At 67.8% G+C, this 56,467-nt stretch carries 50 protein-coding genes and 4 riboswitches (1 of these 54 cut by a window edge); of the genes, 27 read left to right on the top strand and 23 right to left on the bottom strand.

From position 1 onward, the window contains the following. The 4 genes from EV640_RS01905 to EV640_RS01890 all read left to right on the top strand — a co-directional run. Positions 1-958: the 3' portion of a helix-turn-helix domain-containing protein gene (locus EV640_RS01905; protein ID WP_133725617.1), read on the top strand. The gene continues 644 nt to the left of window position 1, outside the view; 958 of the gene's 1,602 nt are visible here — the last part of the coding sequence; its start codon lies beyond the left edge, outside the window; its stop codon occupies positions 956-958. 261 nt (positions 959-1,219) lie between these two features. Further along, the gene (locus EV640_RS01900) at positions 1,220-2,587 is read left to right on the top strand and encodes a tyrosine-protein kinase domain-containing protein (protein WP_051500993.1); all 1,368 of its coding nucleotides are present in this window, start codon (positions 1,220-1,222) and stop codon (positions 2,585-2,587) included. Next, the gene (locus EV640_RS01895) at positions 2,584-3,237 is read left to right on the top strand and encodes an arsenate reductase/protein-tyrosine-phosphatase family protein (RefSeq protein WP_036474555.1); all 654 of its coding nucleotides are present in this window, start codon (positions 2,584-2,586) and stop codon (positions 3,235-3,237) included. Before EV640_RS01900 ends, EV640_RS01895 begins: the two co-directional genes overlap by 4 nt. After that, positions 3,234-4,529 carry an O-antigen ligase family protein gene (locus tag EV640_RS01890; RefSeq protein ID WP_036474554.1) on the top strand — a complete coding sequence of 432 codons (1,296 nt, stop codon included), beginning with the start codon at positions 3,234-3,236 and terminating at the stop codon, positions 4,527-4,529. The genes EV640_RS01895 and EV640_RS01890 overlap by 4 nt, the downstream gene beginning before the upstream one ends. Here EV640_RS01890 and EV640_RS01885 read toward each other — a convergent pair. From EV640_RS01885 to EV640_RS01870, 4 genes are read right to left on the bottom strand one after another with little or no spacing between them, the layout of a single operon-like run. Next, a complete protein-coding gene (locus EV640_RS01885; protein WP_084479445.1) occupies positions 4,495-5,031 on the bottom strand; it encodes a CoA-binding protein in 537 nt (178 codons plus the stop codon). The genes EV640_RS01890 and EV640_RS01885 overlap by 35 nt on opposite strands. Next, positions 5,031-6,326 carry an O-acetylhomoserine aminocarboxypropyltransferase/cysteine synthase family protein gene (locus EV640_RS01880; RefSeq protein WP_036474553.1) on the bottom strand — a complete coding sequence of 432 codons (1,296 nt, stop codon included), beginning with the start codon at positions 6,324-6,326 and terminating at the stop codon, positions 5,031-5,033. Before EV640_RS01880 ends, EV640_RS01885 begins: the two co-directional genes overlap by 1 nt. Continuing rightward, on the bottom strand, positions 6,323-8,407 hold the full coding sequence (acs, locus tag EV640_RS01875) for an acetate--CoA ligase (protein WP_133725616.1): 2,085 nt from the start codon (positions 8,405-8,407) through the stop codon (positions 6,323-6,325). Before acs ends, EV640_RS01880 begins: the two co-directional genes overlap by 4 nt. A 15-nt stretch (positions 8,408-8,422) precedes the next feature. Beyond that, positions 8,423-8,953, bottom strand: coding sequence for a flavin reductase family protein (locus tag EV640_RS01870; protein ID WP_051500992.1), 531 nt, complete (start codon positions 8,951-8,953; stop codon positions 8,423-8,425). An 8-nt stretch (positions 8,954-8,961) separates the two neighbouring features. Next, positions 8,962-9,048: riboswitch (SAM riboswitch) on the bottom strand. Between the two features lie 176 nt (positions 9,049-9,224). Further along, a riboswitch (SAM riboswitch) is annotated at positions 9,225-9,311 on the top strand. Between the two features lie 5 nt (positions 9,312-9,316). Here EV640_RS01870 and EV640_RS01865 point away from each other — a divergent pair. Next, positions 9,317-10,594 (top strand): acyl-CoA dehydrogenase family protein, encoded by a 1,278-nt coding sequence (locus EV640_RS01865; RefSeq protein WP_133725615.1) that lies wholly within the window; start codon positions 9,317-9,319, stop codon positions 10,592-10,594. Between the two features lie 11 nt (positions 10,595-10,605). After that, on the top strand, positions 10,606-12,009 hold the full coding sequence (locus EV640_RS01860) for an LLM class flavin-dependent oxidoreductase (RefSeq protein WP_036474552.1): 1,404 nt from the start codon (positions 10,606-10,608) through the stop codon (positions 12,007-12,009). 118 nt (positions 12,010-12,127) lie between these two features. On the opposite strand, the gene EV640_RS01855 is transcribed toward EV640_RS01860, so the two are convergent. The 3 genes from EV640_RS01855 to EV640_RS01845 all read right to left on the bottom strand — a co-directional run bounded on the left by EV640_RS01855 (position 12,128) and on the right by EV640_RS01845 (position 15,118). Beyond that, entirely contained in the window at positions 12,128-12,964 is an 837-nt protein-coding gene (locus tag EV640_RS01855) for an ABC transporter permease (protein WP_051500991.1), read from the bottom strand. Then, positions 12,961-14,037, bottom strand: a complete 1,077-nt coding sequence (locus EV640_RS01850) for an aliphatic sulfonate ABC transporter substrate-binding protein (RefSeq protein ID WP_051500990.1) — start codon at positions 14,035-14,037, stop codon at positions 12,961-12,963. Before EV640_RS01850 ends, EV640_RS01855 begins: the two co-directional genes overlap by 4 nt. Positions 14,038-14,245: 208 nt before the next feature. Further along, on the bottom strand, positions 14,246-15,118 hold the full coding sequence (locus EV640_RS01845; protein ID WP_133725614.1) for an ABC transporter ATP-binding protein: 873 nt from the start codon (positions 15,116-15,118) through the stop codon (positions 14,246-14,248). A gap of 9 nt (positions 15,119-15,127) precedes the next feature. Continuing rightward, positions 15,128-15,240, bottom strand: a riboswitch (SAM riboswitch). A gap of 121 nt (positions 15,241-15,361) precedes the next feature. Then, positions 15,362-15,461, top strand: a riboswitch (SAM riboswitch). Positions 15,462-15,468: 7 nt separating this feature from the next. On the opposite strand from EV640_RS01845, the gene EV640_RS01840 reads away from it, so the two are divergent. From EV640_RS01840 to EV640_RS01815, 6 genes are all read left to right on the top strand, one after another. After that, positions 15,469-16,365 carry a methionine ABC transporter ATP-binding protein gene (locus EV640_RS01840; RefSeq protein ID WP_133725613.1) on the top strand — a complete coding sequence of 299 codons (897 nt, stop codon included), beginning with the start codon at positions 15,469-15,471 and terminating at the stop codon, positions 16,363-16,365. Then, positions 16,365-17,033: a methionine ABC transporter permease gene (locus EV640_RS01835; protein ID WP_084479442.1), complete on the top strand. Its 669-nt coding sequence runs from the start codon at positions 16,365-16,367 to the stop codon at positions 17,031-17,033. The genes EV640_RS01840 and EV640_RS01835 overlap by 1 nt, the downstream gene beginning before the upstream one ends. A 131-nt stretch (positions 17,034-17,164) precedes the next feature. Further along, entirely contained in the window at positions 17,165-18,037 is an 873-nt protein-coding gene (locus EV640_RS01830) for a MetQ/NlpA family ABC transporter substrate-binding protein (RefSeq protein WP_051500989.1), read from the top strand. Next, positions 18,034-18,936 carry a MetQ/NlpA family ABC transporter substrate-binding protein gene (locus EV640_RS01825; RefSeq protein ID WP_133725612.1) on the top strand — a complete coding sequence of 301 codons (903 nt, stop codon included), beginning with the start codon at positions 18,034-18,036 and terminating at the stop codon, positions 18,934-18,936. Before EV640_RS01830 ends, EV640_RS01825 begins: the two co-directional genes overlap by 4 nt. Further along, complete coding sequence (locus EV640_RS01820; RefSeq protein WP_243832191.1) at positions 18,933-20,153, top strand: acyl-CoA dehydrogenase family protein; 1,221 nt, start codon at positions 18,933-18,935, stop codon at positions 20,151-20,153. The genes EV640_RS01825 and EV640_RS01820 overlap by 4 nt, the downstream gene beginning before the upstream one ends. Next, positions 20,150-21,565: an LLM class flavin-dependent oxidoreductase gene (locus EV640_RS01815; protein ID WP_133725610.1), complete on the top strand. Its 1,416-nt coding sequence runs from the start codon at positions 20,150-20,152 to the stop codon at positions 21,563-21,565. Before EV640_RS01820 ends, EV640_RS01815 begins: the two co-directional genes overlap by 4 nt. Here the strand turns inward: EV640_RS01815 and EV640_RS01810 are convergent. The 7 genes from EV640_RS01810 to EV640_RS01780 form a co-directional block, all read right to left on the bottom strand. Next, complete coding sequence (locus EV640_RS01810) at positions 21,499-22,392, bottom strand: hypothetical protein (RefSeq protein WP_133725609.1); 894 nt, start codon at positions 22,390-22,392, stop codon at positions 21,499-21,501. The two genes, EV640_RS01815 and EV640_RS01810, sit on opposite strands and share 67 nt — an antisense overlap. Positions 22,393-22,479: 87 nt before the next feature. Next, entirely contained in the window at positions 22,480-22,905 is a 426-nt protein-coding gene (locus tag EV640_RS01805) for a hypothetical protein (RefSeq protein WP_133725608.1), read from the bottom strand. 122 nt (positions 22,906-23,027) lie between these two features. Next, positions 23,028-23,450 carry an aspartate 1-decarboxylase gene (gene panD, locus EV640_RS01800; protein WP_036474548.1) on the bottom strand — a complete coding sequence of 141 codons (423 nt, stop codon included), beginning with the start codon at positions 23,448-23,450 and terminating at the stop codon, positions 23,028-23,030. Between the two features lie 46 nt (positions 23,451-23,496). Next, complete coding sequence (locus EV640_RS01795; protein WP_051500985.1) at positions 23,497-26,064, bottom strand: HAD-IC family P-type ATPase; 2,568 nt, start codon at positions 26,062-26,064, stop codon at positions 23,497-23,499. Positions 26,065-26,087: 23 nt separating this feature from the next. Then, the gene (locus EV640_RS01790; RefSeq protein ID WP_133725607.1) at positions 26,088-27,170 is read right to left on the bottom strand and encodes a hypothetical protein; all 1,083 of its coding nucleotides are present in this window, start codon (positions 27,168-27,170) and stop codon (positions 26,088-26,090) included. A gap of 41 nt (positions 27,171-27,211) precedes the next feature. Continuing rightward, on the bottom strand, positions 27,212-28,174 hold the full coding sequence (locus EV640_RS01785; RefSeq protein WP_036474546.1) for an AEC family transporter: 963 nt from the start codon (positions 28,172-28,174) through the stop codon (positions 27,212-27,214). Between the two features lie 90 nt (positions 28,175-28,264). Then, on the bottom strand, positions 28,265-28,732 hold the full coding sequence (locus EV640_RS01780) for an SseB family protein (RefSeq protein ID WP_133725606.1): 468 nt from the start codon (positions 28,730-28,732) through the stop codon (positions 28,265-28,267). A gap of 99 nt (positions 28,733-28,831) precedes the next feature. On the opposite strand from EV640_RS01780, the gene dcd reads away from it, so the two are divergent. Continuing rightward, on the top strand, positions 28,832-29,410 hold the full coding sequence (gene dcd / locus EV640_RS01775) for a dCTP deaminase (protein ID WP_036474542.1): 579 nt from the start codon (positions 28,832-28,834) through the stop codon (positions 29,408-29,410). A gap of 14 nt (positions 29,411-29,424) precedes the next feature. On the opposite strand, the gene EV640_RS01770 is transcribed toward dcd, so the two are convergent. After that, entirely contained in the window at positions 29,425-30,798 is a 1,374-nt protein-coding gene (locus EV640_RS01770) for an MFS transporter (protein WP_051500984.1), read from the bottom strand. 115 nt (positions 30,799-30,913) lie between these two features. Here EV640_RS01770 and EV640_RS01765 point away from each other — a divergent pair, with 115 nt between their 5' ends. From EV640_RS01765 to mnhG, 6 genes are read left to right on the top strand one after another with little or no spacing between them, the layout of a single operon-like run. Then, complete coding sequence (locus EV640_RS01765) at positions 30,914-33,988, top strand: Na+/H+ antiporter subunit A (protein WP_243832190.1); 3,075 nt, start codon at positions 30,914-30,916, stop codon at positions 33,986-33,988. Beyond that, positions 33,985-34,620, top strand: a complete 636-nt coding sequence (locus EV640_RS01760) for a Na(+)/H(+) antiporter subunit C (protein ID WP_133725605.1) — start codon at positions 33,985-33,987, stop codon at positions 34,618-34,620. Before EV640_RS01765 ends, EV640_RS01760 begins: the two co-directional genes overlap by 4 nt. Next, positions 34,617-36,347, top strand: a complete 1,731-nt coding sequence (locus EV640_RS01755) for a Na+/H+ antiporter subunit D (protein WP_133725604.1) — start codon at positions 34,617-34,619, stop codon at positions 36,345-36,347. Before EV640_RS01760 ends, EV640_RS01755 begins: the two co-directional genes overlap by 4 nt. Next, entirely contained in the window at positions 36,344-37,060 is a 717-nt protein-coding gene (locus tag EV640_RS01750) for a Na+/H+ antiporter subunit E (RefSeq protein WP_243832189.1), read from the top strand. Before EV640_RS01755 ends, EV640_RS01750 begins: the two co-directional genes overlap by 4 nt. Continuing rightward, complete coding sequence (locus tag EV640_RS13785) at positions 37,060-37,641, top strand: MrpF/PhaF family protein (protein WP_133725603.1); 582 nt, start codon at positions 37,060-37,062, stop codon at positions 37,639-37,641. The genes EV640_RS01750 and EV640_RS13785 overlap by 1 nt, the downstream gene beginning before the upstream one ends. Continuing rightward, complete coding sequence (gene mnhG / locus EV640_RS01740; RefSeq protein WP_036474540.1) at positions 37,634-38,020, top strand: monovalent cation/H(+) antiporter subunit G; 387 nt, start codon at positions 37,634-37,636, stop codon at positions 38,018-38,020. Before EV640_RS13785 ends, mnhG begins: the two co-directional genes overlap by 8 nt. 46 nt (positions 38,021-38,066) lie before the next feature. Here mnhG and EV640_RS01735 read toward each other — a convergent pair whose 3' ends face one another. Further along, positions 38,067-40,523, bottom strand: a complete 2,457-nt coding sequence (locus EV640_RS01735) for an ATP-binding cassette domain-containing protein (RefSeq protein ID WP_243832188.1) — start codon at positions 40,521-40,523, stop codon at positions 38,067-38,069. Positions 40,524-40,608: 85 nt separating this feature from the next. Continuing rightward, positions 40,609-41,274 carry an ECF transporter S component gene (locus tag EV640_RS01730; protein ID WP_036474539.1) on the bottom strand — a complete coding sequence of 222 codons (666 nt, stop codon included), beginning with the start codon at positions 41,272-41,274 and terminating at the stop codon, positions 40,609-40,611. A gap of 287 nt (positions 41,275-41,561) precedes the next feature. Between EV640_RS01730 and EV640_RS01725 the strand changes: the two genes are divergently transcribed. Both EV640_RS01725 and EV640_RS01720 read left to right on the top strand, forming a co-directional pair. Continuing rightward, positions 41,562-41,831 (top strand): DUF4235 domain-containing protein, encoded by a 270-nt coding sequence (locus EV640_RS01725; protein ID WP_133725601.1) that lies wholly within the window; start codon positions 41,562-41,564, stop codon positions 41,829-41,831. A gap of 3 nt (positions 41,832-41,834) precedes the next feature. Beyond that, positions 41,835-42,665, top strand: coding sequence for a carbon-nitrogen hydrolase family protein (locus tag EV640_RS01720; RefSeq protein ID WP_133725600.1), 831 nt, complete (start codon positions 41,835-41,837; stop codon positions 42,663-42,665). Positions 42,666-42,682: 17 nt separating this feature from the next. On the opposite strand, the gene EV640_RS01715 is transcribed toward EV640_RS01720, so the two are convergent. Then, a complete protein-coding gene (locus EV640_RS01715) occupies positions 42,683-43,639 on the bottom strand; it encodes an aminodeoxychorismate lyase (protein WP_036474538.1) in 957 nt (318 codons plus the stop codon). A 90-nt stretch (positions 43,640-43,729) separates the two neighbouring features. Between EV640_RS01715 and cls the strand changes: the two genes are divergently transcribed. Next, positions 43,730-45,220 carry a cardiolipin synthase gene (gene cls / locus EV640_RS01710; protein ID WP_133725599.1) on the top strand — a complete coding sequence of 497 codons (1,491 nt, stop codon included), beginning with the start codon at positions 43,730-43,732 and terminating at the stop codon, positions 45,218-45,220. Positions 45,221-45,314: 94 nt separating this feature from the next. Continuing rightward, on the top strand, positions 45,315-46,178 hold the full coding sequence (locus EV640_RS01705) for a hypothetical protein (RefSeq protein WP_133725598.1): 864 nt from the start codon (positions 45,315-45,317) through the stop codon (positions 46,176-46,178). Here EV640_RS01705 and EV640_RS01700 read toward each other — a convergent pair. After that, a complete protein-coding gene (locus tag EV640_RS01700) occupies positions 46,168-47,757 on the bottom strand; it encodes an anthranilate synthase component I family protein (protein ID WP_166645841.1) in 1,590 nt (529 codons plus the stop codon). The two genes, EV640_RS01705 and EV640_RS01700, sit on opposite strands and share 11 nt — an antisense overlap. Before the next feature lie 76 nt (positions 47,758-47,833). On the opposite strand from EV640_RS01700, the gene EV640_RS01695 reads away from it, so the two are divergent. Both EV640_RS01695 and EV640_RS01690 read left to right on the top strand, forming a co-directional pair. After that, positions 47,834-48,469, top strand: a complete 636-nt coding sequence (locus EV640_RS01695; protein WP_036474536.1) for a TetR/AcrR family transcriptional regulator — start codon at positions 47,834-47,836, stop codon at positions 48,467-48,469. An 81-nt stretch (positions 48,470-48,550) separates the two neighbouring features. Further along, entirely contained in the window at positions 48,551-51,154 is a 2,604-nt protein-coding gene (locus EV640_RS01690) for an MMPL family transporter (protein ID WP_133725595.1), read from the top strand. A 97-nt stretch (positions 51,155-51,251) separates the two neighbouring features. Here the strand turns inward: EV640_RS01690 and EV640_RS01685 are convergent, their stop codons facing one another. Further along, complete coding sequence (locus EV640_RS01685) at positions 51,252-52,067, bottom strand: HAD-IIA family hydrolase (RefSeq protein ID WP_036474534.1); 816 nt, start codon at positions 52,065-52,067, stop codon at positions 51,252-51,254. A gap of 11 nt (positions 52,068-52,078) precedes the next feature. Here EV640_RS01685 and EV640_RS01680 point away from each other — a divergent pair, with 11 nt between their 5' ends. Beyond that, entirely contained in the window at positions 52,079-52,498 is a 420-nt protein-coding gene (locus tag EV640_RS01680) for a GntR family transcriptional regulator (RefSeq protein ID WP_133725594.1), read from the top strand. Positions 52,499-52,949: 451 nt separating this feature from the next. Here EV640_RS01680 and EV640_RS01675 read toward each other — a convergent pair whose 3' ends face one another. The 3 genes from EV640_RS01675 to EV640_RS01665 form a co-directional block, all read right to left on the bottom strand. After that, the gene (locus EV640_RS01675; protein WP_036474532.1) at positions 52,950-53,321 is read right to left on the bottom strand and encodes a non-heme iron oxygenase ferredoxin subunit; all 372 of its coding nucleotides are present in this window, start codon (positions 53,319-53,321) and stop codon (positions 52,950-52,952) included. Positions 53,322-53,375: 54 nt separating this feature from the next. Then, positions 53,376-53,771, bottom strand: a complete 396-nt coding sequence (locus EV640_RS01670; RefSeq protein WP_051500978.1) for an RNA-binding S4 domain-containing protein — start codon at positions 53,769-53,771, stop codon at positions 53,376-53,378. Between the two features lie 207 nt (positions 53,772-53,978). Next, on the bottom strand, positions 53,979-54,458 hold the full coding sequence (locus EV640_RS01665) for a hypothetical protein (protein WP_133725593.1): 480 nt from the start codon (positions 54,456-54,458) through the stop codon (positions 53,979-53,981). A 775-nt stretch (positions 54,459-55,233) separates the two neighbouring features. Between EV640_RS01665 and EV640_RS01660 the strand changes: the two genes are divergently transcribed. Further along, a partial coding sequence (locus tag EV640_RS01660) for a M23 family metallopeptidase (protein ID WP_166645840.1) occupies positions 55,234-56,467 on the top strand: 1,234 nt, incomplete at its 3' end.

Here is a 56,467-nt window from a genome sequence, read left to right as displayed (position 1 = left end):
CGCGCCGATGGTCTCCGAGATCACCGCGGTGCGCAAGGACGCAGGAGTGTTGGTCGCGGCGAGCCTGGAGCGCCTTCATGCGTGGAAGGCGATGGTGGAGGCCGACCACGAGCAGGCCGTGAAGCACCTGCTCCGCCTGCGAGATGAGTCCGGAGGGTGGTGGAACGTCGGCACGGACTCCATCCTGCTGCTGATCCGGGCCGCGCACTACGCGGGTCTCGGTTCACTGATCCCTCCGCTTCAGCGCCTCATCTGGAGGGGAGACTGCCCGGTGAGCATCAAGTTCCAGGACACCGTCATCGACTATATGGAGGCGTTCCAGGCGTGGGAGTCGCATGACCCCACCGAAGCAATGAGGCGGTTCTTGCGTGTCTATGAGTGGCTTGATGCAGCGCCGCCGATCCATTCTGTTCAGCAGGTCTCCGAATGCGGCGGTCACCGTCTGTTTCAGGCCTTCAACTTCCTGGACATGGGCGCATTGATCTCGGCCTATCCACACGAGCTGAAGCGTCACCGCGCCACGGTCATCGACGGCCTGGAGCGCAGCGCCGCCCTGTTCACCAGCGTGGGTTCACCAGGTCTGTTGAAGCTTGCGGTGGAACAGCTCTCCGTCCTGAGGCCGCGTCTCACCTCGACCGCCGCGCGAAGAGGCCCGCTGCGCGTCCAGAAGTCAGCTCCAGTCCAGGCCTCCACTGCGCCGAGAACGGCGATTTCTATGAATACGGTTCGCACCGAGATCGTTGGTGAGGTCGCTGGACCCTTGGAAGGCCTGTCTGCGCGTGAACGCCAGGTCGCGGTGCTCATCGCCGATGGCTGGACCAACCGAGAGATGGCCGAAGATCTGGGGGTCTCGGTGCGAACCGTCGACTTTCATGTGCGCAATGCGCTGACCAAGTTCGACGTCACGTCGAGGCATGAAATCCGACACAGACTCCGCGAGGGCTCCTGCGGGAACTGAAATGCCGCTGGCCTCGAGCGAGCTCCGCTGATTCATCAATCGGGCCTGCGGGGGCCTGGTGATACCTACCAGGTCCACGCGAAAAACCTGCAGATCGTCCTTCGGCACTGGATCGAGGCAGAACAGCAGGCCGTCAGATCCCAGACGGACCTGTCAGCGTCACACTGACCTTGGCGTTTTCTAAGAAACCCTTTTCGATCTGCATTCTGCACCGTAATCTGATTTCAAAGCCGTCATTTCTCTCTAGGAGCAGGTCTTGCAATGGAGCTCCAACAATATGTTCGGGTCCTCAAGCGAGGATGGCTGACCCTGGTCCTCGCGGTGGTGGTGATGGTCGGGGCCGCGGCCGCTCTGCTTGTGCTGCTGCCAGCGACCTATGAGGCAGAGACCCGCATCTACGTCTCGGTGGAGGATGCCGAGGCCTACGACCTCAGCCAGCGGTCGATCTACAGCCAGGAACTCGTGCGCAGCTTCGTCGAGCTCGCCCAGAGCTCAGCCGTGCTCGGTCCCGTGGTGGAGGAGCTGGCCCTGGAGGACACTCCGCGCGAGCTCTCCGAACGGGTCAGCGTGGCCGCACAGACCGGTACGGTGATTCTGGAGGTCACCGTCGCCGATGAGGACCCCGAGCAGGCCGCCGCGATCGCCAGCTCGATGACCGCGGCGCTCGACGACGTGGTCCAGGGCCTCACGACCTCGACGGAGGGCGGCGGAAACGTCACCCTGACCACCGTGGAGGAGCCCTTCGCCCCGGAAGGGCCCAGCTTCCCGCAGCCGATCAGCCTTCTTGGACTGGGTCTGCTGGCCGGCCTCGCCCTGGGAATCGTGATCCTGGCGCTGCGTGAGGTCCTGGACACCCGGGTGCGAAGTGAGGACGACCTCGGCGAGGTCAGCGATCTGGCGCAGCTCGGCGGCGTGCCCTTCGACCACCAGCTTCAGAAGGGTCAGCTCGTCGTGCAGGCCGAGGTGGGGAGCCCCCTGGCCGAGTCCTTCAGCACGCTGGGCACCAACCTGCAGTTCCTCGGCGTAGGGCAGTCTGCGCGCAGTTTCGTGATCACCTCCTCGGTCCAGGGGGAGGGAAAGTCCTCGATCGCGGTCAACCTTGCGATCAGCCTGCGCGCCGCCGGTCAGCGGGTCCTGCTGGTCGATGCTGACCTGCGCAGGCCCCGGGCCGCCCAGATGCTCGGGCTTGAGGGCGCGGTGGGGCTCACCGATGTGCTCCGCGGACGCGTGGAGCTGCCTGAGGTCATCCAGTACTGGGGACCTGACGGGCTGGAGATGCTCCCGGCCGGGACGGTGCCCCCGAATCCCCTCGAGCTTCTCGGCTCCGAGGCCATGGCGGAGCTGGTCGCGGCACTGCAGCGGGAGTACGAGATCGTGATCTTCGACGCTCCGCCGCTGCTGCCCGTCAGCGATGCCCGCGTGCTCGGAGCCCTGTGCTCCGGACTGCTGATGGTCGTGGGGATGGGCAAGGTGCATAAGCCACAGCTGCAGAAGGCCATCGAGGCGGTGCGCATCGTGGACGTGCCCTTGTTCGGGCTGGTGCCCACGATGCTGCCCACGCAGGACGCCGGTGGCTACGCCGGTGTGATGCCCTCGCGCGTGGCGGAGGCCAAGGTGGATGCGCGATGACCCCGGCCCCTGACACCCCGTTCCGGGTCCTGGTGGTCTGCACCGGAAACGTCTGCCGCTCGCCGCAGACCGCGCAGCTGCTGCAGACCACGATCGATCAGGCCGGAGAGTCCTGGCGTTCCGCGGTGGTGATCACCAGCGCGGGCACCCGGGCACTGGAGGGATCGCCCATGGATGAGCAGGCCGCGGCGCTCACCGTGAGACTCGGGGCCCACGCCACCGACCACACGGCCAGGCAGCTCACCCCCGAGATGGTCGAGGAGGCCGACCTGGTGCTGGCCATGGCCCGCGAGCACCGCAGCGAGGTGGTCCGCGCGTCACCACGGGCATCACGAACGACCTTTCTGCTGACCGAGTTCGCGGACCTGCTCGAAGGTGTCGAGCGGACATCGGCGGATCAGTTCCGACCCCTGCCCGCACCTGGCTCCGGTGCCGGCTCGCCGGCACTGGCGGACCAGCTCCGCCAGGGAGTCCAGCGCGCCGCGGCCCAGCGTGGCATGACGCCGCCCCGGCATCCGGAGACCGTGGACGTGCTCGACCCCTACGGTCATGGGCCGAAGGTCTACCGGGAGTCGGCCGAACAGGTCCGTGAGTCCCTCGCGCGCATCCACGGGTCGGTGCGGAAGCTCGCCCAGGGCGTGCCTTGGTGAGGTCGCTGCGGACCTGGTTCTTCTACCTCTATATCGCCTGCACCCTGGGGGCGAACGCCGTCATCCTCATCCCGTTCGACCCCTCTGGCACCATCGGGGACAACGCGATCTTCTCCGCCAGCTGGATCCTGCTTCACCTGCTCTCCGTGCTGGTCCTGCTGAGCTCCCGAGCCCTGACCCCGGTCCCGGTCGCGATCGCCCTCGGGATAGGCGGGCTCGTGGTGCTCAGCGCCGCCTGGTCGGTCTCGCCCACGGACTCCCTGGTCTATGGGGTCATGGCAGCGGGAAACATCCTCATCGCGTGCTTGCTGGCCGCTGAATACTCGCTGCAGCAGCTCGCGAGGATGTTCCTGAAGGTGCTCAGCGTGCTGGTCCTGGCCGGCATGGCCGGGGCCCTGATGGGTTATGACCAGGTGTTGGGCTTCGACCCTCACGCGCGCTCGAACCTGCTCGGCGGCGACCCGATCCGCGGTTTCTTCCAGCACAACATCATGGCGGGCTTCTATGCGGCCACCGGCGCTGTGCTGGCCATGACGCTGCTGCGCGGCCTCCGCCGAGTGCTGATGCTCGCGGTCTTCATCATCTTCGTGCTCTGGGCCGGCTCGGCGACCGGAGTCCTGCTCGCAGGTGCCGCAGTGATCATCGTACCGCTGGCTCAGCTGCTGGTGCCCAGGATCCCGCTGGGCGCGCTGCTCGCCGTGCTGGTTCCGGTGGGAGTGGCGGGCGGAGCCGTGCTGAACCAGGTCTGGGTTCCGCTGCTGGAGATGATCGGACGAGATCCGACCCTGACCGGGCGCACCGTGCTCTGGGAATGGGGGGTGCGCGCGATCGGCGAGCGGCCTGTGACCGGCTGGGGGTTCACCGGGTATTTCAACTCAGCGCAGGGCGCCATTCCCAGCCTGTATGTGCCCGAGTTCGAGAACTACGAGATCGCGCATTTCCACAACTCCTATATCCAGACCGCGGTCGACCTCGGGCTGCTGGGGCTGGGGCTGCTGATCCTGGTGCTGGGCTACACCACCGGTGCGGCGTACCTCTTCGCCCGCACCACGGACACCCGCACCGGGGTCGGGCTGCTCATGGTCCTGGTGATCTTCCTGATCGCCTCACCCACAGAGTTCCTGTTCATCAACTACAACCACTTCGGCAGCTTTGCGCTGTTCACGGTGTTCTTCGGGCTGCTGAGGCACCGGAGGGAGCGGGCGCAGCACCAGGAGACAGCGTCTCGAAGTGCCGCGCCCTCGGTGTCTGCCGCACTCAACGGTCGAGGATCTGCCGCTTCGCAGAGATGACCCCGGTGTTGAAGCCGGCCAGGTGGAGGTTGCCGTGGAAGCGACCGTGCTCGATCTTGATGCACCGGTTCTGCACTGCGTTGAGCCCAGCGTCCTGGGCCAGCTGCATGGCCTGCTCAGACTCGATGCCCAGCTGGGCCCAGATCGTCTTGGCGCCGATCTCGGCCGCCTCCTGGGCGATCTGCGGGACGTCGTCTGGGCGGCGGAAGATGTCCACGATGTCGGGCACCTCGGGGAGGTCCTTCAGCGAGGCGTAGACCGGCTGGCCCAGCACCTCCTCGAGCCTGGGGTTCACGAAGTAGACCGTGTAGCTCGAGGAGCTCAACAGGTAGGTCGCCACAAAGTAGCTGGCTCGAGCCGGCTTGTCCGACATGCCCACGATCGCCACCGAGGAGGCGCTGCGCAGCAGCTGGAGTCGGCGTGAGGGCGACGGCGCCTCCCAGCGGCCATGGGGATGCTCGGCCTGGGCCTCGTCGTCGTGCTGCAAGGTCTGTTCGCTCATCACTTGTCTCCTTCGACTGCGGTGTTCAGCGCCTGGTCCAGGTCCCAGATGATGTCATCGACATCCTCGATGCCGACTGAGATCCGGATCAGGTCCTCCGGGATCCCGGCTGCGGCCATCTGCTCCGGGGAGAGCTGCTGGTGGGTGGTGGAGCCCGGGTGCAGGATCAGGGTGCGCACATCACCGACGTTGGCAAGGTGGCTGGCCAGCTGCAGGGACTCGATGAACCGGGCGCCGGTGGCCCGGCCGCCGCGGATGCCGAAGCTGAACACTGAGCCCACACCCTTGGGCAGCATCTCTTTGGCCCGATCGTGGTCGGCGTGGGAAGGCAGCCCGGCGTAGTTGACGTAGTCCACCCGGTCATCGGCCTCGAGCCATTCCGCGACCTTCTGGGCGTTGGCCACGTGCTCGTCGATCCGCTGCGGCAGGGTCTCGATGCCCTGGATGAGGTTGAATGCGGCCTGCGGGCCCAGCGAGGGCCCGATGTCGCGCAGCTGCTCGGCACGCAGCTTGGTGAGGAAGCCGTATTCGCCGAAGTTGCCCCACCAGGAGAGCCCGCCGTAGGAGGCCACCGGTTCGGTCATCGCCGGGAAGTTGCCGTTGTCCCAGGGGAACTCGCCGGACTCCACGATCACCCCGCCCAGCGTGGTGCCGTGACCGCCCATGAACTTGGTGACCGAATGGATCACGATGTCCGCGCCGTGCTCGAAGGGCCGGATCAGATACGGGGTGGTCAGCGTGGAGTCCACCACCAGGGGTACGCCGTGCCGATGCGCGACCTCGGAGAGTCCGCGCAGGTCAGCGATGTCTGAGCTGGGGTTCGCGACGACCTCGGTATAGACCACCTTGGTGTTCTCCTGCATCGCGGCCTCGTAGTCCGCCGGCTCCAGCGAGTCCACGAAGGTGGTCTCGATCCCGAAGCGGCGCAGCGTGACGTCGAGCTGGGTGATCGTGCCGCCGTAGAGCTTCGAGCTGGCCACGATGTGGTCCCCGGAGCCGCAGAGTGCGGCGAAGACCAGGAACTCGGCGCTCATCCCGGAGGCGGTGGCCACCGCTCCGATGCCGCCCTCCAGCGAGGCGACGCGTTCCTCCAGCGCCGAGACCGTGGGGTTGCCGATCCGAGAGTAGATGTTGCCGTACTTCTGCAGCGCGAAGAGGTTCGCGGCGTCGTCGGTGTCCTTGAACACGAAGGAGGTGGACTGATGGATGGGCACGGCACGCGATCCGTAGACGGCATCGGGGACGGCCCCGGCGTGCAGGGCGCGGGTGCGGAAGCCGAACTGGCGATCGCTCATGTAGCTACCTCTTCTCTCCTCGGCGCGGTCCCGCGCCGTTGGCAGATCTCTTGGATCCTCGGTACACAGGGTTCATTCTGCAGGCTTGTGGTGTCTCCCAGCCTCTGCCCGTCATGGAGCTGGGTCAGCAGTCGGCGCATGATCTTCCCGGAGCGGGTCTTGGGCACCTCCGGCACCGGGATCACCGTGCGGGGTTTCGCCACCGGGCCGATCACCTCGCCCACATGGCTGCGCAGCGCCGCGAGCAGCTCCCGCTCGGCCTGGCTTCCCTCACCCCCGGCGGCCTGAAGCCGCTGGCGGGCGGCGGTGCTCAGGACGGTGAAGGCGACGGCGGCGTGCCCGGTCATCTCATCGAACACCGGGCAGACCCCGGCCTCGACCACATCGGGGTGCGCGATCAGTGCGGATTCGATCTCGATGGTCGAGAGCCGATGGCCGGAGATGTTGATGACGTCATCGATGCGGCCCAGGATCCAGATGTCCCCATCCTGATCCTTCCGTGCCCCGTCTCCGGCGAGGAACCAGCCCCGATCGGCGTACTTCTCCCAATAGGAGGTGAAGTACCGCTCAGGATCTCCCCAGACGGTCCGGGCCATCGAAGGCCCGGTGTGGGTCAACACGATGTTGCCCTGGGTGCCGGCGGCCACCGGGTGTCCGGCCTCGTCCACGACGGCGGCGCCCCAGCCCGGCAGCTCGCGGGTCGCGGCCCCCGGCTTGAGCCCAGCGTCCTCCGGGCGCGGGGAGAGCACCGTGGACCCGGATTCGGACTGCCACCAGGTGTCCACCATCGGAAGCGCCGGTCGGCCGGCGTCGTCGGTGGTGTCTCGACCGATCTCACGGCGGATCCAGTGCCAGGCCTCGGGGTTGACGGCCTCGCCCACGGTGCCGGCGAGTCGGACCGAGGAGAGGTCGTACTGCGCCGGGACCCCCTCCGGGAACCAGCCCATCAGGGAGCGCACCAGGGTGGGGGCGGTGTAGTAGGTGGTGACGTGATGGCGTTCGATGATCTCGAAGTGGCGGCCCTCGTGCGGGGTGTTGGGGGTGCCCTCGAAGATCACCTGGGTCGCACCAGCGGCCAGCGGCCCGTAGATCTCATAGGTGTGCGCGGTGACCCAGGCCAGGTCGGCGGTGCACCAGTGGACGTCCTTCTCGCGCCGGGCCGGATCGGGGTGGGCGAAGAGCCGCAGGTAGCTGTAGAGCGCACCGGTGAGGTAGCCGCCGGTGGTATGCACCAGACCCTTGGGCCTTCCGGTGGTCCCGGAGGTGTACATGATGAACAGCTCGTTCTCGGCGTCGAAGAACTCCGGGATGTGCTCGGCAGAGGCGGTCTCCACCACCTCATGCCACCAGAGGTCCCGTCCCGGGGTCCATTCCACGACCGAACCGGTGCGCCGGATCACCAGGACGTGCTCGAGGTTGCCGCCGTGCTCGGCCGTGGCCTCGGCGACGGCGGCATCAGCATTGGCCTTCACCGGCACCGCCTTGCCGCGGCGGTATTGACCATCGGTGGTGACCAGCAGCTTCGCACCGGTGTCCTCGACCCGGAACTTCAGCGCCTCCGCGGAGAAGCCGCCGAAGACCAGCGAGTGCACCGCGCCGATCCGGGCGCAGGCCAGGGTGACCACGATGGTCTCGACCAGCACCGGCAGATAGATCACCACGCGATCCCCACGGGCGACCCCCATGGCGCTCAGCGCATTCGCCGCCCGGTTGACCCGCCGGCCCAGCTCGGCGTAGCTGACGTCTGCGCGGTCTCCCGGCTCGCCCTCAAAGTGCAGCGCGATCTTCTCCCCGCGTCCGGCCGCGACATGGCGGTCCACGCAGTTCACCGCGGCGTTGAGCGTTCCGCCCTCGTACCAGCCGATCTTCGGGCCGCGTCGGGTCACCGAGTTCGGCGGGGTCCAGGAATGGGTGGTCTCCCAGGGGGTGGACCAGTCCAGCAGGTTCGCCGCGGCGGACCAGAAGGCCAGACGTTGGTCCTCATCCTGCGGATCCGCCCAGGTGTGCACGTCGGCGGGATGCGCCGGATCTTCCGGGACGCTCGCGTCTGCGGGCACGGTGGAGCGAGGGTGGGTGGTCAAGAAGGGTCCTCCGGGTCAGCTCAACGGGGCCAGGGTCTTGAACTCGTGCTGGTGGAAGACCAGCCCGGCAGCACCCTCGGTGAAGCCCAGGTCCAGGATCTCGAGCACGATGATGTCGTGGTCCCCGGCGCGGACCTGGTCATAGATCCGGGTGCGCAGCCACATCGGCACGCCCTCGAGCAGCAGCGCCGAGCCCTGGAGCTGGTAGTCCACCCCGGTGAAGCGGTTGGCGCGGTCCTTCGAGGCGATCTGCCGGCACAGCCCGTTCTGATCGCGGCCGAGCACCGAGATGCCCAGTTCCCCGCCGCTGCGCTCGAGCTTCGGCCAGGTGGAGGAATTGTGCTGCACCGCCAGGGTGACCAGGGGCGGTTCCAGCGAGACGCCCACTGTGAAGGTGGACGCGATGATCGCCTCGGGGGTCCCGTCAATCTCCGCGCCGACCGCGACGATCCCCTGCGGGAACTGCGCCAGGGCATGGCGCAGCGCGAAGGAGTCCACGCGAGATGCTGCGGTGGGATTCTCGAGGGTGCGTGCAGGGACAGACATGCGAATCAACTCCATCGGTCCTGGCGTTAGCACCCGGCGTATCCGGGTTGCTGCGGCATCTCTGAGCCAGATCTCTCAGCCGCTCGGGATGGTTACAGGTCCACGCTACGCGTGGTCCCGCCGACCAGCAAGAATCGCTCGCACTGTGAGACGCCACATGACATTCCGCCGCCAGACGCAGTCCGGAAGTGTGCAGCAGCGGCAGAGTTCAGACGTGCGGCGTCATGTGAACTTGACGAATCAGTCCTTGCGCACTCTATATTTAGCGTCATCACCATCCAGAGCGACCGAGGGATCTGGCCCGCAGACGTCGCAGCAACCCGGGAATGCCGGGTGCTACCGCCAGAATCGATGGAGGAAAGAATGAACATTCAACTGCCTGTGCCCCAGATTCTTCGCGACGCCATCGAGCGCGTGGGGCTCTCCGCGCTCGACCGAGAGCGCAGCCGGGAACTCGCCCGCAGTGAGGTCAGGGAGCTCGTCTCCTGCGGCATCGGACGGCTTCGGGTGCCCGAGTCGGCCGGGGGCCACGGACTGGACTGGGTTCAGACCACCGAGGTCCTTGTGGAGCTCGCAGCCCAGGACAGCAACATCCCGCAGGTGCTGCGCGGCCACTTCGCGGTCCAGGAGGATCTGCTGTGGCGCTCAGGTGCCGAACCTGGTTCTGCGCCCGAGGCCGGGCCCGTCGTGCAGCGCTGGCTTGCGCGGCTGGTGGCGGGAGAGTTGGTCGGCAACGCCTGGACCGAGCCGGGGAAGGGTGGCTTCCACCAGTCCGGCACTGTGGTCGGCGAGAACGCCCACGGGCACGTGGTCAACGGGGTGAAGTACTACACCACGGGGGCCATCTTCGCGGACTGGCTCGACGTCACCGCCCGGGATGCCGCCGGCAATGAGCTTGCGGTGCTGGTGCGCCGGGACCAGCCCGGCGTGGAGATCGACGACGACTGGGACGGTTTCGGTCAGCGCACCACCGGATCAGGCACCGCCCGGCTGACCGACGCCGTGGTGGAGGAGGCCGAGCTGCGCGGGCTGAGTGACCGCTTCCCGTATCAGACCGCGCTGTACCAGCACTTTCTGCTGATCGTGCTTGCCGGTGTCGCCGAGGCCGCGGCCCGTGACGCGGCCGCGCTGCTGCATGAGCGCTCGCGGACCTTCTCCCACGCCAACACTCGCACCCCGCGCACCGACCCGCAGCTGCTGCAGGCCGTCGGTGAGGTGGATGCGGTGGCGGCGCTGGCGCGTGCGCAGGTCCTCGCCACCGCGGCGAGCCTGGATGCGGCCTTCGCCGAGCGAAGCAGTGCCAGCGATGCCCAGATCGAGGCTGCCAATGCGGTGGAGCTGGCCACAGGACGCGCCCAGGTGGCGCTGCACCGCCCCGTGCTGGAGGCGGTCACCCGGATCTTCGATGTCCTCGGCGCCTCCGGGGCGAGCCAGTCCCGAAGCCTGGACCGGCACTGGCGCAACGCCCGCACCGTCACCAGCCACAACCCCTGGGTCTATAAGGCTCGGATCGCCGGAGACCACCGGGTCAACGGCACCGAGCCGGTGCGGCTGTGGAGCGTCGGCGAGCCCGATGCCGCGGGGGAGTCCGCCCCCGCCGATGTGCAGAACCTGATCCAGACCACCGACCCGACGTCCTAGGAGACCAACGAATGACCTTCCCGACTACTGAGTCCGGCACACGCGAGATCCTCTTCAACGCCTTCGACATGAACTGCGTGGTGCATCAGTCCCCGGGACTGTGGCGCCACCCCGAAGACCGCGCCCGGGACTACAACACCATCGGGTACTGGACCGAGGTGGCGCAGATCCTGGAGCGCGGGCTCTTCGACGGCCTCTTCATCGCCGACGTGCTCGGCCCCTACGACGTCTTCGGCTCGAACCCGGAGGCCGCCCTGCGCTCCGGCGCGCAGATCCCGCTGCAGGATCCGTTCCTGCTGGTCTCAGCGATGGCAGCGGTGACGAAGAACCTGGGCTTCGGCATCACCGCCGGCACCGCCTATGAGCACCCCTACCCGTTCTCCCGGCGACTGGGCACCCTGGATCACCTCACCGGCGGCCGCGTGGGCTGGAACGTGGTCACCGGCTATCTGCCCTCTGCCGCGCAGAACATGGGCCAGGACGATCAGATGGAGCACGATCGCCGCTATGACCACGCCGAGGAGTACCTCGACGTCGTCTACAAGCTGCTCGAAGGCTCCTGGGAGGATGACGCCGTCCTCGCCGACAAGGCCTCCGGGGTCTTCACCGACCCGGCGAAGGTCCACCGGATCGAACACCACGGTGAGTTCTTCAAGACCCCCGGCATCGGCGTGGTGGAGCCCTCCCCGCAGCGCACCCCGGTGATCTACCAGGCCGGGGCCTCTACCCGCGGTCGCGCCTTCGCCGGCAAGCACGCCGAGGCGGTGTTCATCAACCCACCCACCAAGGAGCTGGCCAAGGCCTCCGTGGCCAAGATCCGCGCGGCGGTGGCCGAGGCCGGACGTGATCCCTACTCGGTGCGGATCTTCGCGATGCAGACCATCGTCACCGGTCCCGACGACGCCGCCGCCCAGGCCAAGTACGAGGACCTCACCCAGTACATCGACGCCGAGGGCGGACTGGTGCTGATGTCAGGCTGGATGGGCATCGACCTGAGCCAGTTCGATCTCGACCAGCCGATCGGTGACGTGAAGTCCAACGCCATCCAGTCCACCGTGGAGACCTTCCAGAAGGCCTCGGGCCGGGAGGACGAGGTCTGGACGGTCCGTCAGCTGGCCGAGTGGGTCGGCGTCGGCGGCTTCGGCCCGGTGATCATCGGCGACGGCCCGAGCGCCGCACAGCAGCTCATCGAATGGCAGGAGGAGACCGATGTGGACGGGTTCAACCTGGCTTATCACATCACTCCGGGCACGTTCATCGACGTGGTCGAGCATGTGGTGCCCGAGCTGCAGAAGCTCGGTCGCTATAAGACCGAATACACCCCGGGCACGCTGCGCAATAAGCTCTTCGGCGCCGGTGACCACCTGCCGCAGGAGCACCACGCCTCGCAGTTCCAGCTCCGCCGCAAGAGCTGACCCGGCCCGCAGCGCGAGACCCGGCTCGCAACGCGAGACCGGGGCCTCTGCGTCCTGCCTCGCCGTCGGTGCAGCGGGCAGAACGCGGAAGCCCCGGTCGGGGGGAGTGGGGGAGCGGCTAGGCCCAGGTCTTGAGCGCCTTGCGCTCGAGGACCCCGAGCAGGGTGTCGGTGAGCTTGCCCAGCAGCGCCAGCAGCACGATGGCCAGCAGCAGCCGGTCGGTGCGACCGTTGTTCTGCGATTCGGTGAGCAGGAAGCCCAGTCCCTCGGCGGCGGCGAGCAGCTCGGCGGCGACCAGGAACAGCCAGGCCTGGGCCAGGCCCAGACGCAGTCCGGAGAATACGCTGGGCACCACGGCGGGCAGCTGGACGGTGCCCAGCAGTCGAAGTCCGTGGAACCCGAAGGCGCGGCCGGCTTCCACGAGCTGCGCGTCCACGTGTCGCAGCGCGGAGTGGATCGCGGTGAACACCGGGAAGAATGCGCCGATCGCGATCAGGATCACCTTCGAATCCTCACCGATCCCAACCCAGAGCAGCAGCAGCGGCACCCAGGCCAGCGAGGGCACGGCGCGGAAGGCTCCCACGGTGGGATTCAGCAGCTTGTCTGCGATGGCGGAGAGCCCGAGCAGCGAGCCCAGCGCCAGCCCCAGCCCGGCACCGATCCCGAAGCCGATCAGCACCCGCTGCAGCGAGATCCCCATGTGCTCGAAGAGGTCCCCGGACTCGAAGAGCCCGACGCCGGCGCTCAGGACCGCCTGTGGGGCAGGCAGCTGGATGGCGGTGAAGGTGCCGGTGACCTCGGTGACCAGCCACCAGAGTGCCAGCAGCAGCACCGGGACGACGGCGCCGATCAGCAGTCCGCCGCCGGGCAGTCCGCGCCGGGCGCGCCGCTGCGGTGAGCCCCCGGGCCCGTCTGCGGGTGCTGCCGCCGTGGGGGTGTCTAGGGTGCTGCTCACTCGTCCTCCTCCTCGATATCTGCCTCGTCTGCGGCGTTCTCGGTGCCCTCGGCCTCGGTGGCCTCGCGGTTCTCCGCGAAATCGGTGTAGAACAGCGAATCCAGCGCCTCATCCACCGCCTCCTGGCTGTCCACATCGCCGTTCTCCACGAAGAATGGTCCGGCAGCCTCCATGGCGGCATAGACGTCATCGCCTGGCACCGGGTCCACCTCGAAGTTGGTGCGCTCGGTGATGACCGCCTCGGCGATCTCCAGCTCGATCCCGGCATACTCGGCGAGGATCTCGGCGGTGCCCTCGGGGTTCTCGTTCGCCCATTCGCGAGCCTGCTCGTAGACGTTGACCACGATCTGGGCGACGTCGGGGTGGTTCTCCACGAAGTCACCGGTGGCGTTGATCACCGAGTAGGTGTTGAAGTCGACGTTGCGGTAGAGCAGCTGCGCGCCCTCGGCCTCAGCCCCGGCCATGATCGGATCCAGTCCGGCCCAGGCGTCCACGTCGCCGTTCTCCAGCGCCTGCCGGCCGTCAGCATGTTGCAGCGCCTGGACCTCGACGTCGTCCACGCTCAGCCCGGCCTCCTGCAGGGCACGTGCCATGAAGAAGTAGGGATCGGTCGCCAGGGTGGCCGCGATCGAGGCTCCCTCGAGGTCCTCCACGGACTCGATCTCGGAACCCTCCTGGGTCACCAGCGCGGACCACTCGGGCTGGTTCTCGATCAGGATGGTGTGAGTGTCGGCGCCCACGGCGCGGTTGAGCAGCGCGGCGGAACCGGCGGTGGACCCGACGTGGATGTTGCCCGCCCGCAGGTTCTCGTTCGCGCGGTTCGACCCCTGGGACTGCACCCACTGCACGTCGACGTCGAGCTCCTCGAGCTCTTCCTCCAGCCAGCCGTTCTCCAGGATGATCAGGCTCAACGGGTTGTACGTGGCGAAGTCGATGTTCAGCGTCTCCAGCTGATCATCCTCGCCGCCCTCGCCGCAGCCGGTGGCGAGCAGGGCGAGCGCGGCGGCAGCGGAGATGGCCTTCACGGCGGAGCGCGGAGCGCGTGCGGGGCGTGAAGCTGAGGTGCTGGGCATGGGGAGGGCCTTTCGGGTCTTCAATGATGGACAGCATGTGAGTGTTTTTTGGTCATGAGGGTCACGCAGAAACGGCGCCAAGCTCCTGGCTGGATCTGCAGGGGGAGCGCGGATCGGAATGCACCGGGGTGGATCGGTGCGGCCTGGGCTGGCCCAGCGGTGAGGCGTCAGACCTGAGCCTGGCGCATCGGTGGGTGGAGAGTGCCGGTCAGTGGCTGTGTGAGTCCACGCCGAGACCGGAGAAGAGCTCGCCGCGCAGTGCAGCGAGCTCTGCGGAGGCGCGATCTCGTGGCCGCTGCCCGGGCACGCTGATGAGCCGCGCGATCGTGGCGCCCTCGGCGGGATGTGGTTCTGCCAGGTCCGGCCCCAGGAGCAGCACCCGATCGGCCAGCTGCAGCGCCTCGTCCACGTCGTGGGTGACCAGCAGCACCGTGGTCCCGGTCTGGGCATGCACATCCAGGAGCAGGTCCTGCATCTTCAGCCGGGTGAGCGCGTCCAGGGCGCCGAAGGGCTCATCGAGCAGCAGCACCCCGGGGCGGCGGGCCAGGGCGCGGGCCAGTGAGGCGCGCTGCGCCATGCCCCCGGAGATCTCCCGGGGTCGCAGCGAGGCTCGGTCATGCAGCCCGACCAGCTTCAGGAGCTCATCCACGCGCTCACGGCCCTCGGCCTTGGAGAGGCTGCGCGGCAGCCCCAGGCTGACGTTCTTGTGGATCGAGCGCCAGGGCAGCAGTCGCGGCTCCTGGAATCCGACCGCGGTGCGCTCGTCGTAGCGCTGCACCGGGGAGCCGTTGATCAGGATCTCACCGGTGTTTCCGGTATCCAGGCCGCCGACGGCGCGCAGCAAGGTGGACTTGCCGCAGCCCGAGGAGCCCAGGATTGCGAGCACCTCGCCGGGGGCGACCCGCAGGCTGACATCGCGCAGCACGGTGCGCGAGCCGAATGCCCGGCCGACGCCAGAGAGCTCGACGTCGAGAGAGGTGTAGTCCCGCCGACTCGGCGCTGCCGTCTCGGGCGGGGCGCTCGAGGCTTCGGCAGGTGCTGCTGCGGAGGTGGCGGTCAGGGTGGAGGCAGGCGAAATCATCAGAGGATACTCCCATCGATCCTGGCGGTAGCACCCGGCGAAAAGACACCCTTGCAAAGGTGTCCCTCCCTGGGTTGCTGCGGCGTCGACGAGCCAGATCTCTCGGCCGCTCGGGATGGTACGCGGTTCACCCTACGCCCCGACCAGGAATTCCATCAACGTCAAGTTCATCTGGTGAGATAAAACGCAACACCGAAGCGGACTTGACTTCCACACTATGTTCACGCCTACAGTGAAGACGTTCAACCATCCAGAGCGACTGAGAGATCTGGCTCGAAGACGTCGCAGCAACCCGGAGGGCTTCATCGCCTCCGCCGGGTGCTAACGCCAGGACCGATGGAGCATGCCTCATGATTTCCCTGTCCCATGTCTCGACGACCTTCGCCGCCCGCGGCCGAGAGCCGCTGACAGCGGTCGATGACGTCAGTCTCGAGGTGCCGCGCGGCAAGATCCAAGGGATCATCGGGTTCTCCGGAGCCGGCAAGTCCACCCTGCTGCGCAACATCAATCTGCTGGAGCGTCCCAGCTCCGGACGGGTCAGCGTCGGCGGCACCGAGCTGACCAGCCTCTCCGACGCCGACCTGCGCCGGGCCAGGCACCAGATCGGCATGATCTTTCAGGGATTCAATCTGGTGAACAACCTCAGCGTCGCCCAGAATGTCGAGCTGTCACTGAAGTTCGCCGGGGTCAGGGACCGCCGTGAACGTCTTCGCCGGGTCGCGGAGGCGCTGGAGATCGTGGACATCACGGACAAGGCCTCGGTCTATCCCGCGCAGCTCTCGGGGGGTCAGAAGCAGCGGGTCGCGATCGCCCGGGCGCTGGCCACCAAGCCGGAGGTGCTGCTCTGCGACGAGCCGACCTCCGCCCTGGATCCCTTCACCACCGCCACCGTGCTGCAGTACCTCGCGGATGTGAACCGCGAGTTCGGCATCACCGTGGTGATCGTGACCCACGAGATGGAGGTCATCAAGGCCCTCGCGGACGACGTCGCGGTCATGGAGGACGGGCGCGTGGTCGAGGAGTTCCCCGCGAGCGAACTGCTCCGGGAAGGCTTCGATCCGAGAACCTCCATCGGAAAGTACCTGCTCAGCGACGGGATTCGACTGGACCGCGGCGGCGCGGGTGCAGGTCTGCCAGGTCCCGGTGAGGACGAGCTGGACCAGCATGACCAGCAGATCCCGCAACAGGCCCAGACGCACCGCGCGCAGCACGCCGCGCTGGCCGGGTCGACCGGGGGTGTGCACTGATGAATCTCATCATCGAGCGGCTCCCCGAGATCAACCAGGCCATGCTGGAGACCTTCGCGATGATCGCGGTCGCCATACCGCTCGCGGTCCTGCTGGGCACCCCGCTGGGCATCTGGCTCTTCGTCCACGCCCCCGACGGACTGGCGCCGCGGCCACGCTCCCACGCTCTCGTCTCTGGGGTGGTGAACATGATCCGGTCCTTCCCGTTCCTGATCCTGCTCATCGCGATCATCCCGTTCACGCGATTCGTGGTGGGCACCTCGGTGGGCACCGCCGCGGTGATCGTGCCGCTCACGATCAACGCCATCCCGTACTTCGCCCGCCTGGTGGAGCAGAACATCACCCAGCTGGGCTCCGGGGCGGTGGAGGCCTCCCGGGCGATGGGCGCCACCCGCGCACAGATCATCCGCAACGTGCTCCTGGTCGACGCGAAGCCTGGGCTGATCGGCTCGATCACCATCACCACGGTCAGCTTCATCTCCTATTCGGCGATGTCCGGACTGGTCGGCGGCGGAGGCATCGGAGACCTCGCGATCCGCTACGGGTACTACCGCTACGAGACCCCCACCATGATCGCCGCCATCGTGCTGATGGTGCTCCTGGTGACCCTGGTGCAGTTCACCGGCACCCGGCTCGCCCGGGCCTCAGACCGGCGCATCACCGCCTGACCGGCAGTCGCGCCAGCACGCAGAAGAAGACCGCACCACACCGCCAGGGCGGGCCTCCGACCTCGCGCCCGGCTCCTTCCCGCACACCCTCTGGGCCCCTGCGGCCCAGCCAGAGAAAGCAGCTCAAACCCATGAATCCTCCACGCCCCGCGATCCTCGCCGGAGCAGTCCTCTCCGCCGCCGCCCTGAGCCTGACCGGCTGCGGGCTGGTGGAGGACGATTCCACCATCAGCATCGTGGTCACCGAGTCCGCACCCTTCCAGGAGCCCGCCGAGATCGCCGCCGGGCTGCTCGAGGAGCAGGGCTACGAACTGGACATCACCTATATGACCGATATCGTCCAGCCCAACCAGGTGGTCGATCAGGGCGAGTTCGAGGGCAACTACTTCCAGCACCTGGCGTATCTGAACAACTTCAACCAGTCCAATGACACGGCGGTCCAGCCGCTGTTCTCGGTCTACTACGCCCCGGCCGGCCTGTTCTCGCTGGAGTATGACTCGCTGGAAGAGCTGCCCGACGGAGCCGAGATCAACCTGCCGGTGGACCCTTCCAACAACGGCCGGGCGCTGCAGCTGCTCGCCGATGAGGGCCTGATCGAGATCGACGAGAGCGTCTCGATCATCGACCTGACCCAGAACGACATCACGGAGAATCCTCGGGACTTCCGATTCGTGGAGACCGACCAGCAGTCCGCCGCGCAGGTGCTGCCCGATGTGGACGCCGGCTTCGCGTTCGTCCGGCTGATCGCCGAGGCCGACCTCGACGTGGAGGAGACGGCACTGAGCATCGAGGACGGCCGCGAAGAGGTGCGCACCCCGTTCACCTGCGTGGTCGCCGTCGGACCAGACGGGGTCAGCGATGAACAGGCCCAGGCGCTGCAGGACGCCTTCCAGTCCGAAGAGGTCCAGCAGTGGTTCGAGGACTACCAGGGCGGGGTCATCGACTTCGAGGACTTCATCACCATCGACAACGCCGAACAGATCTGGACGGACTTCAGCGCATGAGCACCTCCAGCGCCCCCACACTCTCCCGGCGTCGAGTATTGAGCGGCTCACTGGGCCTGGCCGCTCTGCTCGGCGTCGGGAGCCTCACCTCCGGCTGCGGGCTCCTCGGCGGAGCCGGCTCCGCGCGCACGCTGCGCCTGGTGGTCACCGAGAACGCACCCTTCCAGGAGCCGACCCAGCTTGCCGAACGCATCCTGGAGGCCGAGGGCTGGGAGTTCGACGCCACCTACGTCACCGACATCATCCAGCCCAACCATGCGGTGAGCAACGGCGAGTACGACGTCAACTTCTTCCAGAACATCAGCTACCTGCGCCAGTTCAACGAGGACAACGACTTAGACATCGAACCGATCTTCTTCATGTTCGAACAGCCCTCGGGCATCTACTCCCAGGGCTACGACTCCCTGGAGGAGATCCCCGACGGCGCCCAGATCGCACTGCCGGTGGACACCGCGAACAACGGACGCGGGATACGCCTGCTGGCCCGCGGCGGACTGATCGAGATCGACGAGTCCAAGCCGGTCGCCGCGCTGAGCGTCCGCGACATCACCGCCAACCCCAAGAACCTGCAGTTCATCGAGGTGGACCAGCAGTCCGTGGGGCAGATCTACTCCGACGTCGACGCCGTCTTCGGCTTCGCCCGGCTGCTCGCCGAGATCGACGTGCTCCCCGAGGAGGTGCTGATCATGGAATCGGCCGAGGAGGCGCTGCCCTTCGCCCTCGCCGTCTGCGCCCGCCCGGGCTTCCGAGACGAGGAACCCGAGCGCTACCAGGCGCTCAAGGCTGCCTACCACTCCACGGAGGTCCGTGAGTGGTACGGCGAATACCTCGACGGTCTGCTCACCCCGGCCTTCGACCGAGACATCGACGCCGCATGGGAGCAGGTGAACGGATCATGAGTCGCAGCATTCCGACCGAGCTGCTGAGCCGGATCAGGCAAGGTGCCGTGCAGCGGGAGCTGGAACGGACCCTGCCCTTCGAGCAGGTCGGCTGGCTCGACGACGCCGGGTTCGGCGCGCTGCGCGTACCGGTCGAGTTCGGCGGCGAGGAGCTGAGTCTTCAGGAGCTGATCACCGAGGTGATCGCGCTCGCCGAAGCCGATTCCAACATCGCCCACCTCTACCGGGGCCACTTCGGGTTCGTCGAGTCACTGCGCTTCCAGCCGGCGCCGGTGCGTGAGCTCTGGTACGCCCGAGTGCGCCAGGGCGCCACGGTGGGAAACGCCTCCACCGAGAAGGGCGGCAACGCGCTGGGTAGCCTCAACACCCGACTCGACCGCGACGAGCACGGCGCCGCGCTGCTCACCGGAGAGAAGTACTACTCCACCGGCACCATCTTCTCCAGCTATACCCGGGTCTCGGCCGCCCAGGCTCTTGAGGGGGAAGGGCGGCGCTTCGCGGTGGTGCCCACCGATGCCCCCGGAGTGACGCTGCTCGATGACTGGGACGGCTTCGGGCAGAAGCTCACCGGCACCGGCACCACGCTGCTGGACTCGGTCGCGGTGGAGGACCTCGCGGTGCTCGCACGCCGGCCCGGGGACCACGAATCGGTCCATGAGGCGGCGTTCTTCCAGCTCTACCTGCTCGCCGTGCAGGTCGGCATCGCCAGGGCCGCGCTGGCAGACGCCACCTCCACCCTGGCCCGGCGCACCCGCACCTTCAACACCTCCACCGCGGGGCAGGCCTTCAGCCAGGACCCGCTGATCCAGCAGGTGGTGGGTCGGATGTCCTCGAAGGCCTTCGTGGCCGAGGCCGCGGTGCTCCAGGCGGCCCGCACCCTGGACCGGGCGCTGAGCGCAGGCCTGCAGGCCGGCACCGGGGACCCCGGGTTCGAGGGTGAGCCCCCGCGTGCGATCCACCAGGCGGAGATCGCCGTGGAACAGGCCCAGGTCAGTGTGCCGGAGCTGGTGCTGGCGGTGACCTCGGAGCTCTTCCAGACCGTGGGCGCCTCCGCCACGCTGCGCACCAAGGCGCTGGACCGGCATTGGCGCAACGCGCAGACCATCGCCACCCACAACCCGATCGTCTTTCGTGCCCGCTCGCTGGGCGAGTACGAGATCAACGGCACCGTGCCCCAGGGGCTCAACGCCATCGGCGAGGCCAAGGAGAGCTCATGACCATCCATTTCAACGCCTTCGACATGCTGGTCCCGGTGCACCAGTCCCCAGGCCTGTGGCGCCACCCAGAATCCCGGATCGAGGAGTTCGACACGCTCGAGTACTGGACGGAGCTCGCCCGGACCGTGGAGCGCGCCGGATTCTCCTCGCTGTTCCTGGCTGACATCCCCGGGGTCTATGACGTCTATGGCGGCACCGCCGAGGCCGCGGCCCGCGGCGGAGTGCAGTTTCCGCTGCTGGACCCTCAGGTGATCGTGCCCGCGCTGGCGGCGGCCACCACGCATCTCGGCTTCGGGCTGACCGCCTCGGTCACCTATGAACCGCCCTACGCGCTGGCCCGACGCTTCGCCACCCTGGATCACCTCACCCGGGGTCGGATCGCGTGGAACATCGTCACCAGCTACCAGGACTCCGCGGCGCGCAATCTCGGACTTGTCGCACAGATCCCGCACGACGAGCGCTATGACCGCGCTGATGAGTACCTCGAGGTGATGTACAAGCTCTTCGAGCATTCCTTCGAGGCGGATGCGGTGCTGGCGGACAAGTCCACCGGGGTCTTCGTGGACCCGGAGAAGGTCCACCCGATCGAGCATCAGGGGGAGTGGTTCAATGTGCCTGGTGAGATGCTCACCCATCCGGGGCCGCAGCGCACGCCGCTGCTCTTCCAGGCGGGCTCCTCGCCTCGGGGTCAGAAGTTCGCGGTGGACCACGGCGAGGCGATCTTCGTGATCAGCTCCTCCCCGCAGCGGCTGGCGACCCAGGTCTCCGGCACCCGGAACGCCCTGCTGGAGGCGGGCAGGGATCCCGAATCTGTCCGGTTCTTCGCCATGGCCACCATCATCGTGGCTGAGACGCAGGAGCTGGCTCAGGCCCGGCTCCGTGAATACCGCGAGTACGTGGACACCGCCTCGGCGCTCGCGCTCTTCGGCGGGTGGACCGGGGTGGATCTCTCGGGGCTGCAGGAGGACGACGTCCTCACCGACGTCACCACCGAGGCGAACCGGTCGGCGCTGGCGATGTTCACCAAGGACCCGACCCGGCGCTGGACCGTGCGCGATGTCGCGGAGTTCGTCTCCATCGGTGGGCGGGGTCCGTTGATCGTCGGGGACCCGGTGCAGGTCGTCGATGAACTGGTCCGGTTCAAGGAGCTCTCCGGGGTGGACGGGTTCAACATCTCAGCGGCTGTGCGTCCCGCGGACTTCGAACGCTTCGAGACCTTCGTGACTCCGGAGCTGCAGCGCCGCGGCCTGCTGCCACAGCGCCCCGAGACCCCGGTGACGCTGCGTGAGACGCTGCTCGAAGCAGGGCCGCACCTGGGCGCGGATCACCCCGCGCGCCGGGCCCATCACCGGGAGGCGCGCAGCAGAATCTCCTCGGCGATCGCGCCGGCGACGTCTCTGGGCTCCCCGTAACCGGGCAGATGCGCGAGGCTGATATCGGCATCGGGCAGCACCGCCACCACGACGGCGCCCTCCGCGGACTCCAGGTCAGGGACCTGGAGATCCACGGCGGCGGCGAAGAGCCCGGGGACTGCCATGACCGCGTCCACCGCAAGCTCGTGCAGCGCATCGGGCAGCGTGGCAGTCACATCGATGGTCAGCCCGCCGGCCGAGATCGCCAGCGAGTCCTGCAGCCGCACGAGCGCGTCTTTGGCGGGCACCGCATCGGGGTCCAGGCCCCGCTGGCGCAGCTTCTCCCGCGCAGCCGGCATCGAAGCCTCGGAGGGGCTGGGCAGCGCGGTGCTTCCCAGCAGCGCATGTCTGCTGCGGGCCTGGGCGTCGGCCTTCAGCAGCTGCTCCAGCGTTGAGCGGCCGTCGCCGAGTACCGTGGCCGGCAGTCGCAGCAAGGAGGCCGATACCCGCTCGCCCACGACGAAGGCGCGGATCGTGGACGGCGTTGCGAGCTCCGTGGCCTGCGTCGGCTCCCCAGCCTCGGTCGGCTCTGCGGCCAGCGGCACCTCCTGGAGCTCCAGATGTCGGCGCAGAAGCTGTGGATCCGCGACGATCCGGCGTGCGTGGGCACTGACCAGGGTGGTCACGACCGAGTCCATCCCGCCGACCACCACCCCGCCGAAGACGAAGACCAGGCCTTGCTCACCCACCGGCTTCAAGGTCACTCGCCTGCGCCGCAGGGCTCGCCCCAGGAGCTGGTCATGCCGCGGGGCCTCCGGGTATTCGTTCAGCGAACGGCTGCCCAGAGTCTCGCGGATCAATCGGGTGACGGATTCTTCAGTCGGCATAGGTCTCAGGATATAGGTCGGCCGCGGGCTCCCGCCCTTTTCGAAAGGCGAGTGCCCACGGCCCTCACTGCTTGTCAGTGCCTGGGTTCAGCGCGCGTTGGTCCCGGAGGAGCTGCTCGAGGAGCTGTTGCCGTTGGAGGACTCGCGGGCCTGCTTGTCCGCGGCGTCGGCCTGCTTCTCGACCTTCTCGGCGGCCTGATCCACCAGCTTCTCGGTGTTGGCGCCGGCCTTCTTCACGGCGTCCTCGGCGCGCGCGGCGGCGTCGACTGCCACGTCGGTCACCGGGGCGGCGGCGTCGTCGGCGTGCTTCTTGACCGAGTCGGCCACGGTGGAGACGTACTGCTTGGCGGTCTCTCCGGCCTTGGTCACGGTGTCCTGGACCTTGGGGTCCTTCCAGGTCTCCGCGGCGCTCTTCTTCACGGCGCTGAGGCTCCGCTCGAATTCTGCTTGGCCGCGCTTGCTGCCGATGATGTAGCCGATGGCAATGCCGGCGCCCAGTGTGAACAGTCGCATGGTCAACTCCGTTCTGACGGTGGATGAGTCTCTCGTGTCTTACGAGTCCCTCTAGAACTTAGTCTGCTTTGCAGACCGATGTCACGGCCATGACCCCTGATGGCCCCTGATTTCACCCTGATTCAGCCGACGACGGCGGTGCGCGGGTTCAGCTGGTCCGTCGCGCCGGGCACCGGCTCGGCCGGATCCTGGCCCAGCTCGACGATCCGGTTCTCGCCGTTCACGTGGACCACCTTCGGCTGGTGGGCGGCGAGCTCGGCGGCGTCGAGCATCACATAGGAGATCAGGATGATCAGGTCACCTGGATCCACCAGGTGGGCGGCGGCGCCGTTGATCCCGATGACCCCGGAGCCGCGTGGACCAGCGATGGCGTAGGTCTCCAGCCGAGCGCCGTTGGTGACGTCGACGATCTGGACCTTCTCACCTTCGACGATCCCGGCGGCCTCGAGCAGATCGGTGTCCACGGTGATGGACCCCACGTAGTGCAGGTCCGCGTGGGTCACGGTGGCGCGGTGGATCTTGCCGCCCAGGACGGTCCTCAGCATGCTCGGCTCGCTTTCGACGAAGGAAGTGTTCTCATCACCTGGTCCATTATCCAGCGTCCGAGCCGAGCGCGGTATTCCCCGGCTCGGCACGGCGCTGGGTCAGCGCGGTGACCGCCCGGCTCCCGACCTCCACGAGCCCGCAGCCCAGCACGCTGGAGATCAGCGCGACCGTCAGCAGCTCTGCCGAGGGCATCGCGAAGAGGTGGTACTGCTGGGAGATCGGGACCAGCAGCACCGCCGCGAGGAGCAGGTACATGCTCCCGATCAGCGCCACCCGGGGCCAGGTCAGCGGGCGCAGCGCCACGTTGAGCACCCAGAGCCCCACCGCGGTCAGGCACAGCGTGGCCGCCGTCTGGATCGCCCCCGCGGGCTCGTGCAGGTACCGGCCGAAGGCGCTGACCGTGACCACGGCGAGCACGATCGCGATCGCCGTCGGCAGTGAGAAGTACAGCGAGCGGCGCAGGAATCCCGGGCGGTAGCGCCGCGGATTGGGCATCAGGGCGAGGAAGAACGCCGGAAACCCGATCATCAGGAAGTCCACGGTCGAGAACTGGCGCGGAAGGAACGGGAACTCCCAGAACAGCAGCCCGTAGATCAGCCCGAGCAGGATCGCATAGGCGGTCTTGGACAGGAACAGATGCGCCACCCGCTCGGTGTTGGCGATGACCTTGCGGCCCTGTTCCAGCACCGAGGGAAGCCGGTCGAAGCGCCCGTCCAGCAGCACCATCCGTGACACGGCCTTGGTGGCCGGTGCGCCGTCGCCCATGGCGATCCCCAGGTCGGCCTTCTTCATGGCCAGGGCGTCGTTGACCCCGTCCCCGGTCATCGCCACCACATGCCCGGCCGCCTTCAGCGCCTCCACCATGGTGCGCTTCTGCTCGGGGGAGACTCGGCCGAACACCGAATGGTGCTCCAACACCTCGCGCAGCGCCGCGGGATCCTCGGTGAGCGTGGAGGCATCCACGGCGTCGCCCTCGATGACCATGCCCACCTCGCGGGCCACCGCGGCCGCGGTCTTGGGGGAGTCCCCGGAGATCACCTTCAGTGCGATGTTCTGTTCGCGGAAATACTCCAGCGTGGCGTGGGCCTCGGGGCGCACGTTCTCCTTGAAGGTCAGCAGCGCCACCGGGACGAGTCCACGCGGCAGCCGCTGCCCGCGGCCCAGCGGCCCGGTGCCGCCGGGAAGGATCGGAGCATCCAGGGGCGCATGGGCCAGCAGCATCGTGCGCAGGCCCCGGCTGGAGAGCTCGTCGGTGCGGCGCAGCAGCGCCTCCGTGTGCACCTGCGGATCTGTGGCCTCCCCGCGCAGTATCTCCGGGGCGCCCAGCACCCAGTGCCCGGCCAGGCCGCCCGCGTCCGCGGCGAAGCTCACCGCGGAGAAGCGCCGAGCCGAGGAGAACTGGACCTGGCTGGCCACCCGGTGCCGGGGCAGCGCGCTGTAGGGTGCGCGCAGCGCGGCCGCGGTGGCGTTCGCGCCCTCATCGGCGCCGAAGAAGGCCAGCACCTGCTCCCACTCCCGGGTCCCCTCCAGGGCGGTGGAGTCCGGGTCGCGGCGGGCGGGGTCCGGCAGTCCCCTAGGGCTCAGCGCGGTGGCCTGGTGGAAGGCGATGGTCCCGTCGGTCAGCGTGCCGGTCTTGTCCAGGCAGACCACGTCGACCCGGGCGAGGATCTCCACGGCCGGCTGCTCCTGCAGCAGGACGTTCTCCCGGGAGAGCTTCACGGCGGCCACGGCGAAGGCGATGGTGGTCATCAGAGCCAGCCCCTGCGGGACCATGGCGGTCACCGAGGACACCGCGGTGACCAGCGCGTCCCGCCACTGGCCCGACTCCCAGGCGGCGCTCCAGCCGCCGAAGGCCTGCATCTGACCGTTGAGCACCACCGCGACGATGGGTATCAGCACCAGCGAGAGCCAGAACGCGATCTTCTCCATCGCGCGGCGCAGCTCAGAGTTGATCTTCTGGTAGCGCTTGGCCTCGGTGGCCAGGCGCACCGCATGGGCCCGTTCCCCGACGGCGGTCACCCGGAACCTGCCGGATCCCGCCACCACGGCGGTCCCGGAGAGGAGCCGGTCATCGCGGCGCTTGGCCACAGCATCGGACTCTCCGGTGAGCATCGACTCGTCCACGTCGAGTCCCTCGGAGCGCAGCACCTCGCCGTCGGCGGGGATCTCGTCGCCGCGGCGCAGCTCGACCACGTCGTCGAGCACGATCTGCTCACGGTGGATCTGCAGGAGCATCCCATCGCGCAGCACCCGCACCTCGTCCTGGTGCAGCAGCGCGATGGCATCGAGCTTGCGCTTTGCGCTGTACTCCTGGAAGAGCCCGATGAAGACGTTGGCCACCGCGGCGACGGCGAAGAGCAGGTCCAGCCAGCGTCCCAGCAGGATGATCGCGAGCGCGCAGAGCCCGATGATCAGATTGAACAGCGTCATCAGATGGGTGCGCAGGATGTCGGTGATTGATCGCGAGGTGGTGCGGGGCTGGACGTTCGCGAGGCCCAGCCGGTTCCGTTCCAGCACCTGGACCGAGCTCAGCCCGGCGGCTTCCAGCGTCTTGGGGTCCACTGCAGACCTCGTCTCCGCGGGGTCGCGGATCGCAGTCTTCTGGGCAGCCACAGGGCCAGAGTCTACCGTTAGGGTCAATCGGAGCCGGAGACCGCGACGATCAGCTCGTCGCCGCTGGCGCCGACCGCGATGTTCAGGCCGAAGTCGACCTGGTGGCTCTCCTCGAGCGCGGCGCCGTCGTGGAAGTGCCGCGAGTCGAAGCTGACGGTGGCCGCCATGTCGGTCTCGGCGGTGTCCCAGCCCTCCTCGTCGAAGTCCAGGGTGAGCTCATCCGGCTCGGGCATGCTCCACCGGATGGACTCGGTCACCACCTGGTTGGGGGTGTTGATGCCCATCGGACATCCAGCGGGCATCAGCACCTGTTGGTCGGCGCAGCCGTCCAGGTAGGCCTGGACCTCTTCGTGGAGCATCGCCTGGGCGGCCCCGGAGGCCTCAAGCCCCAGGGTGATCTGGTGGGGCTCTGCGGCCTCGTCCTGCTCGACGTCTGCACCGCTCTCCTGGACCACCACATAGCGTGAGCTGCCGACCAGCCATTCACTGTCCACGGCGATCTCCACCACGGCCGGGACGTAGCTGCGCAGCGTGGCGGAATCCTCCTCGAGGTTCACCGGCTCGCCGTTCACGGTGATCTGCGCGATGCCGCCGGCGGCGGCGCCGGGCACATCGATCTGCAGCCGACTCATTGAGGCCGTTGTGAGCTCCCAGTCCGGGAAGAAGGCCAGCGTGTTCTGTGGCGCGGCCATCGGCAGCCGGGTCTCGAATGGCTCCCCCTCGACCTCGAACTGCATCACCGCTCGGGTCTGCGCTCCGGAGGTCTCTCCGAACCTGGCGTTCTCGATGCCGGCGGTGCTGCGCGCGAGCGCCTCGCCGTCGAGCAGCACGCTGTCCACGGGGTCGGCCTCTGCGGCGTCGAGCGCCGCGGGATCGAAGAACCCCAGCGCCTCGGATCCACTGCCTCGCGTGATCGAGTCCCAGTATTCCTGCGCGGTGTGGCCCGGGGTGTAGATCTTCTCGCTGACCTGCCAGATCGCCACGCCGCCGACCGCCAGCGCCATGACCAGCGCGGCCGCCCAGGCCACCAGCAGCCCGCGGTGGGAGGGCCGGTGTTCGGCCGCCTCCGGTGGGGGCGGCGGGGCGGAGTGAGGGGCCTGCGACATAGGGATCAGCGTAGCAATGACCGGTCGGTGTGCCGGGCGGTTCAACCCAGGAGCGCCGCGACCAGCACTACGGTGGGGATCGCCGCGATGGTGGTCAGCAGCACCGTGTCGCGGGCGATGACCTCACCGGCCTGATAGCGCACGGCCGTGACCAGGACATTCTGTGCCGTGGGCAGGGCTGCCATGACCACGGCGACCAGCACCTGATGGTCCTCGAGTCCGAAGACGAAGGCCGCGAGCACCCAGGCGAGCAGCGGATGCAGGACCAGTTTCAGGGCGGCGGCGAGGAACACGTCACGACGCCGACCGGTGGCCCGATCCAGCGGCCGGCTGCCCACCAGGGAGAGTCCGAAGGCCAGCAGCATCAGCGGGATCGAGGCGCCGGCGAGCAGCTCGATGGCTTCCTGCACCGGGGCGGGGAAGCGCAGTCCCTGCCAGGAGAAGATCAATCCCAGCCCGGCCCCGATGATCATCGGGTTCACCGCCGACTGCCCGATGCTGCGCACCGCCGAGATCCGCGGCCGCGGCCGCACCTTCGTCGTCCTTCCCTGATCGCGGGTGAGCAGGTCCAGCGCGGTGACGTAGATGGGCGTGTAGATCGCCAGCTGGAACATGATGATCGGTGCGGCGAGCGCGACGTCGCCGAGCACATAGGCCGCGATCGGGAAGCCGAGGTTCGCGCCGTTGACCAGCGAGCCGCTCATCCCGCCGATCATCAGATCGGAGCCCGCGCGCCCCTTGAGCAGCAGGAAGCGTCCGATCAGGATGAACACGACCAGGGTCAGCAGCGCCCCGATGGTCGCGATCACGAACTGCGGGCCCAGCACCTCGCGCAGCGAGGACTCGGAGATGGTGACGAAGAGCAGGCAGGGGGAGGCGACGAAGAACGCGACCCGGCTCATCACCACGCGCGCGTCGGGACCCAGCACCCGGAACCTGCCGATGATCCAGCCGACCCCGATGATCAGCCAGATGATGGTGAAGCCGGAGAGGACCGCGCCCATGTCGCTCCTCCCGGCTCCTGCAGCAGATTCAGCTCATCACTCTAGCCCGGTCCGGGGTGAGCTCGGCGCTGCCGCTCAGCGGAGGTCAGCTCATTGCTGGGCTTCGGCGTCCTCGGCGGGGCTGATGAAGTCGGTGCGGATCCGCTCCACACCTTCCGCGGAGATCTGGAACCCATGCTCCTGGCCGGCGTCGATCATGATGCCGGCGCCGGTGATGGACTGCACGATCGCGACCCCGGGGGCCTCCACGGCATGCGGAGCGTGCTCCTTGTAGTCATCCGGGATGTTCTCGGTGGTGCTGAACAGCGCGATCAGCGGGTTGCCCTCGTTGTCCTGCAGCGTGAGCGGGTTCACCGAACCGGTCTCATCGCTGACCTCCTCGGGGCTGAGGAAGAAGACGCTGCTGGTCAGGAAGGCACGGATGATCTCGCCGGCCTCCGCCTTGCCGTCCCGGCCCTGGATCAGGACCTGCTCGAGCGTGACGGCGGTGCCGGCCTGCTCGACGGTGGTCTCGGCGGCGGGAGTCTGTTCTGGCTGAGTATTGGGTGTCTCGGTCATGCCTCTACGCGATCACGGACGCGCACAGAATGCAATGCGAGCAGGCCCACCTCGTCTCCGATCGTCTCCGACGGCGCGACGCTGGGGTATTTTGGGCGGGTGCTGCTATCTGATCGAGACATCCGAGCCGAGATCGACGCCGAGCGGATCAAGCTGGACCCGCTGGAGCTCTCGATGATCCAACCCTCAAGCGTGGACGTCCGCCTGGAGCGGATGTTCCGGTTGTTCGACAACCACAAATACGCTCACATCGACCCCGCGGCGGACCAGCCGGAGCTGACTCGCCTGGTGGAGGTGGATCCCGAGGAGCCCTTCATCCTGCACCCCGGGGAGTTCGTGCTCGGCGCCACCTACGAGTCGGTCACCCTGCCCGAGGACGTCGCGGCCCGCCTGGAGGGCAAGAGCTCGCTGGGTCGGCTGGGACTGCTGACCCACTCCACCGCCGGGTTCATCGACCCCGGCTTCTCCGGACAGGTCACTCTTGAGCTCTCCAACATGGCCACGCTGCCGATCAAGCTGTGGCCCGGGTCCAAGATCGGCCAGCTCTGCTTCTTCCAGCTGAGCTCTCCCGCCGAGCACGGCTACGGCTCCGGTGCGCACCAGTCTCGCTACCAGGGCCAGCGTGGGCCCACGGCCTCGCGCAGCCACGAGAACTTCCACCGCACGATCATCAGGTAGCCCGCCTGCGGCGCTCAGCCGCCGCCGCGCACCCGGTGCTCACGCATCTTCGCCGGACCGGTGGGATTGTGCACCAGCGTCAGGGTGGCCAGTCCGATGCTCAGGATCACCACCACGCCGAGGATGATCGCCTTATCGCTGCCGCCGGCGCTGAACAGCAGCAGCGCGATCAGCCCCGGGGTCAGGAAGGACACGCTGCGGCCGGCCGTGGCGTAGAGCCCGAAGAGCTCCCCGGCGCGGCTCGGCGGAGCCAGCCGGGCCAGGAAGGCCCGCGAGGAGGACTGGGCCGGGCCCACGAAAAGGCAGAGCATCAGCCCGAAGACCCAGAAGGCGCTCGTCGGGGTGATCACGAAGCCGCCGAGGCTGCGCTCCACGTCGAGGAAGTACAGGATGCCGGCGGTGATGATCAGCGCGGTCACACAGGTGGCGATCACCCGGCGCGGACCGACCCGGTCGTCGAACCAGCCTCCGATGAACGCGCCCAACGCAGCCGCCACGTTCCCGGCGATGCCGAAGAGCAGGATGTCGGAGGTGGTGAACCCGAAGACCGTGACGCCGAGAATCGCGCCGTAGGTGAACACCGCAGAGAGCCCGTCGCGGTAGACCGCCGAGGAGACCAGGAACCAGAAGGTGTTCCGGTCCTCGCGCCAGAGCCCCACCACCAGCCCGATCAGCCGGCGGTAGGACTCCAGGATGCTGACCCGGTCCTGCACCACCTCCTGATCGGCGGTCTTCAGCGGCGTCAGCAGCAGCGGCAGCGAGAAGATCAGGAACCAGGCGGCCGCCACCAGCGCCACCGCCCGGACATTGATCATCTCGTCCTCGCCCAGCCCGAACAGGTGCGGTGGCTCCCCGGCGACCAGCCCGAAGTAGACGATGGCCAGGATCGCGATGCCGCCCAGATACCCGGAGCCCCAGCCGATGCCTGAGACCCGGCCCATCCGCGGGGAGTCTGCGATATCGGTGATCATCGAGTTGTAGTTCAGGTTCGCGAACTCGTCGAAGAGCGTCATCGTGGCCATCAGCGTCACCCCCAGGACCAGGTAGGCCTGGTCCGGCTTCACGAAGAAGCAGGCGGCGACCAGCGCGATCACGATCAGCGTGTTGAGGGCGAGCCAGCGACGTCGTCGGCCGCCGTTGTCCGCGCGCTGCCCGATCACCGGCGCGGTGAGCGCGATGATCAGCCCGGCGATGGTGTTCGCGGTGGTCAGATACTGTGTGCCCTGCCCGCCGGGCCCGACCGCGTCAGCGATGTAGGTGCCGAACACGAAGGTGACCATCACCGCGCTCACGGTGGCGTTGCCCCAGCTCCACAGGCTCCAGACCGCGATGAGCCGCTTCTTCAACGGCTCAAGGACGGTGCCCGCCGCGGGCTCAGTGGTGCTCATTGCGGCATAGTAACCCTGGTTTGTTAACATTGAGGGGATTCCCGCCGCAGAACCTGGATCCAGGAACTCGCCGTTGGGCGCGCGAGGCACGGCTGACTGGAGAGGAGCGGGGTACATGATCATTGGGATGCTGGCTGTGCTGTTCGCCCTCAGCATCCTGACCCCCTTCCTGTACCACCGGTTCGGCCGGCGCACCTTCTTCTTCCTCGCCGCAGTCCTGGCGGTGGCGATGGTCGCGATCCTCAGCTACGTGCCCGCGGTGCTGGAGGCCGATCAGGCGGCCGGCATCGGGGAGCCCAACGCGCCACCGGCCGAGGTGATCGAGTGGATCCCGCAGTTCGGCGTGGAGCTCGCGTTCCGTATCGACGCCCTGGCGCTGGCCATGTCGGTGCTGATCCTCGGCGTCGGCGCCCTGGTGATGCTCTACTGTGCGCGCTATTTCTCCGCCTCCGAGCGCGCCGCAGGTCCCTTCGCCGCGGAGCTCTTCGCCTTCGCCGCCTCGATGCTGGGCCTGGTGCTCGCCGATGACCTGGTGATGCTCTTCGTGTTCTGGGAGCTCACCACGATCCTGTCCTTCCTGCTGATCGGTTTCTCCGCGCACCGGATCTACGCCCGCCGCTCCGCGATCCAGGCGCTGCTGGTGACCACCTTCGGCGGCCTGGCGATGCTGGTGGGCCTGCTCTGGCTCGGCCAGCTCGCCGGCAGCTACCGGCTCTCCGAGATCCTCGCCGCCGCCCCGGAACTGGTCTCGGACCCGGCCACGGCGACCGCCGTGGACATCGCGGCGGTGTTGGTCCTGCTCGGTGCCCTCTCGAAATCCGCGCTGGTCCCGTTCCACTTCTGGCTTCCGGCCGCGATGGCCGCGCCGACCCCGGTCTCGGCCTATCTGCACGCCGCCGCGATGGTCAAGGCCGGGGTCTACCTGGTGGCCCGGTTCGCTCCGGGCTTCCACGAGACCAGCTTCTGGCTGCCGCTGGTGCTCGGGCTCGGGCTGCTGACCATGCTGGTCGGCGCCTGGCGGGCGCTGCGCCAGACCGATATCAAGCTGGTGCTCGCCTACGGCACGGTCTCCCAGCTGGGCTTCCTGATCATGGTCAACGGGCTGGGCACCGAGGACGCGGCGCTCGCCGGCCTGACGATGCTGCTGGCCCACGGGCTGTTCAAGGCGGCGCTGTTCATGGTCGTTGGGATCATCGACCACCAGTCCGGCACCCGTGACCTGCGTAAGCTCTCCGGGCTGGCGCGCACCCAGCGTCCGCTGTTCATCGTCGCGCTGATCAGCACCGCCTCGATGGCCGGACTGCCACCGCTCTTCGGCTTCGTGGCCAAGGAGGTCGTCTTCGAGTCCTTCTTCGGCTACGCCGAGGCCAGCGGTGAAGGTTCGCTGCTGATCTGGGGCTGGCTGGTGCTGGCTGGCGTGGTGCTGGGCTCCGCGCTCACCGTGGCCTACTCTGCCCGGTTCCTCTGGGGTGCCTTCGCCACCAAGCGGGAGGCCTCCGGGACCGCGGTGGCGCCGATCGTGTTCAAGGGCCCGGTGCCTCGGGTCTTCCTGGCCGCACCCATGATCTTGGCGACGATCACGGTGGGGCTGGCGCTGTTCCCCCAGCCGGTTCAGGCGCTGGTGGAACCCTGGGCCACCTTGTTCGCCCCGGTGGTTCCCGAGGTCGAACCGACCTATCTCGCGCTCTGGCACGGGTTGACCCCGGTGCTCGGGCTCTCCGCGCTGACCTGGGTGCTCGGCTACCTGCTCTTCCGAGCCCGGGAGCCCTTCGCTCGCGTGCAGGCCAAGGTGCCACCGGTGCTCGACGCCGAGCGCGGCTACCGGGCCTCGGTCCGCGGGGTCGACATGCTCTCCTCCTGGGTCACCGCGCGGACCCAGCGCGGCGCGCTGGGCTGGTACCTGTTCATCATCCTCGCCGTGGCGACCGTGGTCCCGCTGAGCGTGGTGATCTTCGGCGCCCCCGGAGGCGCCGGGGTGACCGACCGGTGGATGGTGGACTCCTTCATCATCGCCGAACAGCCGCTGCAGGTGGTGCTGGCCCTGATCATCCTGGCCGGCGCCTCCGGCGCGATCTGGGCGCCCAAGCGCTTCATGGCGGTGCTGATGGTCTCACTCTGCGGCTGGGGCATCGCCGGGATCTTCGCGCTGCAGGGCGCCCCCGACCTGGCGCTGACCCTGCTGCTGGTGGAGTCCATCGTGTTGGTGGTCTTCGTCCTGGCGCTGCGCAGCCTCCCGGCGGGGATCTGGACCCAGAGCCCCACCCGATTCAAGTTCGGCCGCGCGGCCCTGGGCATCGGCTTCGGCGTGGTCATGATGGCCGTCGCGGCGATGTCCATGAACTCCCGCTCCGCCGTCCCGGTGTCCATGGAGTATCCATGGATGGCCTATGAGGTCGGTCAGGGCGCGAACATCGTCAACGTCACCCTGGTGGATATCCGGGTCTGGGACACCTTTGGAGAGATCACCGTGCTCGCGGCCGCAGCCACCGGCATCGCCTCACTGATCTTCGTGAAGCGCCGCGACGTGCAGCGCCGAGAGCTGCACGAGGTCCCCAGCGGCACCGTGGGACGGGTGCTATCGGACAAGGCGCTCTCCCCGCGGCAGGTCCGCGAGATCCAGGTCGCCAGGTCATTCGCCACAGTGGCCCGCGAGGCCTGGCTGGTGGCCGGGCGCACCGTCGCTCCGGAGCACCGCAGCATCGTCTTCGAGGTGATCACCCGGCTGATGTTCCACGGCATCATCATGATCTCGCTCTACCTGCTGCTTGCCGGACACAACCTGCCGGGCGGCGGCTTCGCCGGCGGGCTGCTGGCGGGACTTGCCTTCGTGCTGCGCTACCTGGCGGGCGGGCGCTACGAGCTCGAGGCTGCGATCCCGTTCTCCGCCGGCGCCCTGATGGGATGGGGCCTGGCCATCGCCTGCTTCACCGGGCTGGCCCCGATGATCGCCGGCGGGCAGGCCTTCCAGTCCTTCGACTTCTACCTCACCCTGCCGATCTTCGGTGAGCACCACTTCGTCTCCGCGATCCTCTTCGACGTCGGGGTCTACCTGGTGGTCATCGGCCTGATCGTGGACATCCTGCGCAGCCTCGGCTCGGAGATCGACGTGCGCAGCGAACGTGAGGGCCAGCGCGCTTCCACCACCGCCCACGGCATCCACGGTGAGACCTCCGCGGGGGTGGCACGATGACCGTGAACCTGACCCTGCTGGTCCTCATGGGTACGCTCTTCGCCATCGGCATCTACCTGCTGCTGGAGCGTTCGCTGACCCGGGTGCTGCTCGGCATCATCCTGATCTCCAACGGCGTGAACCTGCTGCTGCTGCACACCGCAGGACGCGCCGGCCTCGCCCCGATCTACGATCCCGACATCGGCGCCCAGGAATACCTCGACCCATTGCCGCAGGCGCTGCTGCTCACCGCCATCGTGATCGCCTTCGCACTGGTCAGCTTCATGCTGGCGCTGATCTACCGCTCCTGGGTGCTCGCCCGGCAGGACGAGCTCGCCGATGACGAGGAAGACCGCCGGGTCGCCTCCTACGCGAAGGTCCACGACACCGAGGAGGACGCCGAGCTGGCCACCGAGACCACCGAGTTCGCCGATGACACCGACTCTTCGGGTCCTCAGCTGCTGAACCCGCGCCGCGGCTCAGACGCCGAGGACGTGGCCGGAGCGGTGGAGGAGACGCATCCGGATCATCGCGATGTCACCATCGGAGCCGGGCGTGCCGACGGACCGCCCCACCGGGAGATCTCCGATGCCGACCCCACCGAGGATCCCGAGGATGGCCCAGACCCGAGTGAAGGAGGCCAGCGCCGATGAACGCCGAGCTGCTCAACTTCACCCCGCTGGCCGTGCTGATCCCGTTCTTCGGGGCCGGCTTCGCTTTCGCGTTCTACCGCAACAAGTCAGCCCAGCGGGCGATCACCATCGGTGCACTCGTGCTCACCGTGATCCTCGAGGTCACGCTGCTCAGCCAGGTCTGGGACGGTGGCGCCCACGCGATCCACCTCGGGGGCTGGCCGGCACCGTTCGGGATCGTGATGGTGATCGACCGGTTCTCGGCGCTGATGCTGCTGGTCTCCTCGATCATCACCCTGTGCGTGCTGCTCTACGCGGTGGGCCAGGGTGCGGCCGAAGAGAAGGACGATTCCGGTCCGGTCTCAATCTTCTATCCCACCTACCTGATCCTGGTCGCCGGGGTCTCCAACGCCTTCCTCGCCGGGGACCTGTTCAACCTCTACGTGGGCTTCGAGATCTTCCTGACCGCCTCCTATGTGCTGCTGACCCTGGGCGGGGGAGAGTCCCGGATCCGGGCGGGCGTCACCTACGTGGTGGTCTCGATCGTCTCCTCGATGCTCTTCCTGATCACGATCGGGATGATCTACGCCGCCACGGGCACGGTGAACCTGGCCGATCTCGCGCTGCGCCTCGCAGATCTTGATCCCAGCACCCAGCTGACCCTGCACGTGATGCTGCTGGTGGCCTTCGGGATCAAGGCGGCGGTCTTCCCGCTGGCCTTCTGGCTGCCGGACTCCTACCCCACGGCGCCGGCGCCGGTCACCGCGGTGTTCGCCGGGCTGCTCACCAAGGTCGGGATCTACGCGATGATCCGCACCGAGACGCTGCTCTTTCCGGGGGAGCGGATCAACACCGCGCTGATGATCGTCGCGGCGCTGACCATGATCGTGGGCATCCTCGGCGCGCTGGCGCAGGCGGACATCAAGCGGATGCTCTCCTTCACCCTGATCAGCCACATCGGCTACCTGGTCTTCGGCCTCGCGCTGAGCTCGATCATCGGCATGGCCGCCACCATCTACTACGTGGCCCACCACATCACCATCCAGACCACCCTATTCCTGGTCACCGGACTCATCGAACGCAGGTCCGGGACCTCGAACGTGCTGCGCCTGGGTGGTCTGGCGAAGATCTCCCCGGTGCTGGGACTGCTGTTCTTCATCCCCGCGATGAACCTCGCCGGGATTCCGCCGTTCTCCGGATTCGTCGGCAAGCTGGGCATGATGCAGGGCGGCATCGCGGAGAACACCTGGATCACCTGGACCCTGGTGATCGCCTCGGTGCTGACCTCGCTGTTGACCCTGATGGCAGTGGCACGGATCTGGACCCGTGGCTTCTGGCGCAAGCCCGAGGACGCCGATGAGACTCCCGAGCGGCAGCTGATGTCCAAGACCCTGGCCCACTCGCGTGCGGCCAACAAGCGCTACCTGCCGATGTCCATGGTGGCTCCCACCGCGGCGCTGGTCGCGATGTCTCTGGCGTTCAGCGTCTTCGCCGGCCCGCTGATGGACTTCTCCCGGGCCGCCGCGCAGGACATGTACGAGCGCACCCCCTACCTGGAGGCGGTCTTCGGGCCCGAGCGCACCGAGGGCGTCCGCGATGAGCTCGAGGAGTTCGCGGCCACCTTCCTGATCGACTATGAGCTCGACGACGACGGCGCGGCCGAGCATGCTCCGGTGGAGACCTCGCTGCAGCCCGACGACGAGGACGCCGAGGTCCTCCCGGAGATCACGGACGGGGATGATCGATGATGAAGAGGCCCAAGACTCCGCTGAAGCTGGAGCTGCCGCTGATCGCCTTCCTGGGCTTCTTCTGGATGGCCATCTGGCAGGACTTCACGCTGGGCACGTTCATCATCGGCGCGGTCTACGCCACGATCATCGTGCGGGTGTTCTATCTGCCGCCGCTGCGCGGCAGCGGACGGCTCAACCCGCTGTGGGGGCTCGTCTTCGCGCTGCGCTTCCTGGTCAAGATGGTCGCCGCCTCCTTCCAGGTCTCCTGGATCGCCGTCGTGGTCGGTCCGAAGGTGCGCAACTCGATCATCTCGATCCAGCTGCGCAGCCATGACGACCTGATCGTCACGCTCACCGGGCATGCGCTCGCGCTCGTGCCGGGCTCCCTGGTCCTCGACGTGGACCGTACGACGGCGACGCTGTACCTCCACACGCTGGACGTCGACTCCGACGACGACGCCGAGGAGATCCGCCAGGATGCGTTGAAGACCGAGGCGCTGATCATCATGACCTGCGGCAACCGCTCCGATGTCGCAGTGGTCAGGGCCGAGAAGCGCCTGGGCCGGATGTCAGGCTTCTCCAAGACCGAGCGCGATGCGCCGTTCACACACCGCGGAGACGGTCCCAGCGAAGCAGCACGGGACGCCGAACGCGCAGCCGGTCGCGTCGATGAAGGCGCCGGCTCGGCCGATTCCGCGGAGCGGGTCACGATCGAGGAGGTGGAGCACTGATGCTGGACATCGCCGTGCAGATCACCCAGGTGCTGCTCGCCGTCGGCGCCATCGGCAGCGTCTACCGGATCTATAAGGGCCCCTCGGTGCTGGACCGGGTGATCAGCCTCGACGTGATGCTGATCATCGTGGCCTCGATGATGATCGTGGAGATGGTGGTCAACGATCACCAGGACTTCATCATGTTCGTGGTGATCACGGCCGTGATCGGGTTCCTCGGCGCCGTGGCCATCGCCCGCTATGTGGTCGTGCGCTCTCCTGAAGAGGTCGCGGGCGAGACCTCGGAGCAAGACCCCTACCCGGGGCCACCGGTGGCTCCGGCGATCCCCCGCGCAGGCTCGGAGAGCGAGCCTGAGGCCCCGCAGGACCCCGTGAGCACCCCGAGGATGCCAGGACTGGAGGTGGAGGAGGGAGAGGACGAGTCCACCTCCTGGTTCTCCGCCCTGGCCCGCTCCGGGTTCACCCCGCGCCGGAATGAGGATCAAACCAAGGGCCCCGCTCCCGCGCCGAGCGCAGGCCCCGAGGCTGACGCCGAGGGTGCGCCTGGTCCGTCCAGACAGCAGGAGGGCCGTGATGATTGAGTCTCTCGACGCAGATCTGATCCTCGACGCCGTGGCCTCGGTGCTCCTGGTGATCGGCGGTCTGATGTCCCTGGCCGCCGGCGTCGGCCTGGTCCGGCTGCCCGATCTGCACTCGCGGATGCATGCCGCGACCAAGCCCCAGGTGCTGGGTCTGCTCTCGCTGCTGCTGGCCGCGGCGATCACCTGGCGGTCCTGGGAATGGGTGGCCATCGTGCTGCTCGCCTGGGGCCTGCAGCTGCTCACCGCCCCGGTCAGCGCCCACGTGGTCGGGCGCTCGGGCTACCGGACCAAGCACATGCGCCGCGATCTGCTGACCCACGATGAGCTCGCCAGCGCGGTGGAGCGGATCAGCCGGGACATCCCGCCCTCCCGGGGCTGAGCCGCCCGTTGCTCCCGCTTTTCCGGGCAGCCGGGGCTGCCGTCGATCAGGTCCAGACGAAGTTCCAGGTCCCGCTCAGGACCGCCGCGGTCACCGCCAGCGCCCCGATCAGGGCGCCGCCCAGGATCACCGGCAGGTCTGCCGCGCTGAACCGGGCGGGGCGCGCCCAGCTGCGCGGACCTGCGCCGAACCCACGCGACTCCATGGTCACCGCGAGTCGGGTGGCCATCCGGATCGCCTGGACCAGCAGGCCGAACGCCTGCGAGGCCGTGCCGCGCATCCGCGCCACGACTCCGCCATGCGTGCCCACCCCGCGGGCCCGGCGGGCCTGCCCGATGGTTCTCCAATGCTCCGCCAGCAGACCCAGCAGCCGCATCGCCGCCAGCGCCCCGAGCACGAACCGCGCCGGCAGCCGCAGCTGCTGGGCCAGAGAGTCCGCCAGGTCGGTCGGATCCGTGGTGGAGAACACGATCACCGAGGGCAGCACGATCGCAAACGCCCGGGCGCCCAGCGCGAGCCCCAGCGTGATCGAGCCTTCGCTGATCGTGGTGAATCCCAGGTCCAGGAGCACCCGCCCGGACTCTTCGGCCGCGATCGCGGTGCCCCAGGCGGCCAGCACGGCGCCCGCCGCAAAGGGCCAGATCCGCCGCAGGAAGCCCGCCGGACGGATCCCGGCCAAGGGCAGCAGCGCCAGGGCGGCCAGGATGACGACGCCGGAGCTCACTACATCGATGGTCATCACCAGCGCCGCAGTGATCAGGAAGACCGCGATCAGCTTGGCCAGCGCATTGCGCCGACCCAGCCATGAGAGCGACCGCACGGCGGCGAAGAGCTCCCCGCCCGGCGCCTCGGGCTGCTTCCCGGCCTTTGACGCCCCGGGCTGCTCACCGGTCCCCGGCGCGGCCCGGCCGGTGGCCCCGATCTGGAGCTCCTCGGCCTGGAGCCCGCGCAGGAAGTCCGCATCGTGGGTGACCGCGAGCACCGTGCCACCGGAGTCCAGATGCTCGCGCAGCAGCGAAATCAGCTCCGCGAAGGTACGCGCATCCTGGCCGAAGGTGGGCTCATCGAGCATCAGCACCTGCGGCCCGGCCGAGAGCACCGTGCCCACCGAGAGGCGGCGCTTCTCCCCGCCCGAGAGCGTGAACGGGTTGGCCTCGGCCAGCTCGGAGAGTCCCAGCCGCTGCAGCAGCCCGGTGACCCGGTCCTGGACCTGCTCTTCGGTGAACAACGGATCAGCGGTGCCGGGAACCTTCGCCTGCTGCGCCCCCAGGGCCAGCTCCTCGCGCACCGTGCTGCGCACGAACTGGTGCTCCGGCTCCTGGAACACCACGCCGATCCGGGCGACCAGGTCTGCGGAGCGCCACTCATGCGGGTCCGCGGCCAGCCCCGCGCCGGCCGCACCACCCTTGAGCTCCGCCGTCGCGGCGAGGCTCCCGGCGTGGGCGGGCAGCAGTCCCGCCAGGGTCAGCAGCAGCGTGGACTTCCCCGCACCGTTGGCACCGGTGATGCCCAGGGTCTGGCCGCGGCGGATCACCAGATCGAGATCCGTGAGCGTCGGCGCGCCGGGCTGGGCGCTTCGCCAGCCAGCCTTGGGGGAGTGGCGGCCGACGGCGAGGCCCTCGGCCAGCAGCAGCGGCTCGCCCGGCGCCGGCCCAGGCATCCCGCCCCATGCAGACTTCACATCCCGCGCAGGTTCATCCGGCAGCACGGCCTTACCCGGCAGCACGGCCTCACCCGGCCAAGCCGGCAGCTCCTGCAGCGGGTCGCGACCGGGGACCCAGAGTCCCATCGCGCCCAGCTCCTCGCGGAGCGCGGGATCGGTGAAGATCTCCGCCGCGGGGCTGCGTCTGCGGATGCCGCCCCCGGTCTCGAGCACGAGCAGCGTGTCCATCTGCTCCGCCCAGACCTCAAGGCGATGCTCCACCAGGATGATGGTGGCGCCGGTGGCCTCGGCCGCGGCGAGCACCGCGTCGCGGACCTGCCACACGCCTTCGGGGTCCAGGTTCGCGGTGGGTTCATCCAGCAGCAGCAGTCCTGGGCGCATCGCGAGGATCCCGGCGAGGGCAAGCCGCTGCTTCTGTCCTCCCGAGAGCTTCGCGCTCGGATGGTCCAGGCCGAAGCCCTCCAGCCCCACCTCGGTGAGTGCCGCCCGCACCCGTTGCCAGATCTGCTCCCGGGGCACCGCGAGGTTCTCGGCCGCGAAGGCCACGTCGTCGCCGATCCGAGAGAGCACCACCTGAGATTCCGGGTCTTGCTGCATCAGTCCGGCCCGGCCGCGGGCCTGGTCGGGAGCGACGCCGTCGAGCAGCAGCTGCCCGTGGACCTCGGCCTCGTCGTCGTGGAGCACCGCGGCCAGCGCGTGGAGCAGGGTGGACTTCCCCGCCCCGGAGGGTCCGGCCAGCAGCACCTTCTCCCCGGCAGCGATCTTCAGGTCCAGGCCCGCGACGGCGGGACGTTCCCGCTCGGCATGGGTCCAGGACCATCCCCGCGCGATGACGGCCACTCCGCCTCCGGGTCGCGTCTGGGTCGACTCACCCCGCGAGAGCCCGGCCTCGCCTGGAGCGTCATCCGCACGCTGACCCGCCGGATCACCCATGTGAGCGGCCGAGACCCAGTCGAGGCTCTCGATGGGCCCGCCGAGAGGCCAGCGGTCCCAGCACCGAGGCCGCCGCGAGCCCGCGGGTGGCGAGCCAGGGGAGCACCCCGGCGATGATCGCCCCGGAGAACGCGAAGCAGGCGATGTGGATGATCGTCTCCGTGGGGGCGTAGGCGTACATCGGCACGATCCAGTGATAGGTGATCCCGCCGGTGAGCCCGGAGGCGGCGCCGGCCAGCATCGCGAACTCCAGCGAGAACCGGCGGTAGGCCACCGCCAGGAAGATCAGCTCGGCCCCGAGTCCCTGCATGAAGCCGGAGGAGAGCACGGTGAGCCCCCACTGCGAACCCAGCAGGGCGGACACCGCCGCGGCGACCATCTCGCAATAGATCGCGGCGCCGGGCTTGCGGATGACCAGTGCGCCCAGGACGGCTGGGAAGAGCCACATCCCGTGCACCAGGGTCTCCACCGGAGGGTAGAGGACGAAGAGGTTCCCGACCAGGTGGTAGCTGAGGTTCCAGCCCCAGAAGATGACCCCGGAGGCGACCGCAAGCACCGAGGCGACCACGATGTCGGACACCGACCAGCGCCATGACCGGGCGGGGAAGTGTGTGCCTGTGCCGCGGCCTGCGGGGGCCGCGCGATTGTTGCTGCTCATGATGCTTCTCCCCATGACGGTGAGTGCGGACCAAGAGCACGCAGGAGGGAGGCTCGAGCCGCAGCTCAAACATCCGAGTGAAGATGCTCGACTTCCTTCGCAGGTCCTAACCTGATCAGGTGCGAGGGTCTGGGCCTTCAGCCCACTCTCAGCGTCCTGCCGGCAGGATACTGGCTGATCAGCCAGATCTCCTGTCGAGGGGCGCTCCCCTGTCGTGTCTCAAATGACGTGCACTACAGTAGCACCAGGACACTGAACCACCCCTGACCACATCTGAGGAGAAAATTGTGGACAAGCTTCTGGACAAGGGCATGGCTCTTGGCATCTCACTGGCCGGCGGCTTCGTCGCCACGCGGATCTTCGACTTCGTGTGGAAGAAGACCACCGGCGACGACGCCCCTCGTGTGGCCAACGACGAGATGACCCTCAAGCGCGCCCTGGCCTTCTCCATCGGCTCTGCCGTCGTCTCCGCCGCCGTGCAGGTGCTCTCACAGCGGGGCGCAAGCTCCACGGTGAAGAAGCTCCGCAGCAAGGCTGGAGATCGCGCAGAGGTCTGATCGATGCGCATTGCTGCCGCTCAGATCACCACCGGCCCGGACCCCGATGCCAACCTGGAGCTGATCCGGGACTACACCGCGCGTGCCGCGCAGGCCGGGGCGCGGGTCGTGGTCTTCCCCGAGGCCGCCCAGCGCGCCTTCGGGCACCCGTTGCCGCCCGTGGCCGAACCGGTCACCGGCGCCTGGGCCGAGGCCGTCCGTGGCCTGGCGCGGGAGTTCCAGATCGTGATCGTCGCCGGGATGTTCACCCCCGGGGTTCCCAGCGCTGACGGTCGACCCCGCGTGGTCAACACGCTGATCGCCGTGGGCCCCGCCGGCGCCGGCGGGGCCGCGGAGATCGACGTCGCCTACGACAAGATCCACCTCTATGACGCCTTCGGCTTCAAGGAGTCCGACGGCGTCCAGCCCGGCCGAAGCCCGGCGCATTTCGTCCTCGACGACATCACCTTCGGGCTGGCCACCTGCTACGACATCCGCTTCCCGAACCTGTTCACCGCCCATGCCCGATCTGGCGCACAGGTGACCCTGGTGCCGGCCTCCTGGGGTGCGGGGGAGGGCAAGCTGGAGCAGTGGCGGCTGCTCGCCCAGGCCAGGGCGCTGGATTCCACGCAGTACATCCTGGCCTGCGGCCAGGCGGATCCCACCGCCGCCGGAGTGGAGGCGGTACAGGGAGCGCCCACCGGGATCGGTCATTCGATGATCGTGTCCCCGCTGGGCGTCCCGCTCAGCGAGGCCGGCAGTGCGCCCGAGCTGCTGATCGCCGAGCTGGACCCCGAACTGGTCAGCCGGACCCGGGAGCTGGTCCCGGTGCTGCGCAACGCCCGCCAGCTCTAGCGCCCAGGGCGCGCAGCTCAGTCCAGCGGGTGGTTGACCGGCAGGTCCTGGTCGAGGAAGCTGTTCAGCGCCGCGGTGAGCTCCGGGTTCACGGCGAGCTCATGCTCATCGATCCGGTTCACCGGAGCAGCCAGTCGCACCGAGGACAGCAGCCACAGATGGTCCGCCGCATAGAGGTCCTCCGGGGTCAGCGGCCCGTAGCCGAGCTTCCAGCCGGCCCGCTCGGCCGCGGTGAAGATCGCTCCCTGGGTGGTGCCCGGCAGGATGCCGGTCTCCAGCACCGGGGTGATCAGCGTCGGCGGCTCACCCTCGGCGCCCGCCTTCGCGATCAGCACCGTGGAGGTCGGGCCCTCGAGCACCTGGCCGTCGGAGGTGGTGAAGATGACGTCGTCGTAACCGCCAGCGTCGGCGTGGCGCAACGCCGCCATGTTCACCGCGTAGCTCAGGGTCTTGGCGCCGAGCACCAGCCAGGGCGCCCGTTCGGCGGCGGTGGAGTCGTAGCCGCGGTCGAGCAGCGTCACAGCCAGCGGCTTGCCGCGGTTGGACCGCATGCTCTCAGCCACCGGAGTCAGCATTAGCCAGTAGGTGCCGGCGAAGGCTGGATCCTCGGAGGCCGGTTCGCCCTCCACGCCTCGGGTGGCCACGAGCTTGACCGCGAGCTCCTCGGGCACCCCGCCCCGGGCGCGGTACTCCTCGAGGCCCAGCCCGATGGCGGCCTCCCAGGAGTCCGCCGGGGGGATGCCGATGTCAAGGATGCCGGCGGAGCGGCGCAGTCGGGCCAGGTGTGCGTCGAGCTTTCGCGGCGTGCCGTTCACGGCGAACATCGTCTCGAATATCCCGTCCCCGCGAATGGCACCGAGGTCGGTGATCCGCAGCTGGGGCTGGTGCGGGTCAAAGACCGCACCGGTGGGGTGTTCGGCGTCGATCCGTACGGCGACGGCGGCCACAGAGTCATCACGAAAGTGCTCAGCCATGGCTACAGCCTAGCCCCTGAGTGGGCCGCCAGCGGTGATCGGCAGGGGCAGACCCAGTAGGCTGTCTCAGAACACCTTGGAGGGTATGCGTTGCTGTGGCCATTTAGCGGGTTGGGACTGGACTCCCTGCCGCAGGGGATCCTCCTGGGCATCCTCGTGTTCGAGATCGGCGTCCGGGTGGCCGTGATCGGCATCATCCCCTCCAATCGCCGCCCCAACACGGCGATGGCCTGGCTGCTGGCGATCTTCTTCATCCCGGCGATCGGGTTGCCGCTGTTCCTGCTCTTCGGTCGCAGCAAGCTCTCCTCCCGTCGGCAGGAGCGTCAGCGACGGATGAATGCCGCGCTGCTGCAGGCCACCAGTCAGATGGAGCTCTCGGACCAGCTGCGTGAGCATGAGCAGCTCAGCGCCACCGTGGTGCTCAACCGCAATCTCGGCGCCTTCCCCATCCAGGAGGGGAACCAGCTCACGCTGATCACGGACTATAAGGCGTCCTTCACCTGGCTCGTCGATCAGATCGATGAGGCCCGGGAGTACGTCCATGTGCTCTTCTACATCGTCGGGGACGACCGCGAGTACGCCGGCCCGGTGCTAGACGCCATGGAGCGCGCGGCCGAGCGCGGGGTCAAGGTGCGTTTCCTCTACGACCATCTCGGCACGGCACGGGTCAAGGGCTACCGTCGGCTCAAGCGCAGGCTGCGCGGTTCCAAGATCGAATGGCACCGGGTGCTTCCGATTCGTCCGCTGCGCCGGCGCTTCTCCCGGCTGGATCTGCGCAACCACCGCAAGATCGTGGTGATCGACGGCATCACCGCGCTCACCGGCTCCACGAACCTGATCGAACCGCACTACCAGCGACCCGCCGCCGTCCGCATGGGCCGGCGTTGGGTCGAGCTCAACGTGGTGCTCACCGGCCCCGCGGTGACCGGCCTCGACATCGTCTTCGCCTCCGACTGGTACGCCGAGACCAACGAGAACCTCGGTGAGAAGCTGCTGGTGGACCTGGAGGCCGATGAGGCCGCCTCAGGCGGCTCGCTGGTCCAGGTGGTCCCCTCGGGTCCGGGGTTCCCGGATGAGAACAACCTGCGGCTCTTCAACGACCTGATCTACCAGGCCACGGACCGGATCATCATCTCCACGCCGTACCTGGTCCCCGACGATTCGTTGCTCTATGCGCTCACCAATGCGGCGCACCGTGATGTCGAGGTCCTCGTGCTGGTCTCGAAGAAGGCCGATCAGTTCACCGTCCAGCACGCCCAGCAGTCCTACTACCAGATCCTGCTCGAGGCCGGGGTGCGCATCTTCCGCTACCCGGATCCCGACGTACTGCACGCGAAGTTCATGATCATCGATGACCACGTCGCGGTCCTGGGCTCCTCAAACATGGACATGCGCTCGTTCTCGCTGAACCTGGAGGTCACGCTGATGATCGTCGACGTGGAGAAGGTCGCCGAGATCGAGGAGGTCTTCACGCGATATCTCCTGCTCTCCACCGAGCTTGACCTTCAGGAGTGGTCGCGCAGGCCTTGGCACGTGCGCTACCTGGACAACACCTTCCGGCTCACCTCCGGGCTGCAGTAGAGCCCCGGATAGACGAGCATATATACTCTCTGCCCAGGACGCCGGAGCCCCCTCCGGAGCCCATCCACCCAGCGCCGATCAGACCTGAGGAAACATGAGCGGATTGCGTTCGACGGCTCGCCGAGCAGCGCCTTCCGCGACCCGGACCGCGGGCCTGCTCGGCATGATCGCCGCAGCGACGCTGTCCGCCACGGCCTGTTCCTCGGATTCCGAGGATCTGGGCCAGGCACAGGATGCCGCAGGGCTCAGTGCCGTCTCCGCGGAGAGCGCGGAGACCGCCGGCCAGAGTTCTGCAGATCAGGACGCCGGAGATCCGGAGGGCGGCAGCGCCGAAGAGGCCACCGAGTCGGGGCCCGAGGAGCTGCTCACGCAGCGCGAGATCGCGCAGATCCTGCTCACCGAGTCAGAGCTCCCGTTCACCCCGGACAGCCACTCCACGCTGACCGGACTGGACTTCTTCCAGGACCAGCTCGGCGCGACCGCAGAGGTCTACACCGAGAGCTTCGGTGAGGGCGAGTGCACATCTGCCATGGACCGGATCAACGCGGACCTCATCGGGGACAGCCCGGAGCGCGGCGTGGTCCAGGAGTACCAGCACGAGCTCGCCGATCGCACCGAGAGCCTCTATGTATGGATGCTCGGCCTTGAGGACCGGCCGAATTCAAGTGCCGTCTGGGACCGGGTCGTCGAGGCCTGCACCGGACAGCCGCTTCAGGCAGAGACCGACTCGGTGGACTTCGAGGCTTTCGAGGCCCATGACTTCCGCGGACTCGAGCTGGAGATGGAGGTCTACGACGGCGAGTCCATGGTGGAGGTCCTTGGCTTCTCAGCCAGCAAGGACTACGGCAGGCACCTGCTGATGGTCAGCGCCGCGAACATGGATGCCGAGACGTTCGAGGAGATCGTGGAGAGCCAGGCGGAGAAGCTCGCGACCTTCGATCACGAGCTCACCGACTAGCTTCGGGCGCAGAGTCCGGGAACGTCGCGCCGAGGGCCTCCAGCACCCCGCGGGACTTGGTGCGGATCTCCTCCCACTCCTCCGCAGGGTCGGAATCGGCGGTGATGGCCCCGCCCAGACCCAGGTGGAGCTGGCGGGCCCCGGGCGTCCCGGTGAGCACCGCGGTGCGAATCAGCACCGCAAGGTCGGCGGCGCCGTTCGTACTGAAATACCCCGCCACCCCCGAATAGGGTCCGCGCGCCCCCGTCTCCAGACGCTGCAGGATCTCCATGGTGGAGATCTTCGGGGCTCCGGTCATCGACCCGGGCGGGAAGGCGTCGGCGACGACCCGAGCCCGCGGGACCTCATCCGGAATCTGAGCGCTGACCGTGGAGACCAGCTGGTGCACGCTGGGGTAGGTCTCCACCGCGCAGAGCCGTTCCGTGCGCAGGCTGCCCGGTACGGCGTGGATCGAGAGGTCGTTGCGCACCAGGTCCGCGATCATCACGTTCTCCGCCCGGTCCTTGGGGTGGGTGCGCAGATCCTCGATCATGGCACGGTCCGCTGCGGTGGTGTCCCCGCGAGGTCTGGTGCCCTTGATCGGCTCCGAGCGCACCGTGCCGCCCGCGCTGACGCTGAGGAACCGTTCCGGGGAGGTGGAGAGGATCTCGGTCTCTCCGTTGCTCAGGAACGCGGTGAAGGGGGCCCGGTTGCGGGCACGAAGAACGGCGAAGAGGTCGACGCCGGACGCGTGACCCGGTGCCAGGGTTCCGGTGACCGCCGTGGTCAGACAGACCTCGTAGCTGTTGCCCGCGGTGATTTCTCGCTTGGCCGCCTGGATCGCCGCGAGATAGGTGCTGCGGGAATCCCTGACCGCGACGTCCTGTACTGCCGCAGTCCCCTGAGGTGCGGCGTCGCTTCCGTCGACCCGCCTCGCGGCGCTCCCCGCCGGCACCGGTCGGGCCAATGCCCGGATCACCTGTTCCTCCCAGTCGGACTCCGTGCTCGGGTCCAGGCACTGGAGCTCCAGCTGTCCCGTGCCATGGTGGATCACCACGGCGTGCGTGGCGCGGAACAGGCTGGCCTCCTGGGTGGGCAGACCGCTCTGCTCCAGCGCCGTGCCGGCCAGGTCCGCGGAGCCAGACTCTCGCTTGAGCTCATAGCCGAGCCACCCGACCCAGCCGAGCGCGAACCGCGGGGTGTCGCGCGGGGGCTGATCCGGATCCCCATCCGCGGCCGCCTGGTCCGCCGGCCGGCTCCAGTTCTCCGCCAGCCAGCTGAAGAACGGCTGCTGGGCCTCGGTGGTCCCCGCGGGCGTGGTGACGCTGGTCTGACCCTTCAGGTGGCTGACCGTGGCCGCCTGCGCGCCGAAGGAGAACGCCAGGATGCTGTGGGCGCTGCGCGCGGGCTGCTCGGTCCGGGCGTGGTCGCTGCTCTCCAGCAGCGCCGCCGGAACGCCGGGAAGCTGGGCGTTGAGGCTCGCGAAGAGCTGCGCGGCGAGGTCCTCGGAGTCACGGGCCTGATGCGCCCGGGCTCTTCGCGCGGACTCCGGGACGAGCTCCTCCAGGTCCAGCAGCCGGCTGGTCGACGCAGCCCTCATGGGGTCCCTGGTGCGGCGGTCATGGATCAAGGATGGCACAGGCCGAGGGTTGGCTCGGCGCGCTACGATATCGCCCATGGCATCTGAGGCACAGCGGTCCGACACCGCAGAACCGCGACGGGGACGTCCGCGCAGTGAAGCCTCGCACCAGGCGGTCCTGGACGCCACGACCCGGCTGCTGCGCGTGAGCTCCTACGAGGAGCTCACCGTGGAGGCGATCGCCTCCGAGGCAGGGGTGAGCAAGCAGACCATCTACCGCTGGTGGAAGTCGAAGGCGGCCGTGGTGCTGGAGGTCATGCTCACCGGCAACGCCGAGATCGAGCTGGTGCCCATGCCCTCCACCGGCGATCTGCGCGCGGACTGTCTGACCTGGATTCGCGGCATGCTCGTCGAGGCCTTCCGCGACACCCACGTCGGTATGGCGCGCAGCCTCGTGGTGGCGGGACTCCAGGGTGATCCGGGGACCGAGCGGCTGCTGCAGCAGGCGAGCATGTGGGATCACGGCCTGCTGGCCGAGCGTCTGCGGGAGGCCGAACGAGCCGGTGAGCTTCGAGAGGGCGTCGACATCGCCGCGGCCGCCTCCGCGATCGGGGACCCGTTGATCTTCCGGATGCTCACCGGCTCCGCGCCGAGCCTGAGCTGGTCGGAGAGCCTCGTCGACGTCGTCGTGACGGGGCTGATGCGTCCCGGGGCCGGCAGCTCGATCAACTAGCGGCCATGACCTTGATCACATCAGGGCTTCATAAAGGTCTCGGCTAATTTCGAGACGCGGCGTTCCGTTTATGATCGTGTCATGGCAAAGCTCCTTTATCGCCTCGGCATGCTCTCTGCGCGCCGAGCCAAGACCGTCGTCGCAGCCTGGTTAGCCATGCTCGCCCTCGCCGTCAGCTCCTTCCTCGCCTTCGGCGGACAGCTGACGGATCAGATCACCCTCCCTGACCTTGAGACCACCGCGGTCGCCGACCGTCTGGTCGAGGAGATGCCGGACTCCGGCGGCGGCAACGCTTCGGCGATCCTGCGCACCGACGATGGTGAGCCGTTCACCGTCGAGCAGGAGGAGCAGGTCGCGGAGTTCATCGAGGAGCTCGAGGGCGAGGGCATCGTCAGCAGCGTCACCGACCCCTTCGCCACCGAGGAGCAGATCGCCGAGGCGCGCAGCGAGATCTCCACCGGTGAGTCAGAACTGGAGTCCGGCCGCGAAGAGATCGAGACCAACCGTGAAGAGCTGGAATCTGGCCGCGAGGAGATCGAGTCCGGATTCGCCCAGCTTGACCAGGCGCAGGAGCAGCTCGACCAGGCGATCGCCGACGCTCGGGAGCAGGGCATCTACGAGGCCGCGCAGCCCCAGTTCGAGGCGCAGCAGTCCGAGCTCGATGCCGGCCGCGCCGAGCTCGAAGCCGCGCAGCAGGAGCTCGAGGGCGGCGAGGAGGAGCTAGACGCCGGCGCGGAGGAGCTCAACGAGGCCGCCGAGGAGCTGGAGCGCGGCGAGGCGCTCCTGGAGCTCTCCTCCGGGGCTCAGGTCGTCTCCGAGGACGGCGATGTCGCCGTGCTGATGCTCAACTTCACCGAGCCCATGGAGGGCATCGGCACCGAGGACCTGGCCACCGTCTCCGAGGTCATCACCGACGCGCAGATCGAGGGCGTCGAGGCCCTTCCCGGCGGCGACCTCGACTTCGAGCTCCCGCACCTGTTCTCCGTGGCCGAGCTGATCGGGCTGATGATCGCCGCAGCCGTGCTGCTGATCATGCTCGGCACGCTCATCGGCGCCGGACTGCCGCTGCTCAACGCCCTGATCGGCGTCGGAGTCGGCGTTGCCGGCGCGCTGGCGTTCTCCGGCGTCGTCGACATGATGTCCATGACTCCGATCCTGGGCCTGATGCTGGGACTCGCTGTGGGCATCGACTACTCGCTGTTCATCATCCACCGGCACCGCCGACAGCTGAAGGACGGCATGGCGGTCCACAAGTCGATCGCCCTGGCCACTGGCACGGCGGGCAATGCCGTGGTCTTCGCCGGCGCCACCGTGGTGATCGCGCTGCTGGCGCTCAACGTCACCGGCCTGCCGTTCCTGGCCCTGATGGGCAGCGTCGCAGCCGCCTGTGTGGCCATCGCAGTGCTCATGGCAGTCACCATGACCCCGGCCATGCTCTCCCTGGTGGACCGCAGGATCCTCGGTCGCAAGGAACGTCGTCACATCGGGGAACGGCGCACCAAGGAGATCACCACACCGATGGGCCACGGCAAGGCGATCGGCATCGCCGCCGTCGCGCTGATCGGACTCGGGGTGCTCTCCATCCCGACCTTCGACCTGCGCCTGGGCCTGCCCGACGCCAGCTCCAACGCCGAGGACTCAGCCTCCTACCAGGCCTACGCCGCCACCGAGGAGGCCTTCGGTCAGGGCGTGAACGGACCGCTCCTGGTCCTGGCCGACCTGCCCTCCGGCCTCGATGACACCCAGGCGCAGGACTACCAGATCGAGATCGGCACCGCGCTGCTTCAGAACGAGAACATCGCTGCCGCAGTGCCAGCCGCGCTCAATGACGAGAACACGCTCGGCGTCTTCCAGATCATCCCCGAGGAAGGGCCGGCCGCCGAGTCCACCGAGAACCTGGTGCACGAGTTCCGCGAAGGAAACCCGCTTGCCGGAACCGAGGCGGCCGACGTCGAGCTCTCCGTGGCGGGCATGACGGCCGCTCAGATCGACATGTCAGATGTGATCTCTGATGCGCTTCCGCTCTACCTGGCGCTGGTCATCGGGCTCTCGCTGCTGCTGATGATCATGGTGTTCCGCTCGATCCTGCTCCCGGTGATCGCGACGCTCGGCTTCGTCGGGTCCTTCGCCGCCGCCGTGGGCATCGTCGTCGCGGTGTTCCAGTGGGGCTGGTTCAGCGAGATCTTCGGCGTCACGACGCCGGGCCCGGTCCTGACCTTCCTGCCGGTGCTCATGGTGGGCATCCTCTTCGGGCTGGCCATGGACTATCAGCTCTTCACCGCCTCCGGGATGCGTGAGGCCTATGCCCACGGCTCCGCGCCACGGCTCGCCGTGCGCCAGGGCCTCCATGCCGGACGCTCTGTGGTGACCGCCGCGGCGCTGATCATGGCCTCGGTCTTCGCCGGATTCGTCTTCACCGATGACCCGATGATCGCCTCCATGGGGCTGGGGCTCTCTGTGGGCGTGCTGCTGGATGCCTTCGTGGTCCGGCTGATGCTGGTGCCTGCGCTGCTGCACCTGGCCGGGCCTGCCGCCTGGTGGCTGCCGAAGTGGATGGACCGTCTGATCCCGGACGTCGACGTCGAAGGCGCCCAGCTGGAGCGCGAGGTCGCACCCGAGGCTGCCGGCCCCGCCGACGGGCTCCAGCCGCTGGCCAGAGATGCTGAGACGGCGCCCACCCGCTGACCGACCCGCACACACAGCAACGCCCGGCACCTGCCAAAGGCGCCGGGCGTTGCTGTGTGATCCTTCTGTTGGGTGATCCTTCTGCTGGGTGTCGGGGCTACTGCGAGTCCTCGTCCCGATCAAGCGGATCCTCGAGCAGCTCGTAGACGCCGTCGATGATCCGATTCGGTCGGAACGGGAAGTCTGCGATGCTGGCCCGGCTGGAGAGCCCGGTCATCACCAGGATCGTGTGCATCCCGGCCTCCATGCCGGCCACGATGTCGGTGTCCATCCGGTCCCCGATCATCGCGGTCTCCATGGAGTGGGCGCCCAGGTGGTTCAGTGCCGAGCGGAACATCATCGGATTGGGCTTGCCCACCACATAGGGCTTCCTGCCGGTGGCCTTGGTGATCAGCGAGGCGATGGCTCCGGTGGCAGGGATGACGCCTTCCGGGCTCGGGCCGGTGGCATCGGGGTTGGTCAGGATGAACCGGGCGCCGTCATTGATCAGCCGCACGGCCTTCGTGATGGCTTCGAAGCTGTAGTTCCGGGTCTCACCGACGACCACGTAGTCCGGGTTGGTCTCGGTCATGATGAATCCGGCGGCATGGATCGCAGTGGTGAGGCCGGCTTCACCGATGACGTAGCAGCTGCCCTGCGCATTGGACTCCGGATCGATCTGGTTCGCCAGGAACGTGGCCGTGGCCAGCGCGGAGGTCCAGATCCGCTCCTCGGGCACCACCAGTCCGGAGTTGCGCAGCCGGGCGCTGAGGTCCCGGGCGGTGAAGATCGAGTTGTTCGTCAGCACCAGATAGGGCAGATCCTTGCTCCGCCACTGTTCCAGAAGCTCCGCAGCGCCGGGAAGCGCCTCCTGCTCACGGACGAGCACGCCGTCCATATCGGTCAGCCAACATTCGATGTTCTCACCGTTCATGCCTTGATCCTATGTCCTCCCGCCGCGGGCCTGCCAGGGGCCGGCGCTGGGAGCTGGCACACATCGCGCTGCCCGGGCTCGTGGAAGAGGGTCGCGCACTCTTCGTGCAGATCGCCGAACAGCTGGAGTCCTCCGTCCTGGACGGCTCCCTGGCTGAAGGTGAGCGCGCCCCATCCAGCAATGAGCTCGTGTCCTTCCGTCGGATCAATCCGGCCAGGGCTGCGAAGGGTCTTAATCTGCTGGTGGACCGCGGAATCCTGCTCAAACGCCGGGGTCTCGGCATGTTCGTGGCCCCCGGCGCCCGGGAGATCCTTCCCGCGCAGCACCGTGCCCAGTTTGCGACGGACTACCTCGATCCGATCATCACCGAGGCCCGCACCGTCGGGCTCTTGGTGGACACCATCATCGAGATGCTCCGCTCCAGGGCGTGACCAGCGTCTGGAGCGCTGCGGGAGGGAGGCGCTCATGAGCACCGCCATAGAACTGACCCAGGGGCAGTGCCCACCGCCTGAGCGGTCGCAGACTCCAGGGCATCAAGAAGGGAGCCCCAGATCGGCCAGCGTGAGGGGGACGCTGTATCGGCCGATCCGGGGCTCCCGAATCACTCGCACCTTGATGAGGTAGTTCCTACATTAGGAGTTCTCCTTGGGCAGGTGCTTGCGGTTTGCTGGTAAGTCACTGGGAATGTAATTCCTCCGCCCGGCGCGAGAAGAGCCCCGAGTCGGCCAGCGTGAGGGGACGCTTTAAATGGCTGACTCGGGGCTCTGAATCACTCGCACCTTGATGAGGTATTTATAACTGTAGGACCCATTCTTGGCGTTTTCCCGAGCAGTTCCTGGGAGCTTCCTGGGTCTTCAACCGCACTGCGGGTCAGCTCGCCCGCTATTCGCCTGACTCCGTGTCCGGCCGGGGCGTTCCGGGGTGCAGCACCAGCCGGTCTCCCTCGAGGGTGACCTGATGGGTCTTCACCGGGCGCAGCGCCGGCAGCGTCTCTGGGACGCCGGTGCGCAGGCAGAAGGCTGAGGCATGCATCGGGCACTCCAGGGTGTCCTCTTCGACGTAGCCGTCGGAGAGTGAGACCGCCTCATGAGAGCAGGTGTCGTCGAGCGCGTAGAACCCGCCGTCCTCGGCATGGACCACCGCGATGTCGTCATTCCATCCCGAATCCTCGGCGGAGACGCGGAAGACCTGGCCCTCGGGGTACTGGCCGGCGGGGCCGAGATCGATAGGGGGGAGTGCTTCGGTGCTGGACATGTGTTCTGCCTCTCTGGTGACGGATACCTGCGGCCTGCATTGTCTCAGAAGCCCTCACTCCGGCAGCTGGCGGCGGAGCTCTTCGAGCTTCCGACGCTCCCGTTTGGTGGGGCGGCCTGATCCGCGTTCACGGACCGGCAGTCCCACGTCGCGGGGCCTGATCCGCTCAGGCGAGTGGTCGCGGTAGGCCTTCTGGGCCACAGGGGGGCCGACTCGCTTCGACAGGGTGTGGACGACGTCGAGGATCAACTCGTGCCCGGGCCGGCGAATATGGATCCTGGTGCCCGGGGTGATGCGCAGCGAGGCCTTTGCGGGATTGCCGTCGATGGTGATGTGTCCGGCGCGGCAGGCGGTCGTGGCGGCGGAGCGCGTCTTGAACAGTCGGACCGACCAGAGCCATGCGTCGATGCGGACCGGGCCGGTGGGGCCGGTGGGGGCGGTCTCTGACATGGAATCAGTCTAGAGAACTGCTGTCTCGCCTGCGGCGGAGATGCCCCAGCGAATGCGCAGACCCCGCGTCCGGAGTGTGAGGGAACACTGTTCCGATACGCGGGGTCTGCTGAATCACTCGCACCTTCAAGAGGCACTTCCTACAGTAGAGAGGCTTCTTGGGCAGTCGATGGTCGTGACCTGTGAGCTGCCTGGAACTCTTGGGGCTCAGGCGTCGCCGCCTGAAGTCTGGTTGTGATATTCGCCTTCACAGAATTCAACCGTAAACCATCCGTCCACCGGTTCCGCCGCGACCAGGACCGCTTCCTCGTCGAGTGATTCAACATCGGTGTCGACCAGAGCAAGAATGTTTTCAAGCGGCTCCCGCAGTTCTACTGGGACGAGAATATAGTTCTGCTCGACCGCAGAATAGATCTCATCAAGAACCTCTTGATCTTCAACCCCTTCATTCATGTCAGTTTGCAGGCCTTCCATCATTGAACCGATGAACATGCAAGCCTCTTCTTCAGAGAAATAAGCACCTAGTTCCTCAGTTCTCTCGATGTCGATCTCATCGGGATCGGGAAGGTCGCCTCCCGGTCCCTCACCCTGGGGAATCTCGCCAGAATCGCCGTCGTCCGGTGAGGTGTCGGGCTGCTCCTCCGGTTCCGGGGTCGAAGTCTGCTGCGGCTCCTCGGACTCCTCCACGGGGGGTGCCGACTCCGAGCTCGGCTGCGTCGGAGGGCTCGGCTCCTCCTCGGCTGCGCATCCCAACAGTGCGAACGGCGTCATGGAAGCGAGTATCAGCATCCCTCGCACTCTTGTGCGGGCCATCTGGGCGCCCTGCGCGGGGGCGGATTTCGAAGCTGGAGGCGGCGTCATGGGTCCAGTGTGGCACGCGCTGCGCGGCATGAGTCACGAACACATCACAATGGCGTGCCGTGCCGGGCGTCGGCGCGTTCCTGCTCTCCTGGAATGGGATACTTTTCCAGCGAGGGCAGTGCAGCGCCACGCGAGCATCCTGCGGTAGTGATGTTCGCCAGCTGCGCTGCCCTCCAATCATTCCCAGGCGCTCGCGGACGCCTGGACGTCGACTCGAACGCTGCTCTTGCGTCCTCCACCGTGTTCATCAACGTGTCGTGCTCGGTTCGCTTCCATGATCACAGCGTGGTTAAAGTTGAACTTGAAGCTTTTTTAAAAACTCTTGTGGTGGACAACTAATCGTGGGTTACAGTTGTCCCGACTCGGCTTGCTGTACGCGTAGGTTTCCCATCTCTTAGTACGGTTCGCTGCTTCCCCAGTCGCCATATCTGCTTATGAATACTCCGCATGCGCGTGTTTCGCGTGCTGGTCCTCACTCACCCCACAAGGGGGCTCGACGGTCTCCCAGCCGATGAGCGCGAGGGTCCCAGTCGTCGTCGACCGTGAATGCCGGTGTGTGCATGGAGCCGTTCTGTTGTGAACGACTAGTGAGGAAGCACCTGTGCCGAAGAAACTCTCGTCTGCCGTTGTCGGCACCCTGGCCGTAGGCCTGACCATGCCACTGACCGCGAATGCCGCCGCCGCGGACACCGCGCCTATGAATGTGGCCGCGCTGTCCACTGCGGGGGTGGATGCTCCAGCGACCGGTCTCACCGGACTGAGCAGTGTGGACGTCTCTGCCTCGCAGAACGCCACCCAGTTCCGGCTCCCACTGGCCCAGCGGACCTTCAGCTACACCTCCCCGTATGGCTCGCGCTGCATGCCGACCCAGGGTGCCTCTACCTCCCACTTGGGACAGGACCTCGGTGCCGCCGACGGCAGCCCGATCTACTCTGTGGCCGCAGGCACCGTGGTACGCGCCTTCAGTGGCAACCGGTACAACACCGGCTTCGTCGTCGTGCAGCACCAGATCGACGGCAGGACCTTCCACAGCGCCTACCTCCACATGTGGGATGCGCACACCCATGTCCGCGTCGGGCAGACGGTGCAGGCGGGTCAGACCATCTCGCGGGTGGGAAGCTCGGGGCCATCCACCGGGCCGCACCTGCACCTGGAGATCTGGGAGGGTGCCTGGATGCACGGCACCTCGCACAACCCGACGACCTGGCTCGCACAGCGTGGTGTCGACCTGCGCGCATCCGCCTCCACCGTGATGAACATCACCAACCCGTCTGCCTGCAACTACTGGACCGTGAACTCAACTCCGCTGCGCGCCACCGCGAGCAGCACCGGTTCCGTCATCATGCAGCTCGGAGCGGGCGCCACGCTGACCGCAGCCCCGGGTGACACCAGCAACGGCATGGTGCGGGTGAACGCAAACGGTCGTATCGGCTGGGTGGCGCACTCTTCACTGACGCCCTCCCGTCCCGCCGGAGGCGGCACTGTGCCTGCGGCCAACGTCCCCCAGGGCACCTCAATCACGCCTACCCAGTACCGGACCACCGCGGCGCTGAACGGCCGCAGCGGACCCGGTAGCAACTACGCGGTTCTCCAGGGGCTCACCTCGGGCACCACGGTGACCGTCACCGCAACCCACGGCGGTTGGATGAAGTTCAGCCGAAACGGTCAGTCCGTCTGGTCGCACGGCGACTTCCTGTCCCGGGTTTCGACCGCCTCCACCGATTCCTCTAACACCAGTTCCGCGAGCACCGGTGATTTGGCCCATGGGGTCAGTCCCGCAAGTGGCAGCTACAAGGTCAAGGCCGGGGTGAATCTGGTCGCCCGCTCGAATGCCA

The organism is Nesterenkonia aurantiaca (genome assembly GCF_004364585.1).
Taxonomy (GTDB): Bacteria; Actinomycetota; Actinomycetes; order Actinomycetales; family Micrococcaceae; genus Nesterenkonia; species Nesterenkonia aurantiaca.
The sequence above is the reverse complement of the archived record's forward strand: the minus strand, read 5'-3'. Positions and strand labels throughout refer to the sequence as shown.

What these genes read in the sequence shown, in the direction of transcription:
- EV640_RS01715 (WP_036474538.1), bottom strand. Translation starts at nt 43,639, where the DNA reads ATGGCTGAGCACTTTCGTGATGACTCTGTGGCCGCCGTCGCCGTACGG.
- EV640_RS01765 (WP_243832190.1), top strand. Translation starts at nt 30,914, where the DNA reads ATGATCATTGGGATGCTGGCTGTGCTGTTCGCCCTCAGCATCCTGACC.
- EV640_RS01865 (WP_133725615.1), top strand. Translation starts at nt 9,317, where the DNA reads ATGAACATTCAACTGCCTGTGCCCCAGATTCTTCGCGACGCCATCGAG.
- EV640_RS01770 (WP_051500984.1), bottom strand. Translation starts at nt 30,798, where the DNA reads ATGAGCACCACTGAGCCCGCGGCGGGCACCGTCCTTGAGCCGTTGAAG.
- EV640_RS01755 (WP_133725604.1), top strand. Translation starts at nt 34,617, where the DNA reads ATGAACGCCGAGCTGCTCAACTTCACCCCGCTGGCCGTGCTGATCCCG.
- EV640_RS01695 (WP_036474536.1), top strand. Translation starts at nt 47,834, where the DNA reads ATGGCATCTGAGGCACAGCGGTCCGACACCGCAGAACCGCGACGGGGA.
- EV640_RS01670 (WP_051500978.1), bottom strand. Translation starts at nt 53,771, where the DNA reads ATGTCAGAGACCGCCCCCACCGGCCCCACCGGCCCGGTCCGCATCGAC.
- EV640_RS01860 (WP_036474552.1), top strand. Translation starts at nt 10,606, where the DNA reads ATGACCTTCCCGACTACTGAGTCCGGCACACGCGAGATCCTCTTCAAC.
- mnhG (WP_036474540.1), top strand. Translation starts at nt 37,634, where the DNA reads ATGATTGAGTCTCTCGACGCAGATCTGATCCTCGACGCCGTGGCCTCG.
- EV640_RS01730 (WP_036474539.1), bottom strand. Translation starts at nt 41,274, where the DNA reads ATGAGCAGCAACAATCGCGCGGCCCCCGCAGGCCGCGGCACAGGCACA.
- EV640_RS13785 (WP_133725603.1), top strand. Translation starts at nt 37,060, where the DNA reads ATGCTGGACATCGCCGTGCAGATCACCCAGGTGCTGCTCGCCGTCGGC.
- EV640_RS01785 (WP_036474546.1), bottom strand. Translation starts at nt 28,174, where the DNA reads ATGGGCGCGGTCCTCTCCGGCTTCACCATCATCTGGCTGATCATCGGG.
- EV640_RS01680 (WP_133725594.1), top strand. Translation starts at nt 52,079, where the DNA reads ATGTCCTCCCGCCGCGGGCCTGCCAGGGGCCGGCGCTGGGAGCTGGCA.
- EV640_RS01720 (WP_133725600.1), top strand. Translation starts at nt 41,835, where the DNA reads ATGCGCATTGCTGCCGCTCAGATCACCACCGGCCCGGACCCCGATGCC.
- EV640_RS01885 (WP_084479445.1), bottom strand. Translation starts at nt 5,031, where the DNA reads ATGAGCGAACAGACCTTGCAGCACGACGACGAGGCCCAGGCCGAGCAT.
- EV640_RS01845 (WP_133725614.1), bottom strand. Translation starts at nt 15,118, where the DNA reads ATGATTTCGCCTGCCTCCACCCTGACCGCCACCTCCGCAGCAGCACCT.
- EV640_RS01705 (WP_133725598.1), top strand. Translation starts at nt 45,315, where the DNA reads ATGAGCGGATTGCGTTCGACGGCTCGCCGAGCAGCGCCTTCCGCGACC.
- EV640_RS01840 (WP_133725613.1), top strand. Translation starts at nt 15,469, where the DNA reads ATGATTTCCCTGTCCCATGTCTCGACGACCTTCGCCGCCCGCGGCCGA.
- EV640_RS01760 (WP_133725605.1), top strand. Translation starts at nt 33,985, where the DNA reads ATGACCGTGAACCTGACCCTGCTGGTCCTCATGGGTACGCTCTTCGCC.
- EV640_RS01870 (WP_051500992.1), bottom strand. Translation starts at nt 8,953, where the DNA reads ATGTCTGTCCCTGCACGCACCCTCGAGAATCCCACCGCAGCATCTCGC.
- EV640_RS01900 (WP_051500993.1), top strand. Translation starts at nt 1,220, where the DNA reads ATGGAGCTCCAACAATATGTTCGGGTCCTCAAGCGAGGATGGCTGACC.
- EV640_RS01825 (WP_133725612.1), top strand. Translation starts at nt 18,034, where the DNA reads ATGAGCACCTCCAGCGCCCCCACACTCTCCCGGCGTCGAGTATTGAGC.
- EV640_RS01685 (WP_036474534.1), bottom strand. Translation starts at nt 52,067, where the DNA reads ATGAACGGTGAGAACATCGAATGTTGGCTGACCGATATGGACGGCGTG.
- EV640_RS01805 (WP_133725608.1), bottom strand. Translation starts at nt 22,905, where the DNA reads ATGCGACTGTTCACACTGGGCGCCGGCATTGCCATCGGCTACATCATC.
- EV640_RS01810 (WP_133725609.1), bottom strand. Translation starts at nt 22,392, where the DNA reads ATGCCGACTGAAGAATCCGTCACCCGATTGATCCGCGAGACTCTGGGC.
- EV640_RS01835 (WP_084479442.1), top strand. Translation starts at nt 16,365, where the DNA reads ATGAATCTCATCATCGAGCGGCTCCCCGAGATCAACCAGGCCATGCTG.
- EV640_RS01820 (WP_243832191.1), top strand. Translation starts at nt 18,933, where the DNA reads ATGAGTCGCAGCATTCCGACCGAGCTGCTGAGCCGGATCAGGCAAGGT.
- EV640_RS01750 (WP_243832189.1), top strand. Translation starts at nt 36,344, where the DNA reads ATGATGAAGAGGCCCAAGACTCCGCTGAAGCTGGAGCTGCCGCTGATC.
- EV640_RS01895 (WP_036474555.1), top strand. Translation starts at nt 2,584, where the DNA reads ATGACCCCGGCCCCTGACACCCCGTTCCGGGTCCTGGTGGTCTGCACC.
- EV640_RS01880 (WP_036474553.1), bottom strand. Translation starts at nt 6,326, where the DNA reads ATGAGCGATCGCCAGTTCGGCTTCCGCACCCGCGCCCTGCACGCCGGG.
- EV640_RS01850 (WP_051500990.1), bottom strand. Translation starts at nt 14,037, where the DNA reads ATGCCCAGCACCTCAGCTTCACGCCCCGCACGCGCTCCGCGCTCCGCC.
- EV640_RS01830 (WP_051500989.1), top strand. Translation starts at nt 17,165, where the DNA reads ATGAATCCTCCACGCCCCGCGATCCTCGCCGGAGCAGTCCTCTCCGCC.
- EV640_RS01790 (WP_133725607.1), bottom strand. Translation starts at nt 27,170, where the DNA reads ATGTCGCAGGCCCCTCACTCCGCCCCGCCGCCCCCACCGGAGGCGGCC.
- EV640_RS01815 (WP_133725610.1), top strand. Translation starts at nt 20,150, where the DNA reads ATGACCATCCATTTCAACGCCTTCGACATGCTGGTCCCGGTGCACCAG.
- EV640_RS01675 (WP_036474532.1), bottom strand. Translation starts at nt 53,321, where the DNA reads ATGTCCAGCACCGAAGCACTCCCCCCTATCGATCTCGGCCCCGCCGGC.
- EV640_RS01690 (WP_133725595.1), top strand. Translation starts at nt 48,551, where the DNA reads ATGGCAAAGCTCCTTTATCGCCTCGGCATGCTCTCTGCGCGCCGAGCC.
- EV640_RS01700 (WP_166645841.1), bottom strand. Translation starts at nt 47,757, where the DNA reads ATGAGGGCTGCGTCGACCAGCCGGCTGCTGGACCTGGAGGAGCTCGTC.
- EV640_RS01780 (WP_133725606.1), bottom strand. Translation starts at nt 28,732, where the DNA reads ATGACCGAGACACCCAATACTCAGCCAGAACAGACTCCCGCCGCCGAG.
- panD (WP_036474548.1), bottom strand. Translation starts at nt 23,450, where the DNA reads ATGCTGAGGACCGTCCTGGGCGGCAAGATCCACCGCGCCACCGTGACC.